We start from the raw sequence: 52,982 nt of genomic DNA on the forward strand, positions 1-52,982 counted from the left end.
GCATCGGTCGGAAAGGTGATGGCCTTCGGCTGCACCGTGGTGTCGACGGTGACGCGCTTGAGGTCCTGGCCGCGTAAGGCGCCGGCTGCGCCACCTGCAGGCTCTCGGCCAGCAGCAGCTCCAGCTTGTCGCCGAGCCGCTTGCGCCAATGGCTCAGGTCCGAGCGTTCGTGCGGGAAAGCGTGCTGGAATAACTCTTCGCCGGTGAAGAACTGGAAATAAGGGTCGTAGACCCAGCGCTCGCACACCCCCTCATCGGACAGCCCGTAGATATGCTTGAGCAACAACAGCCCGATCATGAAGCGGGTCTCGATCCCCGGCCGGCCGTTCTCGCTGTAGAGCGGCGCGATCTCGCCGTCGATCCAGTTCCAATCGATCTTGCCGGCAAGCAGAACCAACCCGTGCTTTCGATCGATGATCTGGTCCAGCCGCGCCGGGAACAGATCGTTCGATCCCGTCCTCTTGTGCTTCTTCGGCCGCATCGTTCCCTCCGATGCACCACAGAATCCTAGGCCGCAGGGAAAGGGAATCCAAAAGCGAAATTGCAGAGTTCGGCTGTCTCGATATTGGCGCCGTCGGCGAGGGCCTCGACTAGCGGCCCTCGATCAGGCAGACGAGAGTGCTTCTCTGAGACGCCGGAATCGCCAGCCCCTGGCGATCGTCCTCGAAAAGGCTCGTTGCAAGTGGTGGCTTGGTTGCATGATCCCCTCCTTCACGCAGGGGCCATGCCTCGCCTCGAGAGGCGATAAGCACATCGATTCGCGCCCGCAGCTCGACGAGCCTTTCGACAGCCAACCGAGGGCTTGCTGTGAGCGTTGCAGAGCGAGCAATATCCTCGCTCATCCAGGCCGGGATCACGGCGAGTGTCCCGTCGGGCTGCACCACGACCAGATGGTTCTCGCCGGCGAAGCGCTTGCGGTGCTCGACCTGCACCATCTGCCCGGCCCGAGGGTGGAACGGATAGAGGATCAAAACCTCGAACGCCGGACACCCGGCATTGTGACGCTGTCTCGCCCGGCGTCGGCAAGACGCACTTGTCGATCGCGCCGGAGCGAGAGGCGACCCTTGCCGGGGCACGGTGCAGTTCACCACGGCGACGATGCTGGTCGCGGGCCTCGCCGAGGCGCATGGCGAAAGGCGTCTCGACGAGAAACTGCTCGCGCTATCCAAGCCAAAGCTGCTGATCGTCGACGAGCTCGGCTTTCTTCCGCTGGAACCCAACCCGGCGCATCTGTTCTTCCAACTCTCAGTAGGCGCTAACCGGCGCGATGCTGATCACGTCGAACCGCAGCGTTGCGGACCACGCCACCGCCATCCTCGATCGGCTCCTGCACCACAGCCACGTGCTGACGATCCGCGGCGACAGTTACCGGCTCCGAGCCAAGCGCAAGAGCGGCCTCATCAAGGCGCCGACCGCCGGTGACGGCCCTCCCGTCGGCTCCGCCTCCCGCCGGGCCGTGCCGTCGGAAGTAATTCAACCGAGATCATAACCCAGATGGTGGGGGCAGTTCTTCATGGCGCAAAGGGGGCAGTTCCGGATGGCGTTTGACAGAATCGATGGAGCGGCACGGCCATATGGACCTGGCGACAGAGATTCAGGCTAAATTATTGTCGATGAGTGCGGCGACGATCGACTTGGGCACTTCGATGCGTTCGTGAGCAAAGCGGTCGGCCGCGTCGTCGCTCTGTAGCAAGTGCTCTGCGACGCACCCTATTGGTACTTTAGCGGATTGGGGAGATCCGGCGCCTGGGTTCGTCGAGGCCAATCTTGTTGCGTACAGCAGTCCTTCGGCGCCACGCGCTCGTTCTCACGGACATCGCGACCGGCTGGACGGAATGCGCGCCACTTCTGGTGCGTGAGCAGAAGCTGTTGAACACGGTTCTGACCGAACTTCGTAAACAGCTACCGTTTGCGCTCCTGGGTCTGGACACCGACAACGACTCTGTGTTCATGAATGAGACCTTGAAGGTGTACTGCGAACAGGCTGGTCGTCTTCTCGCACAGTCGCCCCTATCGCAAGAACGATCAGGCCTTGGTCGAGCAGAAGAACGGCGCGGTGGTCCGACGAATGGTCGGCTAGCGTCGATTCGAGGGGCTCGAAGCGGCCGCTTTTGCTGGCTCAGCTTTACCGTTCGGCCCGACTGTTCGTGAACTTGTTGCAGCCGTCGTTCAAACTGCTGCGAAAGGAGCGCCCGACGGTGCGCACGTCCAAACGTACAGCGCCCCGCGACCCCACATCAGCGGCTGGTTGCCGAAGCAAGAACACCTGATGCAATCCGCGCCAGCGTCAATGAAATATATGACCGCCTGGATCCGGTCGGCTTATTGCGCGATATCCGAGCCGTGCAGGAGAAGTTGGTCGGTCTCACGGCCGCCGCCCCAGCTAGCCCTCCAACTGCGGCGCCACCGATCGAACAGTTTTTGTCGAGCTTGGCGGATCGCCTGGAAAGAAGGAGATCTCCGCCGGACCGACAGGCCAATTGCGAAGAGCCGGCTGCGCTGTCTCAGACGGCGGAGTCAGAAAACTCGGCGTGTGGGCTGGTCGGGCCCGAGGCCCTGACGGGACGCTTCCGTCTGCCCGTTCCACGAATCACTCGCACTTGGCGCAGGCGCGGATATGACGCGGGTTACCCTCGGCAAGAGCCGGGTACGGCAAAGCCGCCCGCCCGGATCTGTGAGGGCGAAGCCCGATGGCTGAGCTACTCGACCACCTTCCTTCGCTTTTGGGATCGGCCGTACCCAGCGCTCTCTTTATTTGGCGAGCACCGGTATCGTTCGAGGAGCACGAGACGTGAGCAGTTCCGCGCCAGCATCGGTCACGACAACGACCTCTTCATGCAGCATCAGCTTCGGTGATCCGTCGAAATATGAAGGATACGAGGTGCTTGGCTCAATATTAATGATCATGCCTGGCTTTAGTATGGTCTTATCGTCCGGTTGAACCGAAGGTAGCTCAGGCATCCATAAACCCATGGAGTGTCCCATTCGCCCGATGTTCGTGGCTTTCCCGCGATTGTTTGAGCCGTTTAATACGGCTGACATTGCGCTCCAGACATTGCAGATCGGAATGCCAGGGTTAACGGCGGCAATTCCCGCTTCGGTGGCATCCCAAACGACTTGAAAGGCATCCTGGGTGTGCGGATCAGGTGCACCGAACGCAAAGTGCCGGTCGAAGTCGCTCCAATAAAAGTCGAATAGACAGCCGGCATCAATAAACAGCAGGTCTCCATCCGACAGAACTTTGTCGCTCGGGACACCGTAGGGCCGCGTATAGCCCCCGCGCCCTGAAACCCCCACAATCTTGCTCGTTTTCTCGACGCCGCGACTGAAGCATTCGGCCTCGAACAAGCGACACACCTCTCGTTCCGTCATGCCCAGACGCAGCTTTGGTGTCAGATTCTCAAATGCCTCTGAAACAAGCCCGCATACAGTTCGAATTCGGTCAACCTCTAGCGGAGACTTGATCATTCGCAATGGAGTGAAAATCGGATCCGATGCATCGACAAACGTCCGAGGTTTGATCGCATCCGCAACGCGCAAGAAATCTCCCGCAGGGAAGCCAAGCCTACTCTCCGCGCCAAGCTCTACGCCGATCCTGACGTGCTCTGGCAACAGTTCATGCAACGCTGCGGCAAGTGCTGACACGCCCTCATCCTTCGGATTCGGACTAGGCCAGCTCCGGAAATTTTTTACCCAGGTTGTCTCTCTATAGAACTGGTCGATTCCCTCTGGAACGATCGCAACAGCTTCACCAGACGAAAGAATAAGAAGAAATCGCGGCCGAGTCGTCTGCTGCGGGGTCGTGCTAGGCTCACCAACGAAATATCGCAAGTTGTGTTCGGAGGTCACCAGAAGCGCGTCTATAGTATGCTCCTTCATCAAACGCCGCGCTCGCTCGACCCGGCCTTCGTATTCGATCCGGGGAAACGGATCGTACGGAATTGTCCTAATCGAACCAAAACCAATAGCGTTCATCGCTTTTCTCCAGAGAACGACGTCACGGGCTGGGCGACCGATAGTTTACATGCTGGTCCGACAGCACATGACAGCTTTCGGGGCTCATTCGATATCCTTGGAAAGAGCCGCCCGCTTTTTTTGTGCGAAAGCATCGGGACGCAAAGAGCTTTCAGCTTGTCGTGGTACACGATGCTTTGGATCCCACCCGCGATCGAATGCACGCATGCTCTTAGATCGACCAAGCGACCTTCCCGGTCATAGCCGTCCGACACTACTAGCCAATGGCCCGGTAGGACGTGACTTGCTGCTATCGGGGTTCGTGGTGTGACTGCAATATGGCGCTCGTAAAGCTTGGCTCGAAGTGAACGCCACCGATGCAAAGGACGGAGTTTACTGGTTCTTCCATGCGATCGAACGTTCGCAATAGCGCTCGCGTCAGCACCCGAGCGGCAAGAGAATTTGGTCCAATCTGCTGGCGAGCTTCCGATCTCAATATCGATTGCAGAAGGCCGCAAGTCGGCTAGACGTGTACCAGCATCACCAGCCATGACGCCCGACCAATGAGTCGCCTCCAGGTAAGTGCGAAAGTCGTCAAGACCAGACGTAACGCGCTCGGCTTCGATGGCTAGAAGAAGGCCGCGAGTAATCCGGGGGGTGACTGCGCTGAAAGTCCCCGTCGCGAGGTCGCCAGTCGTTTGAACGGAGAAGATTGCGTTTGGTGCATTGGCACCCGCGTGCCAATTCACGATTCCAATAACGTTCGCGTCACCGAAGCGTTCATTCAAGATTGGCGCGTACCGCGCATAGTCATTACTCACGACCTCGTTAGTGCGCACGATCGAAATCCGAGCGTTATGCAAGCCAGCAACCTCAAGTACGGAGTGCCCGTCGAGCTTTAAACCCGTTCGAACAATGGTGCATTCGGTCTTGAGCGCATCCAGAACGTGAGCCACGACGGGATCATTTCTTGATCGATGCAGAAGACGAAGAGAGGGGGCCTCATCGCAAGGACCTCGCCAACAAACGGGAGAATTCGTCCGAATCTCGAGGGTAAGAAATCGCCTACGGAAGCGAAGTAGTTGCACAAAGTGTAGCAAGGTTAGCCTCCAATGCGCCCGCATGAACAGCGCTTGTTCGACAAGAATCAACCTTCGCTTGGTGAACCACATGCCCCCCCGAGACCCAACTCCCATTGGGTCCCGGACGCGGCGCTAGATCCTTCTCTTCAGGAGGGCAAATACTCGCGACTCCAGCTTTCGCTTACAGCGCCTTCAGCGAGCAACCCATCTATTTCGGGTTCGGCATATCCTAGCCACCGCAGAACGTGCCGCGTCGAAGCGCCGTATTTTTCTGCCGGGGGCAGCGCATGTACTTTTCCAACCGCCGAGCGGACAGCGCAACAATCGGCCTGTGTTACAGCATGCCCGCTGGGATGGTCTGGAAAGGTGGAGAAGGAATAGCTGCCCTGTTCTGTTCCTGAGGTCGCATCCGTAGGCTTCGAATTTGCCGAGCGTATGGCCGCGACATTCTCGCAGACTGCAGCACCAATACCGGCTGCATCGAACTTCGAGCGCCATTCCTCAGCGGAAGCTTCTTTGATAGCCTTCGCCAGGAAAGAGGGACGGTGCTCCTTCGGCACATCAGCAAGCCCCTCAAGCCCCGGGACTCGCACAAGCCGAGGCAGGTCGCGTTCGGTGGCGCCGAGCAGAAGACTTTGATTAGTGGCCGACGCATAGATATGGGTCAGTGCATCGTAGCCTTTGGCATCAATACCGGAAGGCTCATCGAACGGCCCGCGTCCCGGATAGTCATAGCAGAAGGGTATCTGCAGGAGGCCAGAGAGTGCCGATAGCGAGGTCCGGGCTCTCCCTACGGATCCGGTCCTGGCCTTCTGGTACATCGCGACAGCAATGCCGAGGGCCGCGCCGAGGCCGCCCAATACGTCAATCGTACCAACGTACACGTATTCCTCAGGGGTTTCTGCCGAACCACCGGACCTGAGCATCATGCCGGTGGCCGCTTGGACGTGATTTTCATAGCCGAGATAATCACTGCGAGGACCGCGAGCGACGCCGCCGAAGCAATCGAGTTGACAGAAGACAGCTTGTGGATTGAGCGCTCTCAGTCCGTTCAAATCAAGCCCCACTCGCTTGACTTGCCGGTCAGGCGCATTCCAGATGACGACGTCAACCGACTTCACCAGCCTTTCGAACACCTCCCTACCCCTTGATGAGCCGAAATTCAGCAGAACCGACCGCTTGCCCCTCATATGGTTGATGCCATAGATGACAGTGAAGGAGCTGTCGTACAGTGGGCTAGACGGATCGATCTTGATTACGTTCGCTCCAAAACGGGCAAGATAGTATGCAGAATGCGGCCCAGCGATGACATTGGAAAGGTCAAGAACTCGCACACCGTCAAGCCATCCCGCTGAGTTCTCGGCGGGTCGCTTTGGCAATCGCGTTACAGGGTTCACCGAGACCGCCGCGATCGCTTGCTCGAAGGTAACCCATTTCCGCGGTACCGGGCTAAGCATCGCCTCTCCGCTTTCCTCCAGCCAGGCGATAGGTCCAGGCTGGATCATCCGCCCATACACCGGATCATCGACCTTGATCATCAGGCCCGTACAGTTGGCGTGATCATCGCTGATCCATTCGTGCAACCAACGATGAGCTGCCGCGGGTATCCGCCCTTCCCCGAAAATGTACTCCCATTCCTTTGCGGTTCGCTTCAGGAAAGCTGCCTTCATTCGAGTGGCGATCTTATCAGCCCACGACTTGGGCAAGGCGCCAATCCACACGTCGGATGGCCGTTCCTTGACAGGGAGATACAAATCCGCTTGCTCCTTAAGTCCTTCACCCACGAGTTCATCGTATAATCCCAGAACTTGCAAACAGCGTTTCGGATGATGCTTGTGGGCCGAGCAGAGGACATAGAACATGCGTCCATCTTTGCAGCTGTAACTACGGCAAAACGGATCAAACAGTTCCTGCACGGACTCATAGGAAAGGTTCATCGGCAGGCCGGTTTTGCGCCGCCGGTCGATCTCGTGCTCTCGTTGTGACTTGTATCGGCCTGGAAGTCTGTCAATGCTGATCGTGTTGTACGCGAGACCCTCCATCACTGCGCATGCGAGGGGCACCTCGATCTGGTCACCGATCCCACTTCGCTCGCGTTTCTGAAGCGCGAGCACTGCGGCGGAAACAGCGAGCATCGTGCCGTAGGCAGATGCCAGAGGCAGTGGCGAGAAGGACGGGTTCACCCCCATGAGCACGCGGCTCAGCCCCATATCGCTGAACAGACCTGAGGACGCGGCGATCACGGCTTCGAAGGCGCGCCACTGGCGACGAAGTTGATCGTTCGAAGCAAAACCCGGAATGGAGACCGTGATCAGCTCCGGTCTCACCTTGCGGAGCGACGTAAAGTCAATCCCTAGGCGACCTAGCACTCCGGGACGGAAATTCTCGACCACGATGTCCACTTTCTTCACGAGCGCCTGCGCCTGTGCAAGACCCTCTTCAGCCTTCAAGTCCACAGAAACAGTCAACTTATTTCGATTGAGAATAGCGTTGGCCGGGCTGTCCCAGAGCGGACCAGATGGCGGGTCGATATGGACGACAGTAGCGCCGAGATCCGCCAGGATCATTCCCACCGCCGGACCGGCGATGTGCTGGCCGAAATCAAGGACATTGACTCCCACGAGGGGAAGCGTTGAACGTGTCATCAGTAATTCTCTCCTTCTTCGTCCGGTATTGACTTTCGTGACCAGGGTTCGCGGTGAGTATGGCCACCAAAGAGTCCGTAGCGTGTGATCCGATCGTATGTGGTCAGCCGTATCCCCTTAACGATCAGCCGCGAGTGTCCGAGCAAGCGCGGTACTTACAACGGGTTCGCGCCACGAGTACTTGAGATTGCGCACAAGCGCCGGTTCCGGACCCCTTCGGTTGCGCTCGACGGGCCACGCGGTGGGCGGTGACGCGAGTACTGGAAAAGTTCGAAAGTATCGACCTAACTCCCAGTTGTGCATATCCGATCGAACCATGAGGCGGTCCGATGGCGTGCGTAAGTCTAAAGTAGCGGGGGATCAGTACGGGGAATTATTGCCGGTGTGCTATTCTTGGGACGTGCGTTACCCATTGGAGCTGACTCCATCGTCATCCGGCAGACGCTCGCGATATCGTAGACCGGCAAATTCGTCATCCGACGGATTGCGGGAGAGACGGGTAAGAAAGCCGTGCATTCGAACAAGATTGCAGTTACTTGCGGGTCGGCAGCGAGAAGCCGTGAGACGCAGGAGGAGACATCCTCCTCAATATCGGCGGTTTCGGTGTATACCGGGGGACGCTTCATCTCGTTTTGCCACAACGTCCCCCCTTCAATGCCGCCAATGACCAACCTCGCCCGCTGGATGGAATCTAAGAGGCGGTGCACCCTTTCACTGGAGCACGTTGAGTCCGCGGAAAGAACAGCGATCTTAGCAGTTGACGGCAGTTGGCTAAGCAAAGCCGGCACGAGCAGTAAGCTCGATGTCGCTACGGGGACATTCACCGCGACAGATATAGCCTCCTGAAGATGGATAAAAGAGGCGCAGTTCGAACTTATCGCAACAGCGCCTCTTTCGACCAAGCGTTGGACGGCCGCGATAGTGGCCGGCTCGAGCGCGGGATCACCGCGCATGGCGACATCCGCCCAAGCTCCCTCGACGGTTTCCGAAATGATTGGAAACTCGAAGGTCGATGGATGAAGGATCGAGCCGGGCCTCGGCCGGGGAGGCGTTACTCCCCTTTCGAGGTTTAGAATTCCAAGAGGACGTGAAGCTCGGCTTGCCATAGAAATCTCCCAGGACGATATGCGGCATTCCGCAGCGCCGTCGGTCATCGACCTAGCGACGCCGATCACGCCGCCTGCTCCCAGCCCGCCCGCGTCTCGCCGGTGCCAAAGCTCTGAGTACGAAACTCCCGCAGCGCGGCCAAGATGCCGACGTCGCGCCCCGTTTTCACACCGATTATTGTTCAGCGTGTTTTACAAAGCGCTTCGTACTCACCCATCCCTTCGTTGAACGGTTGGTTTCTCGAAACTCGCGATTGCGGAACGAAGCTCTTCTCGTGCACGGCTGCAACCCACGCCGAGCTCATGCAAAAGCGCGGCTCCTCGTTCGATGCGGTCTTCAAGCCCGTCCAGCGCTGTCGCCAACGGTATCCGGAGCGGGCCCTCCTCCAGCTCGAACCTCTCGCGCGATAACGTCTGTTGCGGCGAGGTCCCGGAGTCGAGTATCCGGCCATCTTGCATCATCCCTGATAGACTCGGTGCGCTGGATTCCAGGGCTCTCGTAACCAAACGCCGGACCTCATCGTGAGCGGAACGTGCCGAGACCACCGTCATGAGCGAGGCGCGTCGCCGTTTCCATGGCATTTACGAATGATCTTTCGAGCATAGCGCAGGCAGCCTCTTAAGAGTGGCGTTGGCGCCATCCCCCAGTTCGATCTGCATCAGTAATTGATGCACGAGCCGCTCAGACCCGCGTTGCGAGCAATCCGCATGTTGAGACGAGGCCGCGGTTCTGAAGATTGTGGCGGTCGTGAATGCCTCCGGATTCTAGTGAGCGTATCGTTCAGGTCGCAGCGTTTAGGGTGACGTACTTGGTTGCGTGGTGGCACCTTACTCAGGCGCGCCGATTTGCGCACCTACCAATCGTGGGAGTGCCACGCGCGAGCCGCAATCGAGCGAGAAGCAGCATTTTCGGTTAGGCATTGACGGTGCAAAGCGTTAAGGCCGGATTGTTCATTGGCGAGCGAGCGGCTCGCGAGCGCAACTTCGCACTCTCTACAAGTGAAGGTCGGCGGCAGTCGCGGGTTACACACATGCTTCAGCGACAAACGTAGACGGTATCACCGGCAACCCACCTGAACGGTACAGACGCCGCTATCGCGCGTGCGATCATTTTCGTCGCAAGCTTGGTTTGGTCGCAACGCTGGCATCGGCAGACACATAGGCGGCTTCCAGACGATCCGGATCGTCAGTCCATTCCTTCGGAAGATACAGCGCGCGGTCGATGAACGCATGACCATGACGCGAAACGTAGGTAGCGAAGACTCCGATCTGGCAATTCCGTAATCTTGCCTACCGAACCAGTGTATTGCCGCGCCACTCCGAATGACGCTTCGCCCTGTTTGAGAAAGCCGGTCTCGTCGATCACCAGCAACGCATCGTCATCCGCCACTCGATGACAGAGTCGTGTGCGATATCGCGCAGGCCATCAGCGTCCCAGTCTCCACGACCCAGAATCGCCTGCTGCCGCCATGGGCCGCGATAGCCAGCCGCCTCCCCCGCATCCAACCAGTTGCTCATGTCCGAGCAGACCTTCTAGGAACAGACCTGCATTCGTCGCAACACGCCTTTGCGTGAACAACGGACGTATCCGTTTCTTGATCTCTCGAAACGACGCCGCCCACAACGCAAGCGTCTCCCCGATCGATGCTAGCGGCGTCCACGACCTCCAAAGTCCATAAAAGGCAACTGTAATGCTAGCTCGGCGGCTCGTTCGCGAACTCGCCGACACGACGCGACCCGACATGGCGCATGGTCCCCAAGCGCGATGTAGATTGGGCCGCCGCCTTGGAGCTTCGTCGACGATGTGCGTCACCGCAATATTCATGCCGATCCTCTTGGATCGACCGCATACAAGTGCGCCGCGCGGCTTCCGCCCCTGGCTCCTGGCGAGCTCCCCTCGGTTGAGTAGTTGTTGGCCCTGCTGGTGGACCCGCTGCCCTGATCGCTGACCGCAATCGTCAGCTTGCCACGCTCCGTCACCAGCCGGGCCGGCTCTCGCGCCACCCGCATGCCCGAGAGAGAGGTGTCGGGCACCAGCGCTAGGCTCTCGCGCGTGCAGTCATCCACCACGGTCGGATAGCCATTGGTGAGCTGATCCGAGAGATGGGGTCGAGCGACCAGCGGCATTCGTCGCGATCGGCACCGTCATCGGCGCTCCGGTCCCGACCGGCCGCTGCCGCCGCCAAGGCGAGGAAACGCGCGTCTCTCTTTCCGCTACTAGAGCTGAAGAGCTTCTTGTGGTTGACCAGAAAACCCTCCCGCCCGAGCTTGACATGCAGGCGCCGATAGGCGCAGCGAAAGGCTCCCTGCGCGATCGCCCTCATGCGCTGACGCGGACGGCATCATCCGCCCGGCTCGCCTGGTATCTCATGGTCTCATCGTAAGAAAAAAATCTCGTTTTCGTTAGTCGCGGAACCTTCCAGGCTCATGGCGCTTGGCGAGCAATGGGGCGCTTGACGACAATTACCGGCTGGTATTCTCGGCAGCCGCAGTCCACATCGACCGGCTAGGGGTCCATGGCACCTATCGTTGATACGCGACGCCACCGCTTCTTCATATCCTCACCAGAGTAGGTAGTGCCCTGATCATTGTTAGTGATGTACCGTCAATTACTAACTGGCCGAATAACGGATGATGGACGCTCATCAAGATACGAAGGTGCAGCAATGGCACGGCTAGTTCATCAATGGAGTGAGGAGCCGCGCATTACTGGACTCGACTTCGCCGTAGTGCCGCGCGCGCGGGGCATCCGCGTGCCGGTCGGTTAATCAGACCAGCGCCCCGCGCAGGCTGTGGCCGAGGCAACTTGTCAAACGGAACGATTGCGCCCGTTGCTCGACTTGTCTTTGTCTCTTCGACCTGAGGATTATAATGACTCCTAACAGCTGGACGTCAAGCCAACTGCACGACCGCGTAGCAAGCGCTTTGCGCAGGAGCGAGGTGCTGGAGGCCGCATATAAAACCACAACAGTGGGACAGCTTGTTTCGTTGCGGGCGCGAACACACGCGTCCACAACCGCGGTCGACATCTTCGAGCGCGGCGAGCGCTTAACCTACTCTGAGTTGGACTGCAGCTCCAACCGCTATGCACATGCGCTGCGCGCATTCGGAGTGCGCAAGCACGATAGCGTCGCAGTGATGCTGCCCAATCGCATCGAATGGCCGACTGTGTGGTTCGCGCTTGCAAAGCTCGGGGCGGTGATGGTCCCGATCAACATGCATTACACGCCGAGGGAGGTCGAATACATTATCAGCGATACCCAGGCCAAATTTGCCATCGTCGACGAATCTGCATGGCCAGTGTTCGGCGCGATCGATCCTTGGCCGCAAGAACTTGCAAATGAGCGAGTAATTCTTGTAGGGCAGCCTTCCGGCGGGACAGCTATCACGCTCCAACAATTATTCAGGAGCGTCGACGATTCGCCGGTCGACGAGGATGTCCGCCCCGAGGACCTGCTGACGATCCAATATACTTCGGGGACGACGGGCTTTCCGAAGGGCTGCATGTTGACGCACGACTATTGGGGGGTCGAATCGTACGTAACTGGCTGTCTTGCCCCGTTCAAGAGGTATCTGAGTTGGGCATCCTTCTCGTATGTCAGTTGGCCATCTATTCTTCTGAGGTCATATGGACAGGGCGGAACGGTGTACGTCGCTCAGCAACTAGACGCATCGCAACTTATGGATTGGGTAAAGAACTTTCGCATCGAGTGGTGTGCGTTGCCGAGGCTCATAGCAGAACGCGACGATAACCTACCGACGAGCCTGAAGCAGGTGTGGCAGTACGACGGCTGGAGTGCTGAAACGGTCCACCGATATCGCGAACAGTTTGCTGTGCGCGCCAACAACCCCTTTGGCATGACCGAAATCGGAACTGGCACGCAAATTCCTCCTGATGTCGCAGACATGAATGAGACCGGTTCGGTCGGAATTCGCTCCCTTTTTCGGGAACTGCGCTTGGTCAACGATGACGGCAGCGCCACCCCCGTCGGCGGAGTCGGCCAGCTCTGGGTGAAGGGGCGTGGCATCTTCAAGGGCTATTGGAACAAGCCAGACGCGAATGCGGGTTGCTTCGAAGGGGAATGGTTCAAGACTGGTGATCTGTTGCGCCACGACGAACTCGGCTTTTATTGGTTCGTAGGACGTAGGAAGGACATGATCCGTCGCTTTAGTCAGAATATCGCTGCTTGCGAGGTGGAGGCCGTCATTCGCGAGATTCCCGAGATCGAGGAGGTGGCCGCGGTGCCTGTTCACGATGATAAATGGGGCGAGGAAATCAAAATTTATGTCGAAATGAAAAAGGGACTCAATCCAGCCCATCTGCAGGTGGAGCGCATTCTCGAACATGCTCGTGCCCGCCTTGCTCCATTCAAGGTACCACGGTATATCGCCTTTACTCCGGCGCTTCCGAGAACGGTCACCAGCAATAAGGTGCTCAAACGTGAGCTGATGGCCATCAACGATCCCTTATCGGACACCTACGATGCTGAGGAGAGCCGCTGGCGCTGATGCCGCTGTTTTGGTCCATGTTTGCGCACCCGCGCAGGTAGTTCGATAGTTCAGCGGGGCGGCGTGGACTCTCTTGCGGCCATTGAGTGCCGTGGATTTTCGGGTCCAAGCTCAGGTTCGGGTTGCAAGCTTTTGCGGTTGGGACCTCGGAAGCTTGCAGTGGGATTTTCAGGAGTCGCTCGAATTGAGACTCGTAATTCTATTACGACATTCGGAAACGCCGGACGCGACTAAGGGAACGAGGATCAGGCCAATCTTCTGCGCTCACCGTTGGACGCGATCATCGACATGACTTCGGCGTTCCGACCAAAATACGTGACCGCAGCGCGGTGCTCGATATGGTGGACCACGTTGAGAGCCTGGCAGCTGAAGAGATCCGTAAGCGTCACCTATTCCTCCGGAAAAAACGGCGCGCTTTTCCGCTACTCACGGAAAAGGGGCGTGTGACATATGAGGGCCGATGCCGATCATCTAGAATCCCCCTTGTTCCCTAAATTCACAGTTTCTGGCAAGGCATTGTGCGCGATTCCAACGGCGGCACAGCCCGGCCAGTTTGTCGATAACCCGTTTCTCATTGGGCTTGCCGGCACCGCGAGCCTAGGACGGGGTCGGCACCAAGCGTTGCCTGCTCTGCTCGCGCAGTCGTCTTCACAGGCTGAAACCTTCGAAGCGGGGAGCGCAAGAACGGCCCTGTTCTTGCCAAGGGTATCGGTGCCACTAATCCGCACTTGATCGGCCAAGTCCCTGGCTCTCAGGCGGTGGTGCCGATGAGCAGTCTCACCTTCCTAAGAATTCTGGGCTTGAACTGAAAACTGGAAAACTCGTGATGACCGAAATTAGGCATAACCTAGATCTCGCTCGCGCTCTGACCGACGCGGAAGAGCGCTACTCAAGACAACACCCGCTGAGCCTCGCCTATATGGAGCGCGCATCCCAATTCATGCCCGGGGGAAATACGCGATCCGTTCTGTTCTTTAAGCCGTTTCCGTTTGTCGTAAAGACGAGCTCGGGCTGTCGAGTTCGAGACCTCGAAGGCAATGAGTATGTTGATTTTCTGTGTGAATACAGCGCGGGGCTGTTCGGACACTCAGAGCCGACGATCAAAGCAGCTATTCAGCATGCTATTGAAACGGGCTGGGTGCATGGCGGGCACATCGAGAACGAGGCGCGCTTGGCAGCCTCCCTGTGCTCGCGCTTCCCATCCGTCGAACGCATCCGATTCACGAATTCGGGCACGGAAGCGAATCTCATGGCGTTGGTGACAGCCAGAGCCTTCACGAAACGTTCGCGAATTATGGCTTTTCGCGGAGGCTATCACGGGGGAGTATTGCATTATAAATCTGGCGATTCTGCTCAAAATGCGCCTTTTCCGCTCGTACTCGGCACTTACAACGAAATAGAACAGACAGTGGCTGCGATTGATCGTGAAGCGCGCGACCTTGCGGCGGTTATCGTTGAGCCGCTGCAGGGATCGGCGGGATGCATTCCTGCGAGTCGGGAATTCCTGTCAGCAATTCGCTGCGCTTGCGAACGGCATGGAGTCATTCTCATCTTTGACGAAGTGATGTGCTCTCGTCTTGCGCCAACTGGACTCCAAGGTGTCCTCGGAACGACGCCAGACCTCACAACACTGGGTAAGTATCTCGGGGGAGGAGCTTCGTTCGGCGCCTTTGGAGGGCGCGAGGAAATCATGGAGCTCTACGATCCAAATCGGCCAGATGCCCTTGCTCATGCCGGCACATTTAATAACAATGCCATCTCCATGGCTGCGGCCGTGGCCGCGGCAACACTGCTGACGAGCGACCGTCTTGTGCAAGTAAACGCCATGGGCGATGCATTGCGGTCGAAGCTCAACGGGATCGCGCAGGCCCGCGCACTGCCCATACAGTTCACTGGAAACGGTTCGATGATGAACATCCATTTCCGTGAGGGCGCCATCCGCACCATCGCGGACACGGAGACCGAAGATCCTAATGCTAAGCCCTTCTTTCAGCTAGAGATGTTAGAGCGGGGCCAATATCTGAGCCGCAAGGGCATGCTCAACTTATCCCTGCCGATGTTGGCGTGTGAGCTCGAGGGGGTTGCAAGCGCATTCGAAGATTTTCTGGAGCTGAATGGGAGGTTGATCGCAGCCTCCTGCAGCCCATTGGCCTAACTGTCGAGAGAGAAAAGCCCGCAAGAAATGCGCAAAGTGGAGACACCGGTCTGACGCCGGTGGCGTCCTATTTCGTAGAAGGCCGCTTTTGCCTCGTCAAGCGTAAGCGTAGCTCTAGGCCCATTTGATTGGTGCCGACGTCTATTTTGAACGCGTGGCGTCGAGGTATTCGGCATAGCCTGACGCACCGCCGAGATGTTCCGGAGGACAACGGCCGGCGGCCTCGAGCAAGAAAGGAAGTCCCTCGTTGTCGTGTTGTCGAACCACTTCTCGAGCTTGATCACGTGATCCCAGCTGTCGCCGAAGTGGTAGATAATGGATCGTCTTGGCGCCTGTCTCTTGAACGATATCGGAGAGCCGCGTCTTGCGAGCATCGATGGGCTGAGGGCCAAAATCTCCATCGCGATCGAAAACACCCCAACGTCCTTCGCCAGCCAGAAACTCGAAGAGCCGGGTATTCGTCCACCCAAACGCCGCCTGAAGCGTCAATGCAGCCGAGCAAGGCGCAGCGTGAGCGGCACAACAAGGCATCGCATCACCTGCGGTTTCACGTTCTTGAGGGGGTCACCTCGATCCGTACCGCGGTCGTGTTCAGGCTCATGCTGCCAGCCTCGGATCGTATACATGCATCGTGTAGATCGACGCCCAAGGGAGCAGTTCGTGCAGTCGCGCCGCAGGCCCATCCATTTACGAGCTTCGCGACAACGTCAGCGAGCCAGTGCTTGACATTGCGCCATCGAGTTACAGTCTATGTCGCCCGCCGAGCTATATCGAGTCGGACGTTTTCCCCAGATTTCTGGCTGACTGGCGTTTGGTCGGCGGCATAGTTCGTTCTGTGCCTCCGCTATAAACAGCGGAGAACAGAAAGATGAAACTTGAAGAGTACTTGGGCAGAAGCCGGCTGTACCGGCGTCTCGGAAGCGGGCCGCACAGACGGCTCGTCCAGTGCTATGCCGTTCGTCTCGTCGAAGAGAGGCTCGTTCGGCACGGCGCGTGGCGTTGCCTCAACGTAGGTGGCGGGCTCCTGAGTTGGATCGCGGGCCGTCGCTATAAGCTGATTGATCTCGATGAGCAGGTCCTTGAGCGCGACCTCCGATATCGAGGCGGGACGCAGTCTATCCAACCCGGTGACCGGGCAGCGCTCAAGCGATGGTTGTCGGTGCTGCGCGAGGAAGCGCGATCGCGCCATTGGTGCTACCGCCTCTCACCCCGCATGAACGGATCTTCAGGGAGTTCGATGCCTACCTGCGATCAGAGCGCGGCTTGGCCCCGAGGTCCATCGTCCGCCATCTCCCGGTCACCCGCAGGTTTTTGCACGAGGTGTGCTCCGGCGCCGCCGCCGCCCTGTGCAAGATCAACCAAGAGGACGCGATCCGCTACATTGAGCGCCACGCCCAGCATTGCTCCCGGGAACAGGCAAGGCGATGCGCTGAACGCGCGCCCGTGGCGGATTGCGTTCCACCGATGCGTCGATGGAAACTCGCAACTCTGCCGACCTATCTGCTGCCGCACAGGTGCGGAAGGCTCTCGACGGTTGCGACCGAAAGACGGTGATGGGACGGCGCGCGACTACGCCATTCTGTTGTTGCTGGCCAAGCTCGGCCTGCGGGCTGGTCGCGACGCTCACGCTCGATGATATTGACTGGCGCGCCAGCGAGATACTCGTTCGCGCCAAGGGCCGACAGCCTGCACGGATGCCGATACCGCCAGACGTTGAGCGGGGCCATCGTTGCATATCTGCGCAGTGGCCGCCCAAAGTCGTGATGCCGACGGGTGTTCGCTTATTCCGGCTCTTAGGTGGAAAGCTGCGGAGGATCGGTGCCCTTTGTGCGCGACAGTGTCGAGCCGCATCCATAGCCGCTACGTCCGGCACGTTGCCGATTTGCGATCAGCGGGCAGAAAGGTGCACCTTCGATTGACGCGGCGCTTCACATGCGAGGTGCCGCATTGCCGCCGGCAGATCTTCGCGGAGGCGTTCGGAGAAGACGTCGTTCCGGTTCGACGGCGTCGGACGGCACGGCTCGAACAGGTCGTCCATTACCTGGGGTGGCGCTCGGCGGCCGCCGGCAGCAAGCTTCGCCAAGCGGCTCATGCTGCCTGTCAGCAACGATACCTCGCTGCGAGTGGTCCGCCGGCGGACGGCGATGCCGACGGATCCATTGCTTGTTGCGGGTATCGATGACTGGGCGTTCCGGAGAAACCGTCGGTACGGGACTATCGTGTGCGATTTGGGGGGTCCGCGGATGGTTGCCTTGCTGCCCGACCGGGAAACGGCGACCGTTCAGGCGTGGGTGTCGAAGCACCCGGGCATCGGCATTGTGTCGCGAGATCGCGGTGGTGGATATGGGCGAGGCAGCAGCCAAGGCGCTGCCGAACGCCATCCAGGTCGCCGACCAATGGCATCTGATGGAAAACGCGAGCGCGGCCTTCCTTGATGCGGTGCGCCGCTCCATGAGCAAAATCCGAACCGAAATTGGGGCGACGACGATCGATCTTAAACTGCTGACTGCGCGGAAAAGCTTGGCTATCAGGGCTATCTGCGGCGCCAGGACAGGCATGCAGCGATCGCGGCTCTTGTCAGCGACGGTGTGCCACTCAACGAGATCGTCCGCCGTACAGGACATACTCGCAATCTGGTTCGCCAAATTAGTCGCGGCGGCGGTACGGATATCTTCCGCACCCGTCAAAGCACCCTGGATGCGAACCCGCCGTTCCCGGACGCGCCGTGGTCAAGCGGCTGTCGCAACGGTGCCGAACTCTGGCGCCGTTTGAGGGGGCAAGGCTTTAAGGGATCGCTGCGCTTGCTGGCGGAATGAGCCACGCGACGGCGACGCGCCGAGACTATCAGCCGTCAACAATTGCAGAAGGTCCCCGCCGGCAGGACGATAGCGCAGTTGACGACGACGAAGCGCGACCACCTAACCAAGGCCCAAACCGTCAGGGTTGCCGCTATGGAACAAAGCGTCCCCATGCTGCCCGATGCCCAAGCTCTCGTTGGCCGCTTCCACGCGATGACCCGAAAGAGGGTCGAGATCGAGCTCGAACTTTGGATAGATGAATCCAAGAGGAGCCTCATTGGCTCGTTCGCGAATGGCATCGCCAACGATAAGGGCGCGGTGCACGCGGCTATGACGCAACCATGGTCCAATGGCCAAGTGGAAGCTCAGATCACCAAGCTCAAGCTGGTCAACGGCAGATGTACCGGCGCGCTAAGCTCGATCTCCTTCAGGCTAGGCTGATTGGCGCGCCATAAAAACGAACACGATCATCGAATATGCGTCAGAGCACCGATTGGATGCCGAGCATTCCGAAAAGGGGTCCTGAACGCGGCGCCTGGCCGCTGGCCACGGTGATATCCGCGGAAGCAATCGCCCAATCAATTTCTCGTGCTCGAAGCGCAGTGAGTCAGGCGGTCTGATTGCTACCGGGAATGACGTCATTCGGGGTTCATCCAGATTTGCACCTTGCCTCCTCGGCAGCTTTCTTCTTCCGCCGGAGAGCTCTTGAGATTAGGATTTCAGCATTGCGGCCGGAGCCTGATAGATGCCGCCTCTGACCAGCAAGGCCCAGATCGTGCGCGCAATCTTATTGGCGAGCGCGACCGATACGACCTTGACCGGCCGTCTTTGCAGCATGGTCCGAATCCAGAGTGGGACTTTCAAGCCTCGCTTAGCAAGCTTGATGATAGAGGTCGCACCAACGATCAGGAGCGTCCGTAGTTGCCGATTTCCACGGTTTGATATCGCGCCGAGCCTTTCTTTCCCGCCGCTCGACTGTGCCCTCGGTGTGAGCCCCGTCCAAGCCGCAAAATCTCGTGCAGTCGCAAAATCGCGAGCATCCACGACGGATGTCCGAACGGTAGCGGCGATGAGAGGACCGACACCCGGAATGCTCATCAGACGCCTTGCATCAGGGTCCTTTCTGACGGCAACCAAAATCTCTCTGTCGAGCTTCTCTATGCGGGTTGTAAGCAGCTCAATCTGTTCAGCGAATAGGATTAGGGCAAAGCGGGCGGCGCCGGGAATCCTATTGTCTTTTTCGTCCCGGGGAAGCACCAGGAGTTTTGCGATGCTTGCCATGCCTGTGCCGGCGATAATGCCCAATTCGGCCATATGAGCACGCAGGGCCTTGCAGTCTGGCTGCGCTGCTTCATCAGCATCTCTCGCGTTCGCAAAATCATGCTGGCTGCTTGTTGTTCGGCAGTCTTCACGGGCACGAACCGCATTGTCGGGCGGTTGACCGCCTCACAAATGGCTTCAGCATCCGCCGCGTCGGTCTTGTTTCGTTTGACGTAAGGCTTCACGTAGGCTGGCGGCATCATGCGGACAGAGTGGCCCAACGCCGCTATCTCGCGTACCCAGTGATGGGCACTCGCACAGGCCTCCATACCTACCCCGCAAGCTGGAAGGCTCCGAAAGAAGGGCAGAACCTGCGATCGCCGCAATGTGCGACGAACCAAGACTTTCCCGTTTTCGGCGATGCCGTGAACTTGAAAGATCGACTTGGCCAAATCCAAACCCACTGTGATAATCTTCTCCATGGAACGGTCCTTCCTTTGTGGCGCCTCTCTACGCGACCACGTTAGGCACTTTTGATGCCGGTCCGAAGGGCCGTTCCACACCATCACGTTTGATGAAGTTCAGGCGCCGGCTCGCGTTGGTTTCACAAGGGAATCAACATGATGCAGCGAGCCCTGCGACCGTCGGCCCTGATCGCTCCTGGGTTTGACGTGGAGAGCGCCGTCCGTGATGTCGCCACGACCGTGATCACCGTCCGTCCCAGGAGCGAAAAGAGTCTTTGTCCCGGATGCGGAGCCAGTTCCAGGCGAATTCATAGCCGATATCAACGATGTCTTACCGATCTGCCGATGGCGGGGCGGCCGGTTCGCCTGGTGGTCGTGGCGCGTCGCTTTCGCTGCGTCACCGTTATGTGCAGTCGACGTATTTTCACCGAGCGGTTCGATGACGGGGCTCTGGCGCCGTGGGCGCGGCGAACGGCGCGGCTGGATCTTCTGGTCCATCACCTTGGGCTTGCCTTGGGTGGCCGCCCCGGCCGCAAGTTTTCCCCGTCGACTTATGCTGCCCGTGAGCAACGATACATTACTTCGGGTCGTGCGAAGGCGCGGTTGCCAGCCCTTTGCTGTGCCGAGCGTGATCGGTATCGACGACTGGGCCTGGCAGCGCAATCAGCGCTACGGAACAATCATCTGCGACCTCGAGCGGCGACGACCGATCGCCCTGTTGTCCGACAGAGAGCCCGCTACGGCACAGGCTTGGCTCGCGGGGCAGCCGCAAATTGCTGTGATCGCGCGCGATCGCGGCGGTGGTTACGCCCGTGCTGTAGCCAAGGCGCTCCCGCAGGCCACCGAGGTTGCTGACCGCTAGCATTTGATGGAGAACGCCAGCCACGCCTTCCTCGATGCGGTCCGCAAATCCATGCGCCAGGTTCGTGTGGCGGTCGGCGCCGCCACAATTGAGCCTGCCTTGTTGACCGCCGCCGAGCGCATCCAGTACGAAGTCTATCTACCAAGTGAGGACACGAATGCGGCAATCTTCAGACAGGCTGAGACGGGTGTCTCCATAAAGGAGATCGTGCGACTTACGGGACATAGCCGGGGCCTCGTCCGCAAAGTTCTGCGAGTTCAGCGAACGGATGTGTTCAGGGTGCGCGAGAGCTCACTCGAGCACCATCTGCCATGGCTCGACGCCCAGGCAATTATAATGGAGCCGACCTGTGGCGTCGCCTTAAGGTGCTAGGCTTTAGGGGCTCTCGGCGAGTTGTTAGAGAGTGGACGACACGCCGTCGGCGCGCCGAAACGCCCGATGCTCAAAGTCTACAGCGCGGGCCGTCTGCCAGAACCATCGCCCGCCTGATGACCAATGGCCGCGATGCGCTATCAAAGTCTGAGACCGTTACCATCCGCGGCGATCGAGCAAGGCGTTCCTCTGCTGGTGGAAGCTCGCGAACCGACGGCACTCGGGAAAGACCTCACTCGGGCATGGAATAGCCCAGGAGCCTCTGTCGAGACGCGTAAGAAGATCATTCGCTCAGTGGTCGAGATTGTGGTCGATATTGTGGACGACACGCTCTCTCTTGTCATCCATTTGCAAAGCGGCGATCACATCCGACTGATCGTCAAAGAACAAGGTCGGGTTAACTCGCTGCAATGAGGAAGTAAATCGCGGCGCTGGTCGGTCTACGCAAAGCGGCGGCGCTCGCATTTCTGGCCGACGCATGGAAAGTCAGAGTCGCCGGACGTCGCAGGGAGCCGCTCGAGCAAGTCGCTCCTGAATTGAACGGCGGCGAGCGGATGCTCGCGATTTCCCCGCGCAGCGGACTACGCGCTTAGGAGCGCTCGTGATAGTAAAATCCGTGGGAACGTTCGTGTGCCTAAACGGCGACCAATCACGCGGTGACGGCATCATCGAGTCGGTATCGCTGGACAGCCGCAAGAACGATATCGCCGTGAGCCAGATCAACCTTGGCGTCGCGCTCACGGAGCTCGCGATCCGCATGGCCGAAGGCGAGCCGCAGGCCGATCACACCATCGCGCTCGGAGCCGCTGATGGATCGAATGCTGGCGGTCGGAGCTCTAGATGGGAAGCCTGCCAGTTGAAGCCAACGTGCGCTTCACCGTTGGTAGGCCGCGGCTATGAACGGACATGCATCGGCAATTGCACGGTGGCAATGCGCGCCAAGACAGCGGCGCCGCCGACATGGATGCCGTGTGCAGGCCGCGCTGCAAACGTACCAGGCGCGCACGCACGTTTCCAGTTCTGTGCGCGTTGCGCGAGCTCTTGTCCCGCCGCCAGTCGATCCTGCGGCACATTGGCCGAGGGTGGATAGCAAGGGCACCTGAAGGGTTTGACGTTCGGCGGAGTGGAAGGTGTTAAAGCGCCCACGTGGTGGATAGACTTTTTGTGAACCCACTCACGCTCTTCAGAGAATTGCGTACTCGCGGGCCTGGAGTCACCACGTTTCATAACGTGAGTCGTGATTCAATATCGGGATCAGCAAGAGAAGTCTATGCTTCGAAGAAAGATCGCAAGTTGCTTGAGGCAAGTTGCCGGTCCGGTAACAATGCAGCGCGATTTGAAAGCGGGCCCGGATCGTTTTGTTGGCCGCGGACGGGCGCAGCATCCGGTCGATAGTGGATGCAAGATTCGGCAGAATCTTCACAAAAAGTACGAAAGTCCTCATTTCGTCCGGTGGAATTGCCGTAAAGCTGCAAGCAACCTCTATATCGTCAAGAGGTGGCAAGGCAGCAAAGTTCCCGGGTCTAGTGTTCGACAATAAGACGCGGATCCGCCGCGCGATCGACTCTAGGGGAGAACGGAACATGACAATCTCTCGACGCGACCTCATCAAGACAACCCTGGCGGTCGGCACAGCGGTATCGTTGCCATCGGTCATACGGGCGCAGACTGGACCTACCGCCGCCCGGACCGTCCGAATGGTCATGGCGGGTGACCTTCGAGTCTTCGATCCGATCTTTACGACAGCTAGCATCACCGGCGATCATGGCTACGCGATCTACGATACGCTGTTCGCGCTGGACTCCAAACTTACACCGCAGCCACAAATGGTGGACAAATGGAGCGTTTCCGACGACAAGAAAACCTATACGTTTGAGCTCCGGGATGGCCTCGCTTGGCATGATGGTACGCCCGTTACTGCGGTGGATTGTGTCACCTCCATCCGTCGGTGGGCCCGGGTCACTCCCGGCGGCAAACTGATCATGGCACGAGCTAAGGATATCTCGAAGAAGGACGATAAAACCTTCACGATCGAGCTCAAGGAACCGCTGGGGCTGCTGATTGATCTGCTGGCGAGTTTGTCAAACCCCTTCCTGTTCATCATGCGGGAGAAGGACGCAAGTCGTCCCGCGACCGAGCAGGTGACCGTGAACATTGGATCGGGGCCGTTTAAGTTCAACGAAACACTGGCCAAGCCGGGGGCGAGCTTCACCTACGACCGCAATGAGAAATACGTGCCGCGCCGCGAGCCGCCCGACGGATTCGCCGGCGGGAAGATCGTCAACGTCGATCGTGTCATCTGGGAGAACATTGCCAATCCGCAGACGGCTTTCGCGGCCTTGCGAGCGGGTGAGGTTGATTTCGTTGAAGCCCCGCTCGCCGATCTTTACCCGGCAGTCGAGAGCGATCCCAATCTCGCGCTCCAAGTTCTGGACAAGAAGGGTTGGGTTAATATTCTGCGCCCGAACTGTCTGCAAAAGCCGTTCGATAACGTGAAGGCCCGCCAGGCGCTGCTTCACCTGGTTGATCAGGAGGCGGTCTCTCGCATTTTCGCTCCCGACCCAAAATACTCCAACACCGTTACTTCGATGTTTGGAAACGACACGCTCTATTCCAACGCTGAGAATACAGGATGGTACAACAAGGGCGGCTATCCGGACAAGGCCAAGCAGTTGTTCAAGGAGGCTGGATATGCCGGTGAGAAGGTCGTCATCCTCCAACCCACGAACTTCGCGTTGACCAGCAATGCCGCGCAGTTCCTGGCGGGCGCACTACGGAAGATCGGGGTTAACGCCGAACTTGCGCCGAGTGACTGGGGCGGGGTTGTGACGCGCCGGACGAACAAGGGCGCCGTTGAGGAAGGCGGCTGGAGCATCTTTATCACGAGTGTGCCCAATTCGACTCTCAGCGACCCGGTCGGCGCGCCCTGGCTCGCCGCGGATGGCGACAAGGGGTACTTTGGCTGGCCGAAGAGCGACGAATACGAGGCCCTTCGGGCCCAATGGGCGGATGCCGCAACCCTCACCGAACGCCAGGCGCTGGCCCGCACGATGCAACAAGTATGGTGGGACTTTGTCCCGACCGTTCTGCTGGGTCAAGTTGTCTACCCAACCGCGCGCCGCAAGACGCTGACCGGCCTCATCGGGATGCCGAGTGCTCTCCCGATGTGGAACATGCAGAAGGCCTAAGCGCACAATGGCCGCTTACATCCTCGGCAGGATGCTCTCGACCATTGCCGTCATGGCGATGGTCGGCACTTTCATCTTTTTGCTTCTCAGGCTGTCGCCTGGCGACCCGGCGGCCATCATCGCCGGCGATGCGGCGACACCGCAGATGATCGCGAGCATCCGCGAACAGCTGGGACTGAACGATCCCCTGCCGGTCCAGTTCTTACATTGGGCGCTGGGCATTCTCGGCGGCGATTTCGGGGCTTCAATCTTCACGGGGCGACCGGTTCTCCTCCTCATTTCGCAGCGGTTGGAGCCCACCCTTTCCCTTTCGATCTTGACGATGATTCTTTCGGTCCCGACGGGGGTCATTTTTGGCATGGGGGCTGCATGGCGTGTCGGCGGCGTCTTCGACCGCGGTCTCGCAGCCTTTGCAGCGCTTGGCTTTTCTGTCCCGGTGTTTGTCGTCGGATATTTTCTTATTTACTGGTTCACCATCAACGTGCGCTGGCTGCCGGTCCAGGGATACCAGCCGATTAACCACGGTCTCGGGCGCTGGTTTGTGCACCTGATCCTGCCGACCGTGGCCTTGAGTTTCCCCTATATTGCTTACTTCTCCCGGATCACGCGTGCGAGCATGCTCGAAGTTCTTTCAGAAGACTATATGCGAACGGCCGCTGCCAAGGGCGCGTCTTCATATTCCATGCTCTTTCACCACGCCCTGAAGAATGCGGGTGTCCCGATCCTCACCGTGATCGGCATAAGTTTCGCATATCTACTTTCTGGCGTCGTCATCACGGAAACCGTGTTCAACATTCCTGGTATCGGCCGGTTGGTCGTCGATGCGATCAACAATCGTGACTATCCCATTATTCAAGGCGTGCTTATCCTCGCTTCGAGCCTGTACGTTTTGATCAATCTCGCGGTCGATCTCGCTTACACTCTGATCGATCCGCGTATTCGGTATTAACATGACATTTTTGTCCGCTTCGGCTGAATCCCTGTCGGTGACGTTGCGGCGGTGGCCATTTGGCCTTCAGCGTTTCGCAAGGCGGCATCCGCTGGTCTTTATAGGTGGTGGCCTCTTGGCGCTGTGGGTCATACTGGCACTCGCTGCTCCGCTTTACGCCAACGATCCGCTGAACATGGATCCATTCAAACGGCTAGAATCGCCTTCGACCGAGATGTGGTTTGGGAGCGACAATCTGGGCCGCGATGTGTTTGCGCGAACGATGTTCGGTGCGCGAATCTCGCTCATGGTGGGACTGACGTGTGCGGCGAGCGCTGCATTGGGCGGTCTATTGATCGGTGTCATCGCCGGCTACAGTCGCAGCTTCGACAACATTGTCATGCGGATCATGGACGGCCTGATGGCGATCCCGACCATTCTGCTTGCGATCGCCCTTATTTCCCTGACAGGCGCAGGGATCGGTATTCTCATCGTCGCAATCACTATCCCTTCGATCCCAAGTGTTACGCGGCTAGTTCGTTCGGTGGTACTGAGTGTCCGCACGCGTCCCTATGTGGAGGCCGCGCTCTGCGGCGGGGCGCGCCTGCCGAAGGTGCTGCGACGGCATATCATCCCGAGCACCATTCCGCCCCTGGTGGTGCAGAGCGCCAACGTCTGCGCGAGTGCGATTCTGACAGAGGCCGGACTAAGTTTCCTCGGCGTCGGCGTGCCGACCGAGATCCCCAGTTGGGGCAACATGATCTCAAGTTCAAGCTTCTATCTCGCTGTCGCGCCATTAACGGTCTTCGCCCCCGGGATCTGTCTCGTCATCACGGTTCTTACCGTCAACCTGCTCGGCGATGGCTTGCGCGACCTGTTTGATCCGCGTGCAAAACGCAGAGTCTGACATGCAAATGCAAGAACCCATCGGGGATGACGTGCTCCTTGATGTTCGGGGCCTGGAGACACACTTTTATGGCGAGGAAAGCGTCACCCGCGCATTGGGCGGCATCAGCTTCCAGGTAAAGAGTGGCGAAACCCTTGGCGTTGTCGGCGAATCCGGATGCGGGAAAAGTGTCACAGCCCTTTCCATTCTTCGCCTCCTGCCGAAGCGAAGCGCCAAGAGCGTCCGCGGCGAGATTCTTTTTCACGGACGTGACCTGTTGAAGCTATCCGAACGAGAGATGCGACAGATCCGCGGTGACCGAATCGCCATGATCTTCCAGGAGCCCATGACGAGCCTCAATCCGGTCTACACTGTTGGTTACCAAATCGCCGAGGCGGTGCAGATCCACACCAAAGCTTCCCGATCAGATGCGATGGCGAGGGCCCAAGAGATGCTCTGGCTCGTCAGCATCGCGGATCCCGAGCGTCGCGTTGGCAACTATCCCCACGAGGTGTCCGGCGGCATGCGCCAGCGTGTCATGATCGCCATGGCGCTCGCCTGCTCACCGGAGCTCTTGATTGCCGACGAGCCAACGACCGCGCTCGACGTCACGATCCAGGCGCAGATCCTGCGGCTGATCGTCGATCTGAAAGAGCGCACGGGAACCGCCGTGATGTTCATCACGCATGACCTGGGCGTCGTCGCCGAGACATGCCAACGTGTCATCGTCATGTATGCTGGCGGCATCGTCGAGCAAGCGTCCGTGATTGATCTGTTCGCGCGACCCGCGCATCCCTATACCCAGGCCCTCATGCGCTCGGTGCCTGATCCGCGGCACGGCCGCCGGCAGCGCCTTCCGGAAATTCCCGGCATCGTGCCAAGCCTGCGCGAGCCCACCGTCGGGTGCAGCTTCGCGCCGCGCTGCCCGTTCGCGGACGGCATTTGCCATGAGCAGACACCTGTTCTGCGTGATGTTGGGGCGGGCCACGCGGCGGCTTGCTGGCGCGCCGAGGAGCTAGTAGGCGCATGAGCGGCCCTCTGCTGAAAGTCGAGAACCTGACCAAGCATTATCGGCTCGGTACGGGTTTCCTGAAGAAGACCGTCCCGGTGGTGCGGGCGGTCACCGATGTATCTTTTTCGGTCGAGGCTGGCGAAACGCTGTGCATTGTCGGCGAATCTGGCTGCGGCAAGTCGACAGTTGCGCGCCTCTTGATGCGTCTCGTGCAGCCGACAGCCGGGCGTGTGCTTATCGAGGGTACCGATATTGCGGGCCTCAAGAAAAATCCGCTTCGAGATTGGCGCCGGCGGATGCAGATGGTCTTTCAGGATCCTTACTCGTCATTGAATCCGCGCCTCAAGGCTGAGCAGATTATTACTGAGCCCGCAGAGAACTTCGAGCGCCTCAGCGTCAAGCAGCGCCAAGCGCTTGCGGCGGATCTTCTCCGTAAGGTTGGGATGTCGCCCGAAATGATGCACAGGATCCCGTCCGAGTTGTCAGGCGGGCAGCGGCAGCGGCTCGGCATCGCCCGTGCGCTGGCACTTAAGCCATCACTCATCATCGCCGACGAGGCGGTCTCGGCCCTTGATGTTTCCGTGCAGGCCCAGATCCTGAACCTGCTTCTGGATCTCCAGCAGCAGACAGGCATCGCCTTCGTCTTCATCTCGCATGACCTGAGCGTGGTGGAGCATATCGGCCATCGCGTCGCGGTCATGTATTTGGGCCGGATCGTGGAGCTCGCTCCGTGCGAGGCGCTCTTTGCAAAGCCCGTTCATCCCTATACGGAAGCGCTGATCGCGGCCGCACCTGTGCCGGACCCCACCCGGATCCGGCTGGAAGTGCCCGTGCACGGCGAGGTGCCAAGTGCTATCAATCCGCCGAGCGGGTGCGCCTTCCATCCGCGCTGTCCGCTCGCGGTCGAGCGTTGCCGGATCGAAGAGCCGCCTTTGGTGCCGATAGAAGACGGGCGCCTCGTGGCCTGCCATTTGCGCGCCCCGGGCACAGACATCTCGGCTCCGACGGCTATGGCGTCCAATTCGCTCACTCCTATGGCACAGCCACTGACGCTTTGACCCGATTGAACATCTCGTGCGCACCGCCCTACACGAATGCCGGGCACGGCAAATGAGCGAGCAAGTAGCCGGGATGGAAAGATAGAACGTGACTCCCTCATGACACAGCGCTCAGCCGCGCCGCCTTTGGTGGTCGATGAGCATAACGTTGATCGACGGCGTTATCCACCCGGGGGCGCGTTCATGGATGGGCAATACGTGCGGATGTCCGAGCTAAGATCTCGGTGCTCGATTGGGGCTTTCTACACTCCGATGCGACCTACGACACGGTCCATGTCCGGAACGGAAAGTTCTTCCGGCTGGACTTGCATCTTGACCGATTGGGGTGTCAAACGTCTGCGAATGAAGCTGAGCTATGATCGTGAACAAATCGCGTTAATCTTCAACAATTGTGTCGCTTTGTCGGGGCACAAGGCATGCGTGATGATGATCTGCACGCGCGGCTCATCACCGACGTTCATCCGGGCTCCGCGTCAAGCGGACAACCGCTTCATCGCGTTTGCTATCCCTTTGGGTCGTCAACAAAGAGAAACTGGAGAGAGGATTGCATGTCGCAATCAGCGATACGGTCCGCATCCCGCCTAAATCGGTCCATCCCAGAATCAAGAACTTTCATTGGCTTGATTTCGTGAACGGCCTTTTTGATGCCTACGAATAAGGACGCGGAGACGGCGCTCATCCTAGATACGAACGGGCACATTGCGGAAGGGCCCGGCTTCAACGCATTCGTGGTCAAGGAAGGAGCCTTGAGGACACACCAGTTTTTGATGTCTTGCCGCGTATCGCACGCCGGACTGTCTTCGATCTTTGCGCCGAGAACGAGCTCTTGGTTACGGCCGCTGATGTCACTCGTGCTGAACTCAAGGACGCTGACGAGGTGTTCATCACCTCGACGGCCGGTGGCATCATGCCTGAGGCATATCGACCCCAGGAGATCGCAAGAGGACAAGTCGGAGCTATCACCCGTCAACATGGATCTCTACTGGCAATAGCACGGCCATCCGGCATGGTCGACGCTTGTCGTATACTCCATGACAGGAGATGAGCCGTGCGACAGCAACTTGGCGGTCGTCTTTGTGACGATCTCGATGAACTGTCGTCACTGAAAGTTCTGAAAATCGAGCAGAAAGTAGCTTTCTGATGTCACCGACAATCGAGCTTAGGGACCAGAAAGTGAACAAGTATTTCGATTGTTTTCATGGAGGCGATTGCTTCCCTACCGAGGGGTCGACCTTCTTCGAAGCTATGATCCTGAATTTGACGATGAAGTATCGGCGTGAGGCAGGGTATTTCCATCGTCCTCGAGGCAGTATGACAGCCGAAGTATGCCGATTGGAGGAGGAGCATGTGCCTGAGGCCCCGGGTAAGGCAGACACAAAATGTGTTGAACCCCTCGCTTGGCTCTTGGCAAAAATAGTTCACGTTGGATCAACCCCCATGAAGCAGCTGAACTAACGGGTGAGATATCAGAGAGTTTGTGAGTGGTCACCGACTTGGATCCCGATGGAGAACAGCTTCTTAAGCACTCGGGCTATCTTGCAGATATCGTCTCTCAATCGTGGAACTGAAATGGGTTTCAGAATACTCGCTCGAAATTGCGAGAGTAGTTTCATCGAGGTGTCTAAATACGAGACCTCCTTGGCATGAGCGATGATTTGGAGAGCTTGGGGCAAGGCGCCTGGATCGGGCGGCTTGAAGCGCCGGTTGGCGAGTTTGGGTTCGGCGGTCAGGCGCCCGTGCACGACCTGCTTCGGGTGAAGCACCCTTGAGCACGCGATGGCGCCTCCGATTGTAGGCCTGCCTGCAGCCCTTGAGCAGCCTCTCAAGATCACGATGGCTATCGATGGTGATGCCGAGCACGTCGCGCTGCACCCGCCCGTTGAAGCGCTCCACAAGACCGTGGGTTTTGCGGTGTGTAGGGGTTGGCCGTGCGATGCACCACCTTCCGCTTGCGGCAGGCGTTCTTCAAAGCCATTGGCCGTAAAGCAGGATCCTCTGTCCGTCAGGACATGCGTGACCTTGAAGGAAAACGCGCGGACCGTCGCTTGGACGAAGGCGAACGCGCTGGTGGCCAGCTCGTCATCATAGACGGCCAGGTGCATCCAAGGGGAGCAGCGATCGATGGCGACATAGAGGAAGCGCTTGCGGCTCTCGCCATTCGCGGTCTGCAGCTTGGGCACGTGGTTGATGCCCATGTGCACGAAGCTGATATCGTGGTCCTTGAACGTGCGGCTCTTGCGCTGGCGCTGCTGCGCCGGCGGCAGGCGACCCAGCCCCTCAGCCTTGAAGATGCGGTAGACAGCATCGCGGTTGAGATGCGGCAGGAAGCGGGTGACCACAAAGGTGAGGTCATCGAGCGGAAAACCGGTGGTCTGGCGCAGGGCGCAGATGCTGGCCCGCTCCTCGTCCGTGGCTTTCCAGGGCGGCGTGTGCGGCCGGCTGCTGTGATCCTGGCAGTCGTCGGCGCCGCGCTTGCGCCTGTAGCGCGACAATCTTGGTGAGAAGCTCTCAGCTTCATTGTCGAGCCGCACATCCGTCCGTCTCCTGGCCGCAGGAGGACGTGATGAACATTCATGCGCCCGCACCACTCCAGCCCGTTCGGAGCGAGATTGCCCGCTCGACCGAGCCCACGGGCGTGCCTGGCGAAACGCTTTGGCGTGAGCACCGAGACCCATCCGCAAGTGGTACAATGCTTGGCTGCACGAATTCATAATCCATGCGCTATCACTGCGCTCTACATGTTGCTCGCCACGCCGGATTTAGTCGCGCATTGAGATCTATGTGCGCGAAACCAGCGTTTGAAGTGAAGTACAGTGCTATGAATGGCTCACCTCTCTCCGCGCGCCACGTGACCGTTAGCTCCACCACAACAATGAGAAGGCAGGAAGAACAAAATGTCCAGGAAACCGGCAGCGCTGATTGCAGATCTTACGGCACTAGACTGTCTTGCCCTCTATAAGAGCCGGGACTTGTCCCCCGTTGAGGTGATCGATGACTGCTTGCAGCGCATCGAAAAACTAAATCCCAAGTTCAACGCGTTCTGCTTCATCGACTTTGAGCAGGCAAAAGCCCAAGCACGTCTCTCAGAGGCCCGGTGGATGCAAGGCGTGCCGATCGGCTTGCTCGACGGAGTGCCGGTAACTTTAAAGGACGTCACACTGAGTCGCGGAATGCCCACACGCTGGGGATCGAAGGCAACCAGCGAAGACGGGCCGTGGGATGTTGATGCTCCGCCCGCTGCGCGTCTGCGAGAGGCGGGGGCTGTCTTTCTGGGAAAGACCACTACTCCGGAATTTGGCTGGAAAAGTGTGACAGATAGTCCACTTTACGGAATAACTCGTAACCCTTGGAATCCGGACCTCACGCCAGGTGGGTCGTCCGGTGGAGCGGCGGTTGCCGCGGCGCTAAACCTTGGGTTTCTCCATCTGGGAAGCGACGGCGGCGGATCTATACGGACGCCCGCAAGCTTCACAGGCACCTTCGGCTTCAAACCAACCTTCGGGTATGTCCCCCAGTGGCCGGCAAGCGCATTTACGACGCTCTCGCATGTCGGGCCGATCACTCGTACGGTAGCCGACGCGGGTCTCATGATGAGAGTTCTCGCCCAAAAGGATGCGAGGGACGGTTATGACGGTCCGGAATATCCATTTGGTGAGGTCCCTTTCACATCGACATTAAAAGGCCTGAGAGTAGCCTATAGCCGAAACTTCGGGTACGTGGATGTCTCGGAAGACGTTCTGAACGTTACTGATGCCGCCGCCCGTAAAATCGAGTCGCTTGGCGCAGACATAACCGAGACAAGCCCCGGCTTCGAAGACCCCAGGGAAGTAATCTCAACATTTTTTTATGCGGGTGCTGCACGGCTGCTTAGCCGACTGAACAATGAGCAACGAAGCCTGCTCGACCCGGCCTTTGTGCAGTGGGCTGAAGAAGGCTTCGCTGTTACTCTTTCCCAATATCAAGACGCTCAAGACGCCCGCGCCGAACTTACTGCCAAGATGGCGGCGTTTCATGAGGACTATGACCTCCTGATCTCGCCAACGATGTCGGTTACACCTTTCCCCGTCGGACTCGATCGGCCACCTAACCGTCCAGATTGGGCGGCTTTCGTCACCCCTTTCAACCTCACGCAGCAACCAGCAGCTTCTCTGCCCTGTGGACTAAATGGCAACGGCCTTCCCGTGGGCCTCCAATTGGTCGGTGCGCGCTACAAGGACATGACGGTGCTATCCGCAGCACGCGTTCTTGAAAGTGTGTTTGGGCGTCTCGTCCCCGGAGGAGCGCGTGAGGCCCTGCCATATGGAATTGCAATGAGCCACAATCGTTCACAAGACGAGGTAAGGGCGCGTTGAATTGGCGTAAGTGGACTTCCGCGCCAAGGCCGGCGCCCCATTTCGGGGTTATCCAGTAACTGGTGTCCTGAACCCGAAGTTCGCAACGTCGCGTCGTGTTTTGCTGGGGCATTATATTGGCAGAAGCGTTCGATGGAAGCAAGGATATCAATCGGCTGACTTGGACCATCGGAAGGGGTTTGGGATCGGCGCTGTGTCGGTCGATGAACGAAGTGATCTCAGCCCTGAGGGCTGGCGACGCTGCGATAGACGCCGCCCCTGATCTTCTCGTCGGTAAGAAGCGCTCGATCGGATTGAGCCATGACGAACTGGTCGGGGTCACGTGCATCGTGCCAACGCCGCCTTTTAGCCAGCCATCTGGATGAGTGGGGTTCTAGTGACGTAGTTGTCCATAACGAGATGTCGACATCGAGTTGGCGCCGGGCGGCGGCCTAGATCTCGTCGAGGAACTTGCGAAACTCGGCAGCACGAGTTGTTTTTGCGCCATTCGGCTGTCCAGAACTCGAGGGGAATGCGCTTCCAGTCGGTCCATGCGCCGTTGCACTGTAAGCGTAGCGCCGCGGCCCTTTAGATTGTCTCTGCGCGATGTTGGAAGCACCGCCAGAAGAATCATCTTCTGCAAGGGTGCTCACAATGGACGACCATTCGGACGACATAAGACGACCATTGAGAAAGCGTATCGAAGTGTACGCCGGCGCCGCAGACTGTCGCCTTTGAGCTCGATGGGGTGCGCATTGTGAATGATGCGGTCCAAAATCGCATCGCGTGCCATTGCGACACGGGGACCTGACTTGTGATCAACAAGGATCCCTTGTCGTAGCGATCGTCGACGATCTCGAGTAGATCACGGCGCTGGTCGGCGGTGAGCGGTTCGGGTCCCCAGTCGCCGAGGATGAGGAGATTGACGCGCTGGAGCGCGGCGATCAGCGCGGGCCAGACGGCCTTCGCCGCGCGCCTGGGTGAGATCGGCGAACAGGCGGGATGCCCGCTTGTAGAGCACGGAGAAGCCGTCGCGGCAGGCTTTGTTGCCGAGCGCACAGGCAAGCCAGGACTTGCCGGTGCCGGTTAAGTGAGCGGTCGAGACCACGGGCGGTACGATAGTCGACGTTCTCGATGGCAGCAGTTTGACGGAGCTTGGCACTGCTCAAACGGCGCGTGAGCGGCGGTTGTCGCGAGCGGCTCGGCCCCTTGTACGTACAGCGCGACCTGCGGTTCATCCGCAACGCCGTTCTCCTCGCACTTGAGCCAGCGGTCGAAAAAGCGTCGCAGTTGGTGCAAGAAGTCGATCGGCGGCCGCCTTGACACGTCGGGAAACTGATGCAGCCATGGGCCTATCAGACCCGATATGCATCCACCATCGCTTGAGGGTAGTAGTCGCGCCAGCCGTCGATGACGAATGTCGGAACCTTTAATCCGCTCGGTCGCAATCGGCCTCGGGTCCTTCGGTTCGCCGTTGGGGCCATTGTAGCGGTTGTCAAGGTCTCTCACACCTTCGTGTTTTAGACGTTGAAGGCGCTCGCGCCATGTGCGCATCCACCGGCCATCATGGTCCTGAAAAGTCGGTGGCGACAAGTCTTGCGTGAACAGCATTGCCAACCAGCCGGCGATGTTGATGCAGCCTTGCATCCACCTGGCGCGAAACTTTCCTCGCGGCGGCCCGTTCCCTATATCCTTGTTACTGGCTTGGTACGAATAGTGAGTTCGTAGCCAGCACGCAGCTCACCACCCTGGGCACGCCGCGATGAACATGGGTACGCCGCGCCCAAGTGATAGCAACTGGAGGGACGCGAGTCGATTGGCATAATTCCATATCTCGATCTCACGCGTCGACGAACGATTTCTTATCACTGAGCCGAAGGATTATGCGATGACGTCCAGAAGTGTAACATCAAGCCAGTTGCGGGAACGCGTCACAAATGCCTTGCTCAGGCTGGAGGTGCTGGAATCCGGGTACGAAACCATCACGATTGGACGGCTGGTTGCAATGCGGCGCAAACGCATGGCTCGATAGTCGCGGTCGACATATTCGAGCGCGACGAGAGCGCGAGCTATTCCGAGATGGAACGCAGGTCGAACCGATATGCACGTGCGCTGCGTTGGTTCGGAGTGAGAAAAGGCGATCGCATCGGAATGATGCTGCCCAATCGCATCGAGTTTCCGATTCTGTTGTTCGCGATTGCAAAGCTCGGTGCGGTGATGGTCCCGATCGACATCTACTATACACCGAGGGAGGTCGAATTCGTTCTCAGTGATACTCAGGCGAAGTTTGTCATCGTGGACGAATCCGCTTGGCCAGTGTTCTCCGCGATGACGCCTTGGCCCCAAGGTCTTTCTATACAGCGGGTGATAGTTGTCGGACAGCCATCCGCGACTGCTACTAACCTGCATGAGGTGCTCGGGGGCATCGAGGATGCGCCGATGGAAACAGATGTTTGCCCCGATGACCTGCTGTTGATCCTGCACACGTCGGGGACAACGGGCTTTCCCAAGGGGTCATGTTGAGGCACGACTGATGGAGGGCGTGTGCGTACGCATCTGCCTACTTGGATCATCAGCCATACAAGAGATATCTGAGTTGGTCGTCCCCATCCTATGGTTATTGGCCAAGTATTCTTTTGAAGTCATATCGACAAGGGAGGACTTTGTACATAGCTCAGCAAATGAACTCGTCGCGACTTCTAGATTGGATCAAGGAATACCGCATCAAGTGGTGTGCGTTATCCAGGCAGATAGCGGAAGCGGCCGAGGACATACTTAGGTGCCTGAAGCAGGTCTCGCAGTACGACGGCTGGAGTGCTGAAACTGTGCGCCGATTCCGGGAGCTGCTTGGCGTGCGCGCCCACTATCCCTACGAGATGACGGAAATCGGATACGGCACACAAATGCCTTTCGACATCGAAGAGATGGATGACACAGGATGTCTCGGGATTCGCTCCCCATTTCGGGAACTGCGGTTGGTCAACGATGACGGTAGCGCCACCGCCATCGGCGAAGTTGGAGAGCTGTCGGTGAGGGGCCGTGGGATCTTGAAGGGCTATTAAAATAACTCGCAAGCGAATGCGGCGGGTGAGCGTCTTTTACATGCTTTCGTCGATAAGCACGCAGCCCCTGCCCAACGTTGCCGCATTTTTTAGAGGAGGGGCGCTGTGACAACGGTTGGCACATTAAACCCTAATTTCAGTCTTAAAACGGCCGAATCGCGTCAAAGCGCTGGTGTGTTGAATCCTACAGGATCTGTTCCGCTGTAAGGAATTGGACGTGCCGCGATCGCGCTAGTCGAACCGAGGCAAGCGTCCTTCTAAGCTCCCTTTGTCGCGTTCTAGCCGGCCTCCGATGTTGAGCCAAAGCCCGGGCAATGGCGTGCTGATGCTCTTGCGAGCGCCTGCTTGTCGCCAGATGCCTTTCGAGCGAGCTAGCCGGCTGCTATTGCTGTCTCAAGCCAGGGCTGCCGTATATTAGAACCGTCAGAGCGCTCGTTTCGGCTTTAGCTGGACGGATACTGACGATCACGCGGCCTTGGCCGTAATCCAGCCGAGGCGTATCGCTGTTGCGCGGCTGGCACGGTGCTTGCTGGAGATCATCTGCCTACACCAGGGTGTGCGTGTGTAGTGCCAGTCTCGCGCCAACGGCTAGGCGCTTCGTACCTTTTTAGGAGGACCGAATCTTGGGAGGAGCGAAATTGTGTCTGCAACTGAAGAAAGCTCAAATGATAGACCTTCAATCGATTCCATATGGTGCTGCAGCGGCGCAAGGAGCGCTGGCCAGCTCCATAGATCTTATCGAAATGGAACGAACTAGCCGTTTCCCTGCGCGTTCCCGTTGATCTTGCAACTGGATTCGATGTTTGACGAAGATAGAGGCCTTCAACGCCACTATCACTGAAATGGGCTTAATTGGTAAGGTGTACGGGAATGGACGTCATCAAACGCGCAGCGCGCCCTGACTCCAAAATCCGTACATCGATCTCGCAAGCGATCTTTCAGCTCAGACGATCGCTTCAATCAAGAGCCTGCTGTTCGAGCGCAAACTAATCTTTTCGACCAAGGTGATCGCGATGACGCCCAGCAAGAGCGATTTGCTACTCGATTTAGAAAGCTGGTGCCGCTTCCGATCGTCAGTGTCAACAAGGGATCGCCATCATTCTCGGCGCGCAGCGGCAGCCGGGCCGATGTGTTGCACGCCGACGGGACCTTCTCGAAGCAAGGCGACCTCAGCGAATCAGCGCGCATTCAGAGTGCGGAGCGGCGAGCAATCGTCGCTTATCGGGCGCTCTTCTGCCGAGGGGTAAAAAAATGGCCCGCGTAACCCAGAATGACAAGACTTTAGACCGGCTGGCTTTCACAGACCACACCCGGTCCGCGGCCATCGCGGTCGATCACCTCGTCAAGGTCTACAAGCAGACGCGCGCGGTGAACGACATCTCTTTTTCGCTTCCGCGCGGCAGCGTCACGGGGCTTCTTGGCGGCAACGGCGCCGGCAAGACCACCACCATCGCAATGATCATGGGCCTGGTGCTGCCGACCTCTGGCCGCGTGCGGGTGCTCGGGCATCGGATGCCGGAGCAGAGCGCCGATGTGCTGGGGCGGATGAATTTCGAGAGCCCCTATGTCGACATGCCGATGCGGCTCACGGTGCGTCAGAACCTCACCGTGTTCGGCAAGCTCTATGCGGTGAAGAACCTCTCCGATCGGATCGCTGAGCTCGCCGACGATCTCGATCTCCACGATTTCATCGACCGCGCCAACGGCAAGCTCTCGGCCGGGCAGAAGACCCGCGTCGCGCTCGCCAAGGCGCTGATCAACCAGCCCGAGCTGTTGCTGCTAGACGAGCCGACCGCCTCGCTCGATCCCGATACGGCTGACTGGGTGCGGGCGCACCTGGAGACCTATCGCAAAGCGCAGAATGCCACCATCCTGCTGGCCTCACACAACATGCTCGAGGTCGAGCGGCTCTGCGACCGCGTTATCATCATGAAGCGCGGCCGGATCGAGGACGACGATACGCCCGAGGCCATCATGGCCCGCTACAACCGCACTACGCTGGAGGAGGTGTTCCTGGATGTCGCGCGCGGCCGGGTCAACCGCGCGCAGGAGGTGGCGCGATGAGCGGGGTAGGGGCGTTTCTTTCGCCATTGCGAGCGAGGCGAAAAGCGAGCCCCTATGTTATGGCACTAGCCGAAGCCCGGATGGAGTGCAGCGTAATCCGGGGACTTCGTCGCTTCTTGCAGGATTCCCTGATTGCGCTTCGCTCCATCCTGGTTATGCGGTGCAACGATGACTGAAATGTCCCTTCTTCGCGGCATCTCCGTGCAACGCATCGGAGCGATGATCCTGCGCTACTGGTATCTCTTGATGTCGTCCTGGCCGCGGCTGCTCGAGCTGCTGTACTGGCCGACGCTCCAGGTCATCACCTGGGGCTTCCTCCAGCTCTACATCTCGCAGAACGCCAATTTCTTCGCGCGCGCCGGCGGCACGCTGATCGGCGCCGTCATCTTGTGGGACATCCTGTTCCGCGGACAGCTCGGCTTCTCGATCTCGTTCCTCGAGGAGATGTGGGCGCGCAACATCGGAAATCTCATGATGAGCCCGTTGAAGTCGATCGAGTTTCTGCTGTCGCTCATGGTGATGAGCCTGATCCGGCTCGCGATCGGCGTCATCCCGATGACGCTGCTCGCGCTGTTCCTGTTTCACTTCAACGTTTATGCACTGGGCGTGCCGCTGATCGCGTTCTTCTGCAATCTGATCTTCACGAGCTGGTCGGTCGGCATCTTCGTCTCGGGGCTGGTGTTGCGGAACGGCCTGGGCGCCGAGAGCATCGTCTGGACGCTGATGTTCGCGATCATGCCGCTCGCCTGCATCTATTATCCCGTCAGCGTGCTGCCCACCTGGCTGCAATATGTCGCCTGGTCGCTGCCGCCGACTTACGTGTTCGAGGGGATGCGCGCGCTCCTGATCGAGAACAGTTTTCGCGGCGACCTGATGCTTGATGCGGTGGCAATCAATGCAGCCCTCCTGGTTGCATCTTTTGTGACATTCCTTGCTCTTTTACGCAGCTCCAAGAAGAACGGCTCGCTCCTGTCGGGCGGTGAATAGGGTTTGAAGAAGCGGCGGACTCGGTCATGACAGTTCGTGGCATAACGTGCGGAACATCAACGCGCGCCCTTGGAACCTATCCCAGCCGGTTCATCGAAGGGTCCACGCCCGTGTAGTCGTAGTAGAGCGGGATCTGCAAGAGACCGGAGAGTGCCGACAGGGACGTGCGAGCTCGCCCAGCTTGTCCGGTCCTGGCCTTCTGATACAACGCCGCCGCAACTCCGAGGGCCGCGCCGAAGCCGCCCATCACGTCACTGGTGCCGATGTTCGCGTATTCCTCAGGTGTTTCCGAGGATTCGCCGGCCCTCGGCATATTGCCTGTCGTTGCCTGAACGTAATTTTCATAACCGAGATAATCGCTTCTTGGGCCGCGAGGATGCCGCCGAAGCAATCGAATTGGCAGAAGATCGCATCTGGATTGAGTGCTTTAAGGCTCTTGGAATCATGCCCCATGCGTTCGACCTGGCGATCAGTCGCATTCCAGATTTCAACGTCAACAGACTTCACGAGCCTCTCGAAAGCCTTTCAGCCAGACGATGACTCGATGTCCAGCAGAACCGAGTGCTTGCCGCGCATGTGAGTCATGCCGCAGATCACTGTTATCGAGCTGTCGAAAAGCGGGCTGGCCGAGTCGATTTTGATCATCTCAGCCCTGAAACGAGCGAGATAGCACGCTGACGCCCGGCGATGACATTGCTTAGATCGAGAACGCGCACACGGTCGAGCCACCCCGCCGACGTGTCAGCCTTGCGTGGCAACTGCCTAGCAGGTAGCGCCGAGAATACTTCGACGGCCTGATCGAAGGCTACCCATTTTCGTGGCGAGGGGCTCAGCATCGGTTCCCCGTCCTCCAGCCACACTACAGGTCCAGGCTGAACCATCCGTCCATACTCCGGATCATCGACCTTGATCATCAGGCCCGCGCGTTCTGCGTGATCGTCTCTGATCCACTCCTGCAGCCAACGCTGCGGCGGAGATTCGCCCATCCGAAAATGCGGTCCCATTCCGTTGCGATGCGGGTACAAAGACGGCGTTCATTCGTGCGGCGATCTTGTCTGCCCATGATTTCGTCAAGGGAGACGCACCGAGCGAGACATCAGATCGCCAGTCGCGCACCGAAATATTGGTAGTCGACTCCTCTATAAGCCCTTCGCTAAAAGCTCGTCGTACAAGCCCAGCACCTGCAAACAGCGCCTGGTATGATGCTTGTGTGTCGAGCAGAGGACGAAGAACATGCGCCCGTGTTGCATTTGTAGTTGCGAGCAAATGGATCAAGAAGCTCCTGCGTCTGCTCGTAGGAGAGAGTCATCGACATCCCACTTCGCGCCGTCGGGCGATCTCTCGCTCCCGGTGCGACTTGTAGCGATGCGGAAGCTGGTCAATGCTAATAGAGTTATATGCGAGCCCCTCCATGACCGCGCATGCAAGAGGCACCTCGATCTGGTCGCCGATTCCGCTGCGTTCCCGCGCCTGAAGCGCCAGCACAGTAGCCGAAACAGCCAGCATCGTACCGTAGTCCGATGCCAGAGGTAGCGGCGAGAAGGACGGGTCGATACCCCTCAACACACGATTCAACCCCCATGTCGGTGAATAAGCCGGAGGACGCCACGATGACGGCCTCAAAGGCACGCCACTCGCGACGGAGTTGACCGTTGGAAGCAAAGCCGGGAATGGAAACGGTAATCAGGGCTGGGCGAGCCTTGCGCAAAACCCTGAAGCCGATCCCGAGGCGGCTCAACGCTCCCGGGCGGAAATTCTCGATGACGATATCCGCGTCGGCGATCAACGTGTTTGCGCTTGCGATAAGCCTTCCTCAGTTTTTAAGTCGACCGAAATAATCAGCTTGTTTCGCTCAAGGGTCGCATTGGCGGGGCTGTCCCAGAGCGGGCCGGATGGGGGGTCGATGGACGGTAGCGCCAAGATCGGCGAGGATCATCGCCACTGCGAGGCCGGCGATGTACTGGCCGAAATCAACGACCTTGAAACCGAAGAGCGGAAGGGTTGAGCCCCGCACAACTAGTCCTTCGCCATGAGGCATTGGTTTTGGATGGGCATGCTGTCACAGTTGCGCAATGCATAACGCTGGCGGTCGCGAACATGGTTCAGGACCATACTGCGCCTGCGGCGGAGGCAAGTTCAGCTCGAGTCGCCTCGCCGATAGCAGCGCAATCGATAGCCGGCGCGAGGCACTGAATCCAGCTTTCAATATGGGTCCGTCGTCGCAGCGATGGCCACAATGCGGTCCGCCCGCGATCGCAATGGCCTTCAAGCGTTAAACCTGCATTCGCTAGCACGATCCCATCTTCGCGCCATCATGATGCCTGTGCTATCTCGTTCAGATATGCGCTACATTATGAGCGACAGACTCCATCATCATCCGGCAGAGGCCCGCGATGTCGTAAACAGGCAGGTTCGTCATCCGACGGATCGCGGGCGAGATGGGCGGGAAAGCCGTGCACTCCAACAAAAATGCAGCGATGTTTGGGTTGGCAACAAGGTGCGCTGAGACGCAACCCGCAACGTCCGCCTCGATATCGGCGGTTTCGGTATATGCTGGGGGACGTTTCATTTCATTGTGGTACAATTGACCTCCTTCTATGCCGCCAATGACTAATCTCGACCATTGACTGACATCTACAAGGCGATGCACGCGTTCGCCGGAATTCCTCGAGTCGGCCGAAAGGACCGCGATTTTAGCAGTCGACGGCAGCTGGCTAAGCAGTGCCGGCAACAGGAGTAGGCTTGAGGTCGCTACGGGCACATTCACCGACACAGCCACGACGTTCTGATGGCGGATAAAGGAAGCGCAGTTTGAGCTAATTGCAACAGCGCCTTTTTCAACCAAGCGTTGGGCTGCTGCGATAGTGGCGGGCTCGAGCGATGGTTCACCGCGCATGGCGACATCCGCCCAAGCTCCGGTGACCGTTTCCGAGATGATCGGGAAGTCGAACGTCGACGGATGGAGTATCGAGCCGGGCCTCGGAGGGGGAGGCTTAGCTCCCCTCTCGAGGTTGAGAATTCCAAGAGGACGTGACTCGTGCTTTGCCATAGAAACTCTCTCCTAGTCGGATTATTGCAGCGCGGTCGCTGGTGAACTAGTGGGGCAACGAGCAGCCGCTGTTCCCGGCGCCCGGCGTTTCACCCGCGTCAAAGCCTCGAGCGCGCACTCCCTGGAGCACGGTCACGAGGGTTCGATCGCGCTTTGCTTCTGTTTCGGAGGCTGTGACATCATCCGGTTTCGCTCGCCTGTCGGATTGCTCGGCCAGCGTCTTGGAAGTTGGGCCCGTGAACTCCGGCGCATGTCTCATCGTTGAGCTCGTTTTCCCGTGTTGAAGCGTTGAAACGTTCACTTCTCGAGCCTCGCAATTGCAGATCGAAGTTCTTCTCGAGCCCGGCTCCAACCAGCGCCGAGATCCCCCAATAGCGCGGCTGCTCGTTCTATGCCCGTTTCCAGCTCGTCGAGCGCTGCCGAAACGGCGTCCGGAGCAGGGCCTCCTCCAGCTCGGGCCGTTACCGCAATAACCTCTGGCGCCAGCGATAGCTCGGAGTCGAGCACCCGACGATCTTGCATGATCGCCGCGAGACTCGATACGCCACCCTCGACCGCTGCCGTAACCAGCTGCCCAACTTCATTGTGAGCAGAACGAAAATCGAGACCACCGTCGACCGCCAGGCGGGTCGCCATTTCCATGGCATTCACGAACGAGCTTTCGAGCATAGCGGAGGCTGCCTCTTCACAGACGATCAAGCCCGCGAAACATAGCCGGATGAGACGAACCGCCCCAATGGAATTGTCGATCCCGGGCCAGACATGGCGAGCAGCCTCCGTTCCGACAGCGACGCAGTTCGTGAAGGGCGTACTATGCATGCCAGTAACTGCGGCAACGAAGCAGCCAATTGTCGCGCCAGCCTTACCTTGGACCTGCTCGAGAAGGAACGGATTGCGCTTGTGAGGCATCGCGGAACTAGAGCCAACTAGTTCGTCCGGAAGACTAGCCAGCCCGGACTCGCTAACCCACAGGAGCAGCGTCTCGGCGATGCGGCTTAGGGACGATCCGAGAATCGCACAACTGGCCAGTAGGCGAAGAACCACATCGCGAGATGCCACGCTGTCGATAGAGCTAAGTGGCGGCATCACGAAGCCGAGCAGCCTTGCGGTCAACTCCGGCAGGATGGGCAGGGTGGTGCCGCCGCCTGCGCCAGCCCCCAGGCAGGAAACATTGAGGAGCGGATGCACGGCCAGAAGAGCGTCCAGATCCCGCGCGAGCGCGCTGCCGAACGCTGTCAGGTGGTGCGCGAATGTGGACGGCAATGCTGGCTGACGGTGAGTGTGCAGTGGAAAGACCGTCTCAAGGTGACCGCGAGCCCGCGCGCACAGCACTCGAAGAAGTTTGATCAGTTCGGCAACCAGCGCCTGATACGGTGCTCTCAGCTTAAGCTTCAGGAGCGTCGCATTGATATCGTTCCGGCTGCGACCAAGATGTAGGTTACTAGCCTCCTTGCCGATCACCGATTGAAGATAATCTTCATAGGCGAGATAGGAGCCTCGGGGCGCACGGCAAACCGCAAGGCTCTGGAATCCGTCGGCCTGCAGTTTATCCAGCTCAACCACGACCCTTCTGGTGAGATCACGGTCAATCAGTCCGACTCGTTCAAGCATGATGGCTTGGGCTCGATCGATGTCGGCGTAAAAGGGCAGCTCGTCGCTCGCTGCACGCTGGAGATCGCTGTCGAAGACGATGGCGCTGGCTTCAGGATGAAGGGTCGATTTGATGCGGCCAGTATGTTGCAAAGATTGTCTCCTTATGCGTTGCAAATGAAAGCGACGGCGGCCTCGGCACGCCGGGTAGCAGCAGCAGGATCGCCATCAACTGCGATGACGTGACCGATCCGATCCCGGAAATCGTTGCGGCGTCTGAATTGCATCGGCAAAGTATGATACAGAACGAGCTCCGCCAGCCCGAAGAGGTCGACGACGCGCCCGCAGTTCTGCGGAAGCGTAAATGAGCCTTCGCGCTCCGGCACGATGAATCGAATGGAGCCATGATTGCTTTCCGCCGGGGACGTCCAAGGCATTCGGAGGAGGCTGCGGAGCACAGCGAGAACCGGATCGAATCCAGTCGTGTGGCGGAAAAGGCTTGGGATCGAGCCGCCGGCGAGCCTTGGATTTACTTCGATAATCGTGATGCAGCCGTGGTGTAGTCGCAGTTCGACATGAGCTGGTCCGCGCACATGACCAAGGGCCTCTATCGCGCGAAGGGCTTCACGTTCGATTTGCGTTCGAGCCTGAGACGGTATTGGTGCTGGTATATCGTGCCCGATCTCGACGAAATGCGGCAGGGCACCAAGATGTTTCCGCGTCACCCCGATGATCTGGCTGTCGAGGATCTCGACGGAATACTCCTCGCCTGCGCTGTAGGACATAAGAAGGGCGCCAGGCTGCATAGAACGGCCACGCACGTCATTCGTGTTTCTAAGGAGCTCGCGCAAAGCCGCAATTGCGTCTGTTTCGGTTTCCACGAGGCGGACCCCGATGCTGCCGGTACCGCTGATCGGCTTGGCGACTGCAGGTAAGCCCACTTGTGTAATCGCGTTGCGAATATCGCAGTCGGCGCCTACTGTGGCGCTATCGGGCACTCCGACGCCCGCCGCCCGCAAGGCGGTAGCCTGGCGGGCCTTATCCCGGCAGAGTGAGATGGCATCGGGATTCGAACCGGTGAGCCCGAGCCGTCTGGCTTGCAGCGCGGCCGTGTAAAGGTAGAGATCGCTGGAGGTCATTAGCAGCGCAATCGGCATGGCCGTGGCGATGCTGTCGATTACGGCTGTAACAGCGGCTTCTGAAGACGTTTCGCATGTACGGAGGTCGAGGTCTGGGATGGCTGGCAGAAAGGCATACCGCTCAGGGGAAGCGGTGACAAACACCGGAGCGAACCCCAGTTCTTGTGCACGCAGAATAAATTCGGCGCCTGAGCCTGTAGTATTGGATTCGATGAAGATCGCAGCTGATTTGGCCATTTTTGTATGCTTCAGTTCGGGGAAAGCTAGCCCATCACGTCGGCCAACGAGCGGCGACTCCAGTCGAAACGGCACCAGCCGTTAACAGCCTGAAGCGGGTGGCGGACGAGGATCGGCTCAGTCGCGGCGAGCTCGGCTTGATAGCCGTTCGCGTGCATCCACCCGGGATCGTAGACGCTGTGCTCGTAGCGGTTGCTGTCGTCGGGAAAGACCGCGAGCACGTTGGTTTTCGAAGAGCGCTCCGCGTACCACTTGGCAACAAGATAGGCCGCCCCGCTTGTGGGGCCGCGCTTTAACGAAGTCTCGCGATGAAGTCGGTGCGCAGCCTGGTATGCCTCGTTGGCGCCGAGCCAGTGGATTTCATCGAACGCCTCGTGAAGCAAGTTCCCAGGAAGAATGCTGTTGCCAAGTCCGCGCAAATCGCGCTCGCCGGCCGGTCGGCCGAACAAGACGCTGCCGAAGGTGTCGATCCCCACGAGTTTCATTTCGGGAAAGAATGCGCGGCAATAGTGGGCCAGGCCGCAGGACGAGCCTCCAGAGCCCACCGTTGCGACCAGGATGTCGATCTTGCCAAACTGCCTGATGGCTTCCTCAGCCGGACGCGCATACGAAAGGCGATTTCCGAGGTTGTCATACTGTCGTGACCAGGTAGCTCCGGTCCGTTCCACAAAATCAAGAAGCGCGTTCTTCCGGAGCAGCTGGATGTTCGGATTGGACGCTGTCGCCTCCACCAGGTGCACTTCGGCCCCCAATTCCTCCATGGTGCGTTTAAGCGGGGGCTCGATCGCGCGGTCACCGAAGATGTGTAACTTGAGCGCGAACTGCATACACACGATCGCGAGACCGAGAGCCATGGTCCCGCTCGACGTTTCAACAATCGTCGTGTTGGGGCCGATGTCGCCGTTCCGAAGGCCTGCTTCGATGATGTTGAAGGCGGGAAATACCTTCATGAGCCTGAAATCGATTGCACCCAAGTTTTCTGGTCGCAATGAAACGATCTTTAGGGGGGCATGAGCGCCGAGTACGTCGGAGAGCGTGTCCGCCATCGAGTCGTCCTCAGTATGGTGTCGAAAACGTGCAGAGGCGATCAAAGCCAAGCCGACCAATCGCGGTTCTAGCCCTAGCCACTCGGCTGCCAATATCGGGGAGGTGGGGGTCAAAGATCAGGCCGGCAACCGTGCCGCTATGCGCAACGACAACACCGGCCGATCCGGTGTCTTCCTTGATGCTGACGAGTTCGTTGAACTTCGGCTTCTTGAGCCGATTCTGGATGGCGCTCTCGCTCTGTAGTGCGGAGAAAGTCGCAACTCGGCCCACGAGTGCGACACTCTGCTCTGCAATTGCACGCTCCAGGACCGCCAATGCGCACCCGAAGGCGGCGATCTGATCACGCGAGTAGCGCGCTCGCGGTAGTCGGTCGGTTCCAATGCCGCCTTCGCAGGAGCCTGTGTCAAACCCCAGAATCTGCATTTGCGGGAGTGGGCCGTTGAAGACACGGATACTCTTGCCCGTTCGTTGGGCGAATAGAATGGTGCTGCTTGTGCAGTCGAACATCAGCGAGTCGGAAGCATGTTCGGCCGCCACGGCAAGTTTCGCTTGGAGATGAGGAGCAGGAATCACTCGGGATCCGCGGTAGGCTTCGACTGCTTTAGCGGCAGCTCGAATGGAAGCCACTACGCCGCTCGTGGACGAGCCCATACCGGCGCCTTCCGGGATGAATGTCCTAACATCGAGTGTAGCTGCCATGTTCCTCATTCCGAAAGCATCGAGGGCAAGCCGAACGGCGAGTTCACACTTGTAGAAATGCTTTGGCATCACTTTGATACCGGTGTCGCCGACCTGAGGCACGAATTTCCCTATCCGGTTCGGCTCCAGTGTCACACGAGCTTCCGATCCATCAGCGTGCGGCATGTGAACTGAGACCAGCGCACGCACCGTCCGCCGGTGCCTGCCGTCCTCTAGGGCGAACGCTCCCTGCAGCAGCTCGCCGAAGTGGGGATGGCAGGTCGCGACGCCGAATGGCTTCGGGAGAGAGCCGCAGCGCGCAACCGTATCGTCCCCTAGAGCTCTCCGTGAAATCTCCATCATGTCCCTGGTTTCCCGGCGCCGCGCCATGAAGCGCGGAGTGAATTGACGTGAGGGCGGGACATAAGCTGACGGAAACGATATTTGCACGTTATGAGGAGGATTTCATCCAATGCTGCACAATCCCATTCGTCATCTAAAAAAAGCGGCATTGTGGCGAGCTCCAAAATTGATGCGGATCAGTGACTGTTTTACGAGCCGCGCAGACTCGCATTGCAAGCAATCCGCATGTTGAGATGAGTCCGCAGAACTGACGACTGTAGCGGTCATGAATGCCTCGGGCTTCTAGTGAGCGCATTGTTCAAGTACCAGCTAAGGTGGCGTACTCGATTTCGAGCCGGCACCTTACTTAGGCGCGCAGATGTGCGCACCTACCAAGACGTGGGAGTGCGCTCTCCAGGTGCCAGTTACGAGCAGCAATCGAGCGAGAAGGCGACTTTCCGGTCAGGCAATGATGATGCGAAGCGTTCAGGCCGCAATATTCATCTGCGAGTGAGCAGCCTGCGAGCGCAGCTTCGAAGTTTCGACAACTAAAAACCCTGCTGTCGCAGATACATCCATGCTTCAGTTAAATCGCTCTCGAAAAGCGGTTTGTATGCCCGACAGCCGTCGCACAGGCCGGCTCACGTCGCTCGAATTATATCGCAGTGATCCTGTCGTCTGCAGCAATCTGATGCCGTACGCGGCGTTCCTGTCGATCCACGAGATGCAACTCGGCTATGCGGCTTATCGTAGCGCTGGTAAGCCAGCATCTTGATGGTAACTCTGAGCTTCTCGATGACAATGTGCTCGTCCAATCTCCGCGTTCCCGGCGGACCATCCGCTTGCCCTCTCAGCGAGCAGCATTGTTTGAGGGTCGCCAGGTGGAAGGCCATCATTATCGCCATCACCGACTACAGAGGGCACCTTTTCAAATGATGGGTTATTCGTGCGCTCATTCGCCTTTTGTGTCGGATTGGAGACATGTTGCGGGCACTCCGACAAACTCAGCGAGACAAGCGGCTCGATCGATTAGCGCGTTTGACGTCTCAATTTGAGCGGATGAGAGGCTCCTGTTGCTGGCATGCCGATTGCTGGGAAGGTACGTGTTTGCGCGGAGGTCCCGCGTTCTCCGGCCAAAGGAGTTCAAATGAAAGCGCCTCCATTGATTCAAATAGACGGCACGGACGCTGTAGCGAGTGCACCGCAAGCCTCTGGCGGTGGCCTAAGCCCTTCCTCCCCGAACAAATCAGATCCGCCGCTCCGCAGTGCAGTCATTAAGTTTATAGAAGGCGCTCGCACGATGACGGAGGCCGAGCTGCAAGCCAGTAGCATCACGCGTCATCATGTCACAAGATCGTATCGTCAACAGATCGCCGACAGTGGCTACTACGACCAGTTAAAATACATTGTGGAGCCCTCACTTAAAGAGTTCGACAGTCCCGGGGCGTTGGATACTAGCGGCGAACACGACAACACAGTCCTTCCTGGACTTCAGCACAAGTACGCGCAGACCGGCTTGTTACTCGTGACTAACCGTTGCGCGTCATATTGCCGGTTTTGCTTCCGCAAACGACTCGTTGGCAGAGAATCCGATGAAATCGTGCCAGACGTGGCGAAAGTCGGGCAGTATATTAGCGGACATCCTGAGATGACGAACGTTCTCCTGTCAGGAGGCGACCCGTTCGTTCTTAGTACGGCAAAGCTCGACGAAATTCTTACGCATCTGCTCCCGATCCCACATTTGAATTCCATTCGAATCGGCACAAAGTTCTTCGCCTTCGAGCCAAAGAGATTCGACGACCCCGCTCTACCTGCCTTCTTTCGACGAATTCGCGACGCGGGTAAGACTGCGGTTCTGGTCACTCATTTCGATCACATCGGTGAGATCTCGGTCGATGCTGAGAGGAATATCCGCAGCTTGCGTGCACAGGAAGTGCAGTTCCTCAATCAATCTGTGCTTCTCGCAGGGGTAAATGACAATTCTGAGATTTTGGCGGCGACGTTTGCCAAGTGTCACCAAATGGGCGTCCGTCCGTACTATCTCTTCCAAGGAAGGCCGGTGAAGGGCGCATCCCATTTTCAGGTTCCGCTTCGTCGCGGATCAGAGATTGCGCGCGGCGTCAATCAGCGTCTCGCGGGGATTGAAAAGACATTCAAGTACATCATGTCTCACTATACAGGAAAGATCGAGATCCTCGATGTCGGCGATGATGACCGCATTTATATGCGATACCATCAGAACAAAAGTCCCGACAAGATTGGAAGGATTTTTTCTAGGCCATATACCGAGGCCGCTTGCTGGTTGGATGATCTGCCCGAATGATGATCCGAGGGGGCGTGGAGCTGGTGCCGCGTCGCGTCGAGCTCACTAGGTCGGATCTTGGAACAGTTTTGCTGTTGAGGCGACGCGGAGGCAGCCTCGCGCTAGGGTTTACCAGCCGCAAGCCTGGATGCGAAGCCTCGACGCGCTGCATTCGGGAGGGACAGCTCGATCTCTCGATAGCCGGCAGGAACGGCGAGGATCGCAGGGTAAGGCCGCCACCCAAGGGGATCGCATAACCCGGAGATAGCCGTGCCAGCCATCGTCGTTGCGACAAACCCGACGGAAGAGATGTGTCATCAACTGCTAAGCGCTGCATCGTGCTCCGCGAGGTAGCTTGTGACGCTAAACGAGAGTGAGGCATTGATGTGCGCGCCTGTTCCGTTACGCCTCTCACGTTCCATTCAGTTGTACGATGCCGCCGCTGCCCAGAGAGGCATCAAGCTGTTGATGGGATTCGATTTCCACGAGTATGTCTCGATTACGCAGGCCACTCCAACAAAGGGGCAAACATTTCCAAATTTTCGGCCAGACCGATCGATGATCAATGCAGGTGAGGGATATTGGCTCTTAGGTCTCGACAAGAAAGAAAGCGTGGTGTTTACAAATGCCACTCGAGTGTATGATCTTTCACCCAGTAATTTTGCAGAGCATCTTCAATCGCTGCGGGCGTTCTACACTGATCCGGTCGCACATGCAGATCCTGGGGATCATTGTATTTGCCTCGCAGCTAATGCAAAGAAGATGACCGGCAAAGTGGCGTACAACGGGGACCTTTGGGTGCGTAGAGACCTAAGAGGACAGGGACTTCCAAACATGATAGCCCGAATCGCACACAGCGTGTCGTTTGCTATGTGGGCTCCCGACTTCTTGTGTGCGCTTGTGGCACCGTGGCGGGTGGCCAAAGGGCTTCTCCACTACCGCCATCATGAACCCGGTGGGTCGATATTGCGGCTCGTGAAAGAGGATATTGCGGAAGAAAATTGGCTTGTTTGGGTCACTGGTGAGGAGCTAAAGAACGATGTCAAGCATTGCTTATGAAACACCACCAGCTTTGGCAGGATCCACGTGATCTTTCGTTGAAGTGGAGGCCGCGACATTGTCTCATGTTCGAACTATGGGAGATTCGGAACGGTCGCCTAGGATAAGGGAGCTGGGGCGGCAACAGACGTAAGTGCGAAGCCGATACCGTTGTTTCAGAATTCAAGTGAACGTGCGAAGAAGTCTCCGGTTGGACGGAGGTCTGGGATGGGGTTGGACAGCAAAGAGGCCGTCCATGGGCGGCTCATCGGTGAGCCGGCTGGAGGTCTTGAAGGACCGTCGGGACGCCGCGGGCGTTCGGAGGCTGAGAGAGCTCGGACCCGGTGCCCAGGGGTCCGAGGTGGCGCGCAAGCACGGAGCGACGCGCTGGCAGATTTACGATTGGCGACGACGTTTCGCCACCGATTCTATGGCTACCGCCGTATCATGGCCGTGCTCAGGCGCCAAGCTTGGTTGTGAATGCCAAGCTGGTTCAGCGGTTCAGCGGGTTATGGCAGGCCTTCGGTCTGCATCGTCGCCTCGATCGAGTTGAGCACGATCCGATCGAGTCCGTGAGCTGCTCCAGGAAGGTCCCACGAGGCGGAGAACCGCAATTTGTCGTTCGAGATCGACGTCGATCCGAATCTCGCGCGCAGCCTCGTCACCGATTCCAAGCGCCTGCAGCAGGTTTTGAAGAACCTGCTCTCCAACGCCTTCAAGTTCACCGCCGAGGCGCGCGAGGATAATCTCTTCGCCATGCGCCGCAACCCTTTTGCCCCATACGCCTCGACCGATTATCGCCAGGGCCTGGCCGGCCACGAGATCAACGTCAGCACGAGCAGGCCTGGCAATCCTTGCGACAATGCCAAGGCCGAGAGCTTCACGAAGAGTCTCCAAAAAACAGAAGAAGTTTTTGATGTCCGCAGCTTCAAGGACCTTAAAGCCGAAAGCCGTTCCATTGGTCCTACAATACTGAGCGCCTCCACCTGCCCTCGCTACCGTACGCTGTCATTCGGCCTGCAATATTGCCCCCCTAAGCCGGGGGATCGGCGTCCAAAATTGGCTCTGACTCACTTTTGATGAAGTTCAAGCGTCGGCTCGCGTTGGTTTCACAAAGGAATCAATACCATGCAGCGAGCCCTACGTCCGTCGGCCTTGGTCCCTCGCGGGTTTAACGTGGAGAGCGCCGTCTGTGACGGCGCCGCGACCGTGATCACCATCCGTTCCACGAGCGGGACGAGCCTCTGTCCTGGATGCGGAGCCAGTTCTGGGCGGATCCATAGCCGATATCAGCGACGCCTCACCGATCTGCCGCTGGCGGGGCGGCCGATTCGCCTGGTGATCGTGGCGCGCCGCTTCCGCTGCGTTACTGTTATGTGCGGTCGACGTATTTTCACCGAGCGTTTCGATGACGGCGCTCTGGCGCCGTGGGCGCGGCGAACGGCCCGGCTCGATCTGGTCGTCCATCACCTTGGGCTTGCCTTGGGTGGCCGCCCGGCCGCGAGTTTTGCCCGTAGACTTATGCTGCCCGTGAGCAACGATACGTTACTTCGGGTGGTTCGAAGGCGGGGCTGTCCGCCTATTGCTGCGCCGAGCGTGATCGGTATCGACGACTGGGCCTGGCGGCGCAATCAGCGGTACGGAACAATCATCTGCGACCTCGAGCGGCGACGACCAATCACTCTCTTACCCGACAGAGAGCCAGCCACTGCGCAAGCCTGGCTCGCGGGGCAGCCACAAATCGCTGTGGTCGCGCGCGACCGCGGCGGCGGATATGCCCTTGCTGTGGCCAAGGCACTCCCGCACGCTACCCAGGTCGCCGACCGTTGGCACCTCATGGAGAACGCCAGCCACGCCTTCCTCGATGCGGTTCGCAAATCTATGCGCCAGGTCCGCGTCGCGGTCGGCTCCGCCACCATAAATCCCGACTTGCTGACCGCCGCCGAGCGCATCCAGTATGAGGGCTATCTTCGGCGTGAGGACACCAACGCGGCAATCCTCAAACAGGCTGAGACGGGCGTCTCCATAAAGGAGATCGTACGGCTCACTGGACATAGTCGGGGTCTCGTCCGCAGGGTATTGCGAGGTCAGCGATCCGATGTGTTCAGGGTGCGCGAGAGCTCGCTCGAGCACTACCTGCCATGGCTGGATGTTCAGTGGGCCGCTGGCCATTGTAATGGCGCCGACCTTTGGCGTCGCCTCAAGGCGCAGGGATTTAGAGGCTCGGTGCGAGTCGTTGCCGAATGGGCGACACGCCGTCGGCGTGCCGAAACGCCCGATGCTCAGAACCTGCAGCGCGTACCATCCGCGAGAACGATCGCCCGCCTGATGACCAATGGCCGTGATACGCTATCAAAGTCAGAGACCGTCACCATTGCGGCGATTGAGCAGGGCGTTCCTCTCCTGGTGGAAGCTCGAGAGATCATAGCCGCTTTCCATGCGATGATCCGCAAGAAGGCTCACGGAGAGCTTGAACCATGGTTGGAACGAGCATGCGCAAGCCTCGTCATGTCTTTCGCCAACGGCGTCATCAAGGACAAGGCCGCCGTCAGCGCAGCGATCACGACCTCCTGGTCCAACGGACAGACCGAAGGCCAGATCACCAAGCTCAAACTGGTCAAGCGCCAAATGTACGGACGCGCCAAGCTCGACTTGCTGCAGGCTCGGCTAATCGGTGCCACATGACCCGTGTTGCACCAAAATTGCGTCAGAGCCAAAATTGGACGCCGATACGGGGTCAAATTTGAACGCCGATTGACACTCAGTCAAATCAACGCCGACCACGCCGTACAGCGCGGCTCTGACATCGAAGGTGGGCGCGTTGACCTGCTTGGTCT

The 52,982-nt window shown here is 58.6% G+C and carries 31 protein-coding genes and 14 pseudogenes; 22 read left to right on the forward strand and 23 right to left on the reverse strand.

Annotated features, from left to right (window positions below; genetic code table 11):
• A pseudogene (locus AC0L3K_RS34135) lies at nucleotides 1-481 on the reverse strand (transposase); the annotation flags it as partial.
• 109 nt (nucleotides 482-590) lie between these two features.
• Nucleotides 591-935 (reverse strand): hypothetical protein, encoded by a 345-nt coding sequence (locus AC0L3K_RS34140; protein ID WP_473367676.1) that lies wholly within the window; start codon nucleotides 933-935, stop codon nucleotides 591-593.
• A 77-nt stretch (nucleotides 936-1,012) separates the two neighbouring features.
• Here AC0L3K_RS34140 and AC0L3K_RS34145 point away from each other — a divergent pair.
• A pseudogene (locus AC0L3K_RS34145) lies at nucleotides 1,013-1,489 on the forward strand (ATP-binding protein); the annotation flags it as partial.
• Nucleotides 1,490-1,544: 55 nt separating this feature from the next.
• A pseudogene (locus AC0L3K_RS34150) lies at nucleotides 1,545-2,494 on the forward strand (ISNCY family transposase); the annotation flags it as partial.
• A gap of 257 nt (nucleotides 2,495-2,751) precedes the next feature.
• Here the strand turns inward: AC0L3K_RS34150 and AC0L3K_RS34155 are convergent.
• From AC0L3K_RS34155 to AC0L3K_RS34175, 5 genes and pseudogenes are all read right to left on the reverse strand, one after another.
• Entirely contained in the window at nucleotides 2,752-3,975 is a 1,224-nt protein-coding gene (locus tag AC0L3K_RS34155) for a M24 family metallopeptidase (RefSeq protein ID WP_473367646.1), read from the reverse strand.
• Nucleotides 3,976-5,182: 1,207 nt separating this feature from the next.
• Nucleotides 5,183-7,681, reverse strand: a complete 2,499-nt coding sequence (locus AC0L3K_RS34160; RefSeq protein WP_473367647.1) for a CoA transferase — start codon at nucleotides 7,679-7,681, stop codon at nucleotides 5,183-5,185.
• A 2,213-nt stretch (nucleotides 7,682-9,894) separates the two neighbouring features.
• On the reverse strand, nucleotides 9,895-10,011 hold the full coding sequence (locus tag AC0L3K_RS34165; protein ID WP_473367673.1) for a hypothetical protein: 117 nt from the start codon (nucleotides 10,009-10,011) through the stop codon (nucleotides 9,895-9,897).
• A pseudogene (locus tag AC0L3K_RS34170) lies at nucleotides 9,974-10,189 on the reverse strand (transposase); the annotation flags it as partial. The gene AC0L3K_RS34165 and the pseudogene AC0L3K_RS34170, both read right to left, overlap by 38 nt.
• Before the next feature lie 512 nt (nucleotides 10,190-10,701).
• Nucleotides 10,702-11,161 (reverse strand): annotated as a pseudogene (locus AC0L3K_RS34175) (transposase family protein); the annotation flags it as partial.
• A 566-nt stretch (nucleotides 11,162-11,727) separates the two neighbouring features.
• Between AC0L3K_RS34175 and AC0L3K_RS34180 the strand changes: the two are divergent.
• Both AC0L3K_RS34180 and AC0L3K_RS34185 read left to right on the forward strand, forming a co-directional pair.
• Entirely contained in the window at nucleotides 11,728-13,296 is a 1,569-nt protein-coding gene (locus AC0L3K_RS34180; RefSeq protein WP_473367648.1) for a class I adenylate-forming enzyme family protein, read from the forward strand.
• A gap of 826 nt (nucleotides 13,297-14,122) precedes the next feature.
• A complete protein-coding gene (locus tag AC0L3K_RS34185) occupies nucleotides 14,123-15,451 on the forward strand; it encodes an aspartate aminotransferase family protein (protein ID WP_473367649.1) in 1,329 nt (442 codons plus the stop codon).
• A 141-nt stretch (nucleotides 15,452-15,592) separates the two neighbouring features.
• On the opposite strand, the gene AC0L3K_RS34190 is transcribed toward AC0L3K_RS34185, so the two are convergent.
• From AC0L3K_RS34190 to AC0L3K_RS34200, 3 genes and pseudogenes are all read right to left on the reverse strand, one after another.
• Nucleotides 15,593-15,982, reverse strand: coding sequence for an IS1096 element passenger TnpR family protein (locus tag AC0L3K_RS34190; protein WP_473367650.1), 390 nt, complete (start codon nucleotides 15,980-15,982; stop codon nucleotides 15,593-15,595).
• Between the two features lie 66 nt (nucleotides 15,983-16,048).
• A pseudogene (locus AC0L3K_RS34195) lies at nucleotides 16,049-16,181 on the reverse strand (transposase domain-containing protein); the annotation flags it as partial.
• 114 nt (nucleotides 16,182-16,295) lie between these two features.
• On the reverse strand, nucleotides 16,296-16,640 hold the full coding sequence (locus tag AC0L3K_RS34200; protein ID WP_473367651.1) for a hypothetical protein: 345 nt from the start codon (nucleotides 16,638-16,640) through the stop codon (nucleotides 16,296-16,298).
• A 540-nt stretch (nucleotides 16,641-17,180) separates the two neighbouring features.
• Here AC0L3K_RS34200 and AC0L3K_RS34205 point away from each other — a divergent pair.
• Nucleotides 17,181-18,704 (forward strand): annotated as a pseudogene (locus tag AC0L3K_RS34205) (ISL3 family transposase).
• A 256-nt stretch (nucleotides 18,705-18,960) separates the two neighbouring features.
• Here AC0L3K_RS34205 and AC0L3K_RS34210 read toward each other — a convergent pair.
• A pseudogene (locus tag AC0L3K_RS34210) lies at nucleotides 18,961-19,991 on the reverse strand (IS110 family RNA-guided transposase).
• A 141-nt stretch (nucleotides 19,992-20,132) separates the two neighbouring features.
• Here AC0L3K_RS34210 and AC0L3K_RS34215 point away from each other — a divergent pair.
• Nucleotides 20,133-21,417: pseudogene (locus tag AC0L3K_RS34215) on the forward strand (ISL3 family transposase); the annotation flags it as partial.
• 439 nt (nucleotides 21,418-21,856) lie between these two features.
• On the opposite strand, the gene AC0L3K_RS34220 reads toward AC0L3K_RS34215, so the two are convergent.
• Entirely contained in the window at nucleotides 21,857-21,994 is a 138-nt protein-coding gene (locus tag AC0L3K_RS34220; protein WP_473367652.1) for a hypothetical protein, read from the reverse strand.
• 796 nt (nucleotides 21,995-22,790) lie between these two features.
• Between AC0L3K_RS34220 and AC0L3K_RS34225 the strand changes: the two genes are divergently transcribed.
• From AC0L3K_RS34225 to AC0L3K_RS34250, 6 genes and pseudogenes are all read left to right on the forward strand, one after another.
• Nucleotides 22,791-24,395 carry an ABC transporter substrate-binding protein gene (locus tag AC0L3K_RS34225; protein ID WP_473367653.1) on the forward strand — a complete coding sequence of 535 codons (1,605 nt, stop codon included), beginning with the start codon at nucleotides 22,791-22,793 and terminating at the stop codon, nucleotides 24,393-24,395.
• 7 nt (nucleotides 24,396-24,402) lie between these two features.
• The gene (locus tag AC0L3K_RS34230) at nucleotides 24,403-25,344 is read left to right on the forward strand and encodes an ABC transporter permease (RefSeq protein ID WP_473367654.1); all 942 of its coding nucleotides are present in this window, start codon (nucleotides 24,403-24,405) and stop codon (nucleotides 25,342-25,344) included.
• 1 nt (nucleotide 25,345) lies between these two features.
• On the forward strand, nucleotides 25,346-26,230 hold the full coding sequence (locus AC0L3K_RS34235) for an ABC transporter permease (protein ID WP_473367655.1): 885 nt from the start codon (nucleotides 25,346-25,348) through the stop codon (nucleotides 26,228-26,230).
• Nucleotide 26,231: 1 nt separating this feature from the next.
• Complete coding sequence (locus AC0L3K_RS34240) at nucleotides 26,232-27,239, forward strand: ABC transporter ATP-binding protein (protein ID WP_473367656.1); 1,008 nt, start codon at nucleotides 26,232-26,234, stop codon at nucleotides 27,237-27,239.
• Complete coding sequence (locus tag AC0L3K_RS34245; RefSeq protein WP_473367657.1) at nucleotides 27,236-28,279, forward strand: ABC transporter ATP-binding protein; 1,044 nt, start codon at nucleotides 27,236-27,238, stop codon at nucleotides 28,277-28,279. Before AC0L3K_RS34240 ends, AC0L3K_RS34245 begins: the two co-directional genes overlap by 4 nt.
• A 183-nt stretch (nucleotides 28,280-28,462) precedes the next feature.
• Nucleotides 28,463-29,271, forward strand: a pseudogene (locus tag AC0L3K_RS34250) (aminotransferase class IV).
• A 627-nt stretch (nucleotides 29,272-29,898) separates the two neighbouring features.
• Here the strand turns inward: AC0L3K_RS34250 and AC0L3K_RS34255 are convergent.
• Nucleotides 29,899-30,867 (reverse strand): annotated as a pseudogene (locus AC0L3K_RS34255) (DDE-type integrase/transposase/recombinase); the annotation flags it as partial.
• Here AC0L3K_RS34255 and AC0L3K_RS34260 point away from each other — a divergent pair.
• Both AC0L3K_RS34260 and AC0L3K_RS34265 read left to right on the forward strand, forming a co-directional pair.
• A pseudogene (locus AC0L3K_RS34260) lies at nucleotides 30,824-30,964 on the forward strand (IS481 family transposase); the annotation flags it as partial. The pseudogenes AC0L3K_RS34255 and AC0L3K_RS34260 overlap by 44 nt on opposite strands.
• A gap of 209 nt (nucleotides 30,965-31,173) precedes the next feature.
• Entirely contained in the window at nucleotides 31,174-32,631 is a 1,458-nt protein-coding gene (locus AC0L3K_RS34265) for an amidase (protein WP_473367658.1), read from the forward strand.
• Nucleotides 32,632-33,259: 628 nt separating this feature from the next.
• On the opposite strand, the pseudogene AC0L3K_RS34270 reads toward AC0L3K_RS34265, so the two are convergent.
• Nucleotides 33,260-33,791 (reverse strand): annotated as a pseudogene (locus AC0L3K_RS34270) (ATP-binding protein); the annotation flags it as partial.
• An 862-nt stretch (nucleotides 33,792-34,653) separates the two neighbouring features.
• On the opposite strand from AC0L3K_RS34270, the gene AC0L3K_RS34275 reads away from it, so the two are divergent.
• The 4 genes from AC0L3K_RS34275 (at nucleotide 34,654) to AC0L3K_RS34290 (ending at nucleotide 38,723) form a co-directional block, all read left to right on the forward strand.
• Nucleotides 34,654-35,133 (forward strand): AMP-binding protein, encoded by a 480-nt coding sequence (locus AC0L3K_RS34275; protein WP_473367674.1) that lies wholly within the window; start codon nucleotides 34,654-34,656, stop codon nucleotides 35,131-35,133.
• A 41-nt stretch (nucleotides 35,134-35,174) separates the two neighbouring features.
• Nucleotides 35,175-35,672, forward strand: a complete 498-nt coding sequence (locus tag AC0L3K_RS34280) for an AMP-binding protein (protein ID WP_473367659.1) — start codon at nucleotides 35,175-35,177, stop codon at nucleotides 35,670-35,672.
• Nucleotides 35,673-36,923: 1,251 nt separating this feature from the next.
• Nucleotides 36,924-37,736 (forward strand): ABC transporter ATP-binding protein, encoded by an 813-nt coding sequence (locus AC0L3K_RS34285; RefSeq protein ID WP_473367660.1) that lies wholly within the window; start codon nucleotides 36,924-36,926, stop codon nucleotides 37,734-37,736.
• Nucleotides 37,737-37,904: 168 nt separating this feature from the next.
• Nucleotides 37,905-38,723, forward strand: coding sequence for an ABC transporter permease (locus AC0L3K_RS34290; RefSeq protein ID WP_473367661.1), 819 nt, complete (start codon nucleotides 37,905-37,907; stop codon nucleotides 38,721-38,723).
• 76 nt (nucleotides 38,724-38,799) lie between these two features.
• Here AC0L3K_RS34290 and AC0L3K_RS34295 read toward each other — a convergent pair whose 3' ends face one another.
• The 9 genes and pseudogenes from AC0L3K_RS34295 to AC0L3K_RS34335 all read right to left on the reverse strand — a co-directional run bounded on the left by AC0L3K_RS34295 (nucleotide 38,800) and on the right by AC0L3K_RS34335 (nucleotide 46,826).
• On the reverse strand, nucleotides 38,800-39,036 hold the full coding sequence (locus AC0L3K_RS34295) for a CoA transferase (RefSeq protein WP_473367662.1): 237 nt from the start codon (nucleotides 39,034-39,036) through the stop codon (nucleotides 38,800-38,802).
• Nucleotides 38,970-39,230, reverse strand: coding sequence for a hypothetical protein (locus tag AC0L3K_RS34300; RefSeq protein ID WP_473367663.1), 261 nt, complete (start codon nucleotides 39,228-39,230; stop codon nucleotides 38,970-38,972). Before AC0L3K_RS34300 ends, AC0L3K_RS34295 begins: the two co-directional genes overlap by 67 nt.
• Before the next feature lie 134 nt (nucleotides 39,231-39,364).
• Nucleotides 39,365-39,709 carry a hypothetical protein gene (locus tag AC0L3K_RS34305; RefSeq protein WP_473367664.1) on the reverse strand — a complete coding sequence of 115 codons (345 nt, stop codon included), beginning with the start codon at nucleotides 39,707-39,709 and terminating at the stop codon, nucleotides 39,365-39,367.
• Nucleotides 39,710-40,116: 407 nt separating this feature from the next.
• Nucleotides 40,117-40,761, reverse strand: a pseudogene (locus AC0L3K_RS34310) (CoA transferase).
• A 297-nt stretch (nucleotides 40,762-41,058) separates the two neighbouring features.
• Entirely contained in the window at nucleotides 41,059-41,772 is a 714-nt protein-coding gene (locus AC0L3K_RS34315) for an aspartate/glutamate racemase family protein (RefSeq protein ID WP_473367665.1), read from the reverse strand.
• Between the two features lie 297 nt (nucleotides 41,773-42,069).
• Nucleotides 42,070-43,515 carry a lyase family protein gene (locus tag AC0L3K_RS34320; RefSeq protein WP_473367666.1) on the reverse strand — a complete coding sequence of 482 codons (1,446 nt, stop codon included), beginning with the start codon at nucleotides 43,513-43,515 and terminating at the stop codon, nucleotides 42,070-42,072.
• A gap of 11 nt (nucleotides 43,516-43,526) precedes the next feature.
• Nucleotides 43,527-44,738: an ATP-grasp domain-containing protein gene (locus AC0L3K_RS34325; RefSeq protein WP_473367667.1), complete on the reverse strand. Its 1,212-nt coding sequence runs from the start codon at nucleotides 44,736-44,738 to the stop codon at nucleotides 43,527-43,529.
• 26 nt (nucleotides 44,739-44,764) lie between these two features.
• On the reverse strand, nucleotides 44,765-45,784 hold the full coding sequence (locus tag AC0L3K_RS34330; protein WP_473367668.1) for a pyridoxal-phosphate dependent enzyme: 1,020 nt from the start codon (nucleotides 45,782-45,784) through the stop codon (nucleotides 44,765-44,767).
• A 10-nt stretch (nucleotides 45,785-45,794) separates the two neighbouring features.
• Nucleotides 45,795-46,826 (reverse strand): GHMP family kinase ATP-binding protein, encoded by a 1,032-nt coding sequence (locus AC0L3K_RS34335; RefSeq protein ID WP_473367669.1) that lies wholly within the window; start codon nucleotides 46,824-46,826, stop codon nucleotides 45,795-45,797.
• A 1,252-nt stretch (nucleotides 46,827-48,078) separates the two neighbouring features.
• On the opposite strand from AC0L3K_RS34335, the gene AC0L3K_RS34340 reads away from it, so the two are divergent.
• From AC0L3K_RS34340 to AC0L3K_RS34355, 4 genes are all read left to right on the forward strand, one after another.
• A complete protein-coding gene (locus tag AC0L3K_RS34340; RefSeq protein ID WP_473367675.1) occupies nucleotides 48,079-49,128 on the forward strand; it encodes a KamA family radical SAM protein in 1,050 nt (349 codons plus the stop codon).
• A 405-nt stretch (nucleotides 49,129-49,533) separates the two neighbouring features.
• A complete protein-coding gene (locus AC0L3K_RS34345) occupies nucleotides 49,534-50,166 on the forward strand; it encodes a hypothetical protein (RefSeq protein WP_473367670.1) in 633 nt (210 codons plus the stop codon).
• A 594-nt stretch (nucleotides 50,167-50,760) separates the two neighbouring features.
• Nucleotides 50,761-51,225: a hypothetical protein gene (locus AC0L3K_RS34350; protein WP_473367671.1), complete on the forward strand. Its 465-nt coding sequence runs from the start codon at nucleotides 50,761-50,763 to the stop codon at nucleotides 51,223-51,225.
• Between the two features lie 48 nt (nucleotides 51,226-51,273).
• Nucleotides 51,274-52,830 (forward strand): ISL3 family transposase, encoded by a 1,557-nt coding sequence (locus AC0L3K_RS34355; protein ID WP_473367672.1) that lies wholly within the window; start codon nucleotides 51,274-51,276, stop codon nucleotides 52,828-52,830.
• Nucleotides 52,831-52,982 lie beyond the last annotated feature (152 nt).

The organism is Bradyrhizobium sp. MI1.10, assembly GCF_055811035.1.

Excerpts from the sequence above, each read along its gene's own strand:
- AC0L3K_RS34160 (WP_473367647.1), bottom strand. The coding sequence starts at position 7,681 with ATGACACGTTCAACGCTTCCCCTCGTGGGAGTCAATGTCCTTGATTTC.
- AC0L3K_RS34325 (WP_473367667.1), bottom strand. The coding sequence starts at position 44,738 with ATGGCCAAATCAGCTGCGATCTTCATCGAATCCAATACTACAGGCTCA.
- AC0L3K_RS34295 (WP_473367662.1), bottom strand. The coding sequence starts at position 39,036 with ATGCCGAGGGCCGGCGAATCCTCGGAAACACCTGAGGAATACGCGAAC.
- AC0L3K_RS34335 (WP_473367669.1), bottom strand. The coding sequence starts at position 46,826 with ATGATGGAGATTTCACGGAGAGCTCTAGGGGACGATACGGTTGCGCGC.
- AC0L3K_RS34225 (WP_473367653.1), top strand. The coding sequence starts at position 22,791 with ATGACAATCTCTCGACGCGACCTCATCAAGACAACCCTGGCGGTCGGC.
- AC0L3K_RS34355 (WP_473367672.1), top strand. The coding sequence starts at position 51,274 with ATGCAGCGAGCCCTACGTCCGTCGGCCTTGGTCCCTCGCGGGTTTAAC.
- AC0L3K_RS34315 (WP_473367665.1), bottom strand. The coding sequence starts at position 41,772 with ATGGCAAAGCACGAGTCACGTCCTCTTGGAATTCTCAACCTCGAGAGG.
- AC0L3K_RS34240 (WP_473367656.1), top strand. The coding sequence starts at position 26,232 with ATGCAAATGCAAGAACCCATCGGGGATGACGTGCTCCTTGATGTTCGG.
- AC0L3K_RS34185 (WP_473367649.1), top strand. The coding sequence starts at position 14,123 with ATGACCGAAATTAGGCATAACCTAGATCTCGCTCGCGCTCTGACCGAC.
- AC0L3K_RS34190 (WP_473367650.1), bottom strand. The coding sequence starts at position 15,982 with ATGCCTTGTTGTGCCGCTCACGCTGCGCCTTGCTCGGCTGCATTGACG.
- AC0L3K_RS34290 (WP_473367661.1), top strand. The coding sequence starts at position 37,905 with ATGACTGAAATGTCCCTTCTTCGCGGCATCTCCGTGCAACGCATCGGA.
- AC0L3K_RS34155 (WP_473367646.1), bottom strand. The coding sequence starts at position 3,975 with ATGAACGCTATTGGTTTTGGTTCGATTAGGACAATTCCGTACGATCCG.
- AC0L3K_RS34235 (WP_473367655.1), top strand. The coding sequence starts at position 25,346 with ATGACATTTTTGTCCGCTTCGGCTGAATCCCTGTCGGTGACGTTGCGG.
- AC0L3K_RS34285 (WP_473367660.1), top strand. The coding sequence starts at position 36,924 with ATGGCCCGCGTAACCCAGAATGACAAGACTTTAGACCGGCTGGCTTTC.
- AC0L3K_RS34140 (WP_473367676.1), bottom strand. The coding sequence starts at position 935 with ATGGTGCAGGTCGAGCACCGCAAGCGCTTCGCCGGCGAGAACCATCTG.
- AC0L3K_RS34245 (WP_473367657.1), top strand. The coding sequence starts at position 27,236 with ATGAGCGGCCCTCTGCTGAAAGTCGAGAACCTGACCAAGCATTATCGG.
- AC0L3K_RS34305 (WP_473367664.1), bottom strand. The coding sequence starts at position 39,709 with ATGGGCGAATCTCCGCCGCAGCGTTGGCTGCAGGAGTGGATCAGAGAC.
- AC0L3K_RS34230 (WP_473367654.1), top strand. The coding sequence starts at position 24,403 with ATGGCCGCTTACATCCTCGGCAGGATGCTCTCGACCATTGCCGTCATG.
- AC0L3K_RS34265 (WP_473367658.1), top strand. The coding sequence starts at position 31,174 with ATGTCCAGGAAACCGGCAGCGCTGATTGCAGATCTTACGGCACTAGAC.
- AC0L3K_RS34200 (WP_473367651.1), bottom strand. The coding sequence starts at position 16,640 with ATGGCGCGATCGCGCTTCCTCGCGCAGCACCGACAACCATCGCTTGAG.
- AC0L3K_RS34330 (WP_473367668.1), bottom strand. The coding sequence starts at position 45,784 with ATGGCGGACACGCTCTCCGACGTACTCGGCGCTCATGCCCCCCTAAAG.